Below are 57,148 nucleotides of genomic sequence, written 5' to 3' on the forward strand. Positions count from 1 at the left end.
CGACGAGCTGACCTCCCGCCAACTGCTTCTCGATCCGGACGACGAGAGGGCCCGTCGCCTCGAGACCGTCGCCGACCACGCCCGTAACCGGTTCGGCCCCGCGGCGGCACGCCCGGCCGCGACCGCGCCCCATGTGGCGTGAGCCCGGAGAAACGGGCGCGGGCGCCACCGAACCGGCCACCCGTTCGCCCCCTCCCTGCTGCGGCCCCTCACCGAGGGGGCGAACGTGGGGGCATGTCGCAGTCAGCTTCCTCCCCCGGTCCCTCTCCGCGCCCGCCGGGCCTCCTCACCGAGGTGAAGCACGCCGTCACCCCGCGGGCCGCCCTGCTCGTCGCCGGCGTGATCGCGCTGCAACTCCTGTTCATCGCCTCGTACGTGGGTGCCCTGCATCATCCGAAGCCCTCGGACGTCTCGTTCGGCGTCGCGGCTCCCACGGCCCAGGCCGCCGAGCAGACCGTCGCCCGGCTCGAGAAGCTGCCGGGCAAGCCGCTGGACGCCCGCACCGTGGCCGGCGAGGCGCAGGCGCGCAAGCAGATCATGAACCGGGAGATCGACGGCGCCCTGGTCGTCGATCCTCGCTCCGGCACCGACACCCTGCTGGTCGCCTCCGGCGGCGGCAAGGCGCTCTCCACCGCGCTCGAGACACTGACCAGGCAGGTCGAAGGGTCCGAACAACGCACCGCACGGACCGTCGACGTGGCGGCCGCATCGGCCCAGGACTTCAACGGCCTGTCGTCGTTCTACCTGGTGGTCGGCTGGTGCGTGGGCGGCTACCTGTGCGCCTCGATCCTGGCGATCAGCACCGGCGCACGGCCCGCGAACCCGAAGCGCGCGGTGATCCGGCTCGGCGCGATGGCCCTGGTATCCGCGGTCGGCGGGCTCGGCGGCGCGATCATCATCGGGCCGGTGCTCGGCGCACTGCCCGGCAGTGTGGCGGCGCTGTGGGGCCTCGGCACACTGGTCACCTTCGCGGTCGGTGCGGCCACCCTCGCCCTGCAGGGGGTCTTCGGCATCGTCGGGATCGGCCTGGCGATCCTGCTCATCGTGATCGCGGGCAATCCGAGTGCGGGCGGGGCCTTCCCGCTGCCGATGCTGCCGCCGTTCTGGGAGGCGATCGGACCGGCACTGCCGCCGGGCGCGGGTACGTGGGTGGCGCGTTCCATCGCCTACTTCCAGGGCAACGCGGTCACCGGGCCCCTGCTCGTGCTCTCCGCCTGGGCGGTGGTCGGCACCGCCGTGACCCTGCTCGCCGCGGGCCTGCGCAAGGGCGGAGTGAAGAAGTCCGGCGGCGGTGCGGGAGCCGTCGCGGCGGAGGAGTCCGCGGCGCGGCCCTCCTGAACCCCGTCCTGAACCGGCCATCCTGAACCGGCCGTCCTGAACGCGAACGGACGAAGGGTCCGGCCCGCAGAAGCGGACCGGACCCTTCACCGAGTGAGCGGCGGCTCACCCGTGGAACTGCTGGATCAGCCGATCTCCGCACCGAGTACGTCGAGCGCCTCGGGCACCGGCTGGAAGAAGGTCTCGCCGCCGCCGCTGCAGTCACCGCTGCCGCCGGAGGTGAGGCCCAGCGCGGAGTCGCCCGCGAAGAGCGAGCCGCCGCTGTCGCCGGGCTCGGCGCAGACGGTGGTCTGGATCAGACCGTTGACGATGTCACCGTTGCCGTAGTTCACGGTGGCGTCGAGCGCGGTCACCTCGCCGTCGTGGACCTGCGTGGTGGAACCGCTGCGCTGCACCGCCTGTCCGACGGTCGCCTCGGCGGCCTGGGCGATCGGCTGCGTCGAGCCGTCGTAGAGGTTGACCTCGCTCGGCGCCTCGGCTCCGTCGTCGTACTTGACGATGGCGAAGTCGTTGTCCGGGAACTGCGAGTCCTCCATGGTGCCGAGCGGGTTGCCGTCGGCGTCCTCCCAGCTGCTGCCGGCCTCGCCGCAGTGACCCGCGGTGATGAAGGCAGGGGCGCCGTCCTTGACGACGTTGAAGCCGAGCGAGCAGCGGCCGCCACCACTGAGGATCGCGTCACCACCGGCGGCGAACTTCTTGAACTCGCCCTTGGTCTGCTTCAGTTCGGCCTTGCCGCCGAGTCCCTCGACGACCTTGCTGAGCTTCGACCAGTCGGCACCCTTGACCGTACGGTCCGCCGTCACGACGACCTGGTTCGTCGTCGGGTCGGTGGCCCACGAGGTGCCCGGGATGGTCGCCTTCTCGGTGAGCGTCGTACGAGCCGACTTCAGCTCGGCGAGCGAGTGGTCCACGACTCTGGCCTTGGCACCGGTCTGCTCGACGGCCTTCGCCGCGTCGCTGTCCAGGACGTTGACGACCAGGGCCTTCGCCTTGGCGTCGTAGTACGTCCCGGCCTCGGCGCTGCCGAGGTCCTTGCCGAGCGTGTCGGCGAGCTTGCCCGCCGCCGTCGCCGAGAGGGTCTTCAGCTCCGGGGCCGGAGCGTCCTCGCTGGCGTTCGCAGTCTGGAACGTCACTCCCGCTGCCACCAGGGCGGCAACTCCCGCTCCTGCCACTGCTATCCGTCGCTTGGGTATGCGTCGGTGCTTCAAGTCACGTCCTCCTGTGGGGGGTCGGGCCGACCGGGACCGAAGGCCACGGCAGCCCGGAGGCGTACCGACATGGAGACGAATTGCGGGACATGTCAGGGGAATTGCCCGCAGTCGCGTCCATGCCAATTGGGTGGCAGCAACTATTCCCATGCTCACCCGTCGCACACAAGGTCGACTTCAGGACGCGCACGCGACAACCACTGCGCGCCCTCGCGACGTTCACATATCCAGGTCGGCGCACGTCGGTTCCCGTTGCAAACACCCGCTGCTAACACCGATGGGCAATGGGTGAGGACTAGTCCTGTCCGGATTCCTTCGTTCCGAACAGCGATCCGACCGATGCGCGAAGGGCGAGCCCCCGCCCCGGAGTTGGGAAGGAGGCTCGCCCGCGACAGGTCAGTAGACGCTGACGCCGTACGCCCCGAGTGCCTCGGTGACGGGCTGGAAGAAGGTCGTACCGCCGGAACTGCAATTGCCGCTGCCTCCGGAGGTCAGGCCGACGGCCCGGGTCCCGGAGTAGAGCGCACCGCCCGAATCGCCGGGCTCCGCACAGACGTTGGTCCGGATCATGCCGGTGACCACATCACCGCCGCCGTAGTTCACGGTGGCATTGAGCCCGGTGACGCTGCCGCTGTGCGTACCCGTGGTGGAACCCCGCCGGGTGACGGACATGCCGACGGTGGCGTTGACGGCGCTGGTGATGTCCTGACCGCCCACGGTGCCGGGGTGGTCGAGGGAGCCGTTGGAGTAGCGCACCAGACCGTAGTCGTTGCCGGGGAAGCTGGATCCCGCGGTGGGTCCGAGCGTCGTGGTCTTCGCCGAGTTGGTGTACCAGGTGCCCGCGCCGTCGGTGCAGTGCCCGGCGGTGAGGGCGTAGTACGTACTGCCGCTACGGACGTTGAAGCCGAGCGAGCAACGCCAGCTGGACGCGTAGATGGCGTCGCCGCCGGAGATCAGTTTGCTGAACTTCCCTGTCGTGCGCTCGATGTCGAGGGCGCCTGCCTGCGCCCCCGCCTCGCGTCTGATCGTGTCGATGTCGGCCTGGGAGACGGTGCTGTCCACCGTGACCACCAGGCGGTTCGTCTTCGGGTCGACGTGCCAGGCGGTTCCGGCCACATCGGCATCGAGCACCGCGTCGCCGGCCTCGGCCAGTTGGGCGGAGCTGAAGGTGCCGGCGTCGTCGGCGTTCGCCGAAGGTACGGCCAGAGCGGCCGCGGCCACGAGTCCGGTGGCCACGGCGGTCAGCCGGGTCCGTCTCGCGATGCCACTGCGGGGGGTGGTGCGCTTGATCCTCACTTGTCGTTCCTCCCGAGGGGAATCGGGGGCGCGGCTCAATGCCGGGCCCGTGAGGCGCAGCCGGGGAAACCTGCCCGTATTCCCGACAAGTTGTGACCCTGACAAGCGCTGTTCGGGAGTATTGGGCGAGCCGTCGGACCGCACAAGAGCACCTTTCGGCCGTGCGGTCCGAACGAACACCCGCGCGTCGGGGCACAGTTCAGCGCGACGACAGTGCCGTCGTCGCCCCCTGCGGATCAGCAGTCGCAGCAGTCGCAGCAATCGCAGCAGTCGCAGTCACGGCAGCAGCCCTCGCGCCTCTTGCGCGACCAGGGCCCCTCGTACTCCTTGGCGCAGCACAGCTTGCAGGTACAGCAAAGGAGCGTGAACATCCCGCAGCCGGCCCAGAATCCACGCTTCTCGGGCTGCGGAGCGGGCCCCGGAAAGCCTCCCGGCCCACCGGGACCACCAGGTCCGCCGGGCCCATACGGATTGCCCGCGCCTCCCCCGCCGTAGGGATTGCCCCCGCCCTGCCCGCCGTACGGATTCCCGGGTCCACCGTCCGAGTAGGGACGACCGCCGCCCGGAGCCTGGTGGGAGCAGCTGGTGGTGCCGAAGGCGCGGTCGACGGAGCGGTGCAGTTCGTGCGCGAGCAGCTGATGGACGAGCCCGCTGTCGGTGAACTCGGCGTCACGCAGGGCGAGGCGGATACCGTGCAGCGCGTCGTCGGCGAGCCGGCGGGCCTCGACGAGCGGGGTCCCGGTGGCCGTCAGCGGGTTCCAGGCACCGGCGGCGGCATCGGCCTGCCGGTCTTCCACAGCATCGAGGAGATGCGCGAGCCGCCCGAAGAGACGTCCGGCCTCCGCGAGTGGCCCGGCGTTCCCGGGCCGACCCGCGAGCACAGCAGTGTGCGCGAAGGCGGCAGCGGTCGCGGTCTCGGTCGGTTCGGTCACGACCAACAGCGACGTCCCGGGCCCCGCCAGTACCTCGATGCCGGACTGCCGGTCCACGGCGTCGACCAGCACCGCGGTGTCGAACCCGACGGCCGCTCCGGTACGGGCACCCGCCCGGTCCCAGCCACCGGCCACCTTGCGGGCGGCCAGGGCGAGCGGCTTGCGGGCCAGCACGCCGTCCCGGTCCGCGACATGGTCACGGACCTTGGCCGAGGCGAGCACCAGCGAGACGGCGGCCGCGAGCCTGGCCCCCTCACCGCGTGCCACCGACGCGGTCCGCATCCCGCGCAGCGGACAGGGCCCTGCCGTACGCCGCCGGCCGTCGCTGCGCTCCGCCTGAGCCTCCGTCAGAACCGAGACGAGCAACCCGTCGTAATTCGTGACGACCCTGGCGAACTGCCCGTGGTCACCCCGCAGCGCGAGGCAGAGACCGCACAGATGAGCCATCCACTGTGTGGTCAGCCCCTCGCCGAGATGATGGCTGCAGGGCCTGACGATTCCGAACAAGACTGCTCCCCGTGAGACGTTCGCGAGCACACCGCATGCAACGCGGCCCGCATGCTATCGACCACCCCGCACCCCGGGACACGCCGACATCACCCGTACGCCACAACAAATAATATTTCACTCACTGTCAGCAGCCTTGTGCAGCAAGACCCTTGAAGAATCGGGGCACGTTCTGCACCAGTCGCGTCACGAAAACCCCGCGCGGCGACTATCCCCTTGGCGTCGCATCCGCATCATGGACGACCATAGGGGTGCGGACGGCAGGGAACCGCTGTGAGAGGAGGCGTCCATGGGATCGGTGCGCAAGGCGAGTGCCTGGCTTGGCCTCGTCGACGACAACGATGACGAGCGTGCATACGCGGGCTACGACGACGACTACGACGACGACACGGCCGCGAGGTCCGAACCCGGCGAAGCCGCCTGGGTGACCGACCCACGCGTGCGGGTGGCGACAGAGGCGGCCGAGGAGAAGGGGCGCCGCATCGGCACGATCGCCCCGGACGGATTCCGGGACGCCCGCGCCATCGGAGAACTCTTCCGGGACGGGGTCCCGGTCATCATCAACCTGACGGCCATGGATCCCGCCGACGCCAAGCGCGTGGTGGACTTCGCGGCCGGCCTGACCTTCGGCCTGCGCGGCTCCATCGAGCGCGTGGCCAACCGGGTCTTCCTGCTCAGCCCGTCGGACACCCGGATCGTGAACGGCGAAGCCCCGGGGCGCCCGGCGGACGGGTTCTTCAACCAGAGCTGACCGGCGGGTGGCTCACCGGAACGCGTCGAGTCCGGTGAGCGCCTTGCCGAGCACCAGTTGGTGCATCTCGACGGTGCCCTCGTACGTGAGCACCGATTCGAGATTCGTGGCATGCCGCATCACCGGGTACTCGAGCGAGATGCCGTTGGCACCGAGGACGGTGCGCGAAGTACGGCAGATGTCGATGGCCTCCCGGACATTGTTCAGCTTTCCGAAGCTGACCTGTTCGGGCCTCAGGCGGCCGGCGTCCAGGCGGCGGCCCAGGTGATGGGCGAGCAGGATTCCCTTGTGCAGTTCGAGTGCCATGTCCGCGAGCTTGGCCTGGGTGAGCTGGAAGCCACCGATCGGGCGTCCGAACTGCTCGCGGGACTTGGAGTATTCGAGCGCCGACTCGAAGCAGGAGCGTGCGGCGCCCATGGCGCCCCAGACGATTCCGTAGCGCGCGTGACTCAGGCAGCTGAGCGGTCCGCGCAGCCCCGTCACCTCCGGCAGTACCGCGTCAGCGGGCAACCGCACTTCGTCCAGGACGAGTTCGCTGGTGACCGAGGCGCGCAGCGACCACTTGTGCTTGATCTCCGGTGCGGAGAATCCCGGACTGTCCGTCGGTACGACGAATCCCCTGACACCGTCGTCGGTTCCCGCCCAGACCACGGCGACCCCGGCGACCGATCCGTTGGTGATCCACATCTTGCGGCCGGTGAGGACCCAGTCGGTGCCGTCCCGCTTCGCGTAGGTACGCATACCCGCCGGATCGGAACCGTGGTCGGGCTCGGTGAGGCCGAAGCAGCCGATGATCTCGCCCGCGGCCATGCCCGGCAGCCAGTGCCGCTTCTGCTCCTCGGAGCCGAAGCGGTGGATGGCGTACATGGCGAGGGAGCCCTGGACGGAGACGAGGGAGCGGATCCCGGAGTCGGCGGCCTCCAGCTCGAGACAGGCGAGGCCGTACTGGACGGAGCTCGCACCGGCGCAGCCGTATCCCTCCAGGGACATGCCGAGGGCGCCGAGCGAGCCGAGTTCGCGGGCCAGTTCACGGATGCCGGGGAGTTCGCCGCGTTCGTACCAGTCGGCGATGTGCGGCAGGACCCGGTCGGTGGCCCAGTCGCGTACGGACGCCCGGATCGCGAGGTCCTCCGGATCGAGCAGATCGTCGAGGCCGAGCGGGTCGTCGGGGGCGAAGGGCGGGAGCTTCGAGGACGGTGTTGCGGACATCGCGGGCCTCCGGCACGTACGGAAAACTAGCAGCGGTAGTCGCATGCTCCGCCGAACGTACGGGTCCGGTGTCCGCTTCGTCCAGAGCCTCCGGCGCGCAGTGGCGCCGATGGGGCGGTCAGCGGGAGGTCTCGCTCGCGAACGCCGTGCGGTCCCCGGACGCGGGAGCCGGGACTCCGTTGGCACGGCGCGGCTGCTCGGCGGTCATCTCCGCGGCACGGGGCTTCAGCTCGGTGGCACCACCACTCTGAGGCGCGGAGGACTGCTCGAGGCCGTTGTCCATCGTGCGCGGCAGCTTCAGAGCGGCCAGTGCGCCGACGGCGAGCAGTGCGGCACTCACGTAGAGCGTCACATGCAGCCCGTGCACGAAGGACTCGCGTGCCGCGTCGCGCAGTGCCTCACCTGCTCCGCCGCCGAGCCGGGCGGCGATCTGGTAGGCCTCGCCGAGCGAGTGACCGGCCGCCTGGCCGGCTCCGGTGGGGACACCGGGCACGGAGGTGAGGCCCGGGGCGTAGGCGGCGTTCATGACACTGCCGAGCAGGGCCGTGCCCACGCCGGCGCCGAGTTGGTACGAGGTCTCGCCGATCGCCGCGGCGCCGCCCGCCTGATGGGCGGGGGCCTCACTGAGCATCGACTCGTAGGAGCCGAAGAGTGTCGTCTGCAGGCCGAAGCCGAGGGCCACGAAACCGACGATCAGCAGCGGCAGATTGTCGTGCGGCCCCATGAAGGTGAGGGTGAGCACGGCGGCCGCGGTGACGGTGAAGCCGACCGCGACCATCAGACGCGGGCCGAGCCGCTGCAGCAGCTTGCCGCCCACGAGCCCTGCGGCCATCGCCGCGAAGGTGAGCGGCAGCATCCTGAGGCCGGTCTCGAGCGGCGAGAGGCCGAGGACGAGCTGCAGGTACTGGGCGGCTATCAGCATCAGGCCGACCAGGGCGAGCACCGCAAGGACGACACAGCTCACCGAGGTGCCGAAGGCCGGCCGCGCGAACAGGCTCAGGTCCACGAGCGGATGCGTACGGCGCCGCTGTCGGCGTACGAAGAGCGTGAGCAGCAGGCCGCCGAGCAGCAGCGACAGCAGCGTGACGGGCGCGAACAAGCCCTGGGACGCCGCCTGCTTCACCGCGAAGACGGAGCTGAAGAGGCCCGCCGCAGCGATCAGCGCACCGACCACGTCCCAGGGACCGTCCTGCGAACCCGTCGACTCCGGCAGCAGCCAGCGGCCGACGGGGAGACTGACCAGCATCAGCGGGATGTTGATCAGGAAGACCGCGCCCCACCAGAAGTGCTCGAGCAGAAAGCCGCCGAGCAGGGGACCGCAGGCCGCACCGATCGCGGCGACCGCGCTCCAGACACCGACGGCGATGGCGCGCTCGCGCCGGTCGGGGAAGACCTGGCGCAGGATCGACAGAGTGGCGGGCATGATCATGGCGCCGCCGACCCCGAGCAGCACCCGCGCCGCGATCAGGAGTTGAGGGGTGTGGGCGAAGGCCGCGAGAGCGGAGGCCAGACCGAAGAAGCCGTACCCGATGAGCAGGACACGCCTGCGGCCGACCCGGTCGCCGAGCGTGCCGAAGAGGATGAGCAGCGAGGCGCAGACCAAGGGATACGCGTCGACGATCCAGAGCAGCTCGATACCGCCCGGCTTGAGGTCCTCGGTGACCTCCGGAACGGCGACGTGCAGCACGGTCGCGTCGACGGCGACGAGCAGCAGACTCACGCAGAGGACGAAGAGGACCACCCAGCGATTGGCTCCGCCGGGGCTGCGCAGAAGCCGGACAAGCCCTGAAGGGCGCGCCGAAGCAGCCGCGGACGTCCCCGACATGTACGTACCTCCCAGTGGTCCCTCGGAGACGGCGAACCGGCGGGGTGTGCTGCACCGGACCCGGTCGCCGTTGCGAGTGAGCCGTCAGCGTACGCGAGTTCATCGCTGGTGCGGGTGGCCGATCTCTCACAGTTCGGGCACCCCGGTGTGGCGTAGGCCACTTCTTCTGCGGCTACCACGCATCCCAGGGACCGGCCGGTTGCGTACGCCGCCCATAATCGAGCCCGTGACCGATCTTGATCAACCCCCTGCACGGAACATGACGAGCGTGCTGCGCCGGGCGGCGCCCGCGCTGCTCGTCTACGCCGGGGTGCGCGCGCTCGGGATCGCGGTGCTCGCGATCTGGGGTGCGGCGGCCGGCAAGAGCCCGCACCAGCTGCTCTCCGCGCGCTGGGACTCGCTCTGGTACACCCGCGTCGCCGACCTCGGGTACGGCTACGAAGTGCGCCTGCCGGACGGGAGCGTGCACTCGAATCTGGCCTTCTTCCCGTTGCTGCCGTGGCTGGAGCGGCTCGGCTCCGCGGTGAGTCCGCTGTCGTACGCGGACGCCGGTCTGGTGGTCAGCGCGGTCGCCTCGCTGTGCGCCGCGGGCGGGATCTTCGCGATCGCGGACCGGCTGTACGGGAGGCGGGCCGGAGTCCTGGCGGTCGCGCTGTGGGCCGTACTGCCGGTGGGTGTCGTGCAGTCCATGGCGTACAGCGAATCGCTGTTCACCGCACTGGCGGCCTGGTCGCTGTACGCGGTGCTCACCCGGCGCTGGGTGTGGGCCGGGCTGCTCGCCTCCCTCGCCGGGCTGACCCGGCCGGTGGGTGCGGCCGTGGTGGCCGCGCTCTGGGCGGTGGTGGCGGTGCAGGTCGTACGCGAACGCAGAATCGGCGTACGCCAGGCCGCCGGTGTACTGCTCGCTCCGATCGGCGCCGCGGGCTACGTGCTCTGGGTCGGACAGCGCACCGGCGACGGGCTCCTGGGCTATCTCGATGTGCAGGCCGGGTGGGGCAACGGCTTCGACGGTGGTCTGGCGTTCGCCGGTTTCATCGGCGGGAAGCTCACCGCCTTCCCGGACGCGCTGGCCGGTCTCGGCCTGATCGTCGGGGTGGCGCTGGTGATCTGGCTGTACGTGCTCGGGGTACGGCAGCGGCAGCCCCTCCCCCTTCTTGTGTACTGCGGGATCGTCGTGGCGCTCGCGCTCTGCGCCTCGGGGTACTTCGGGTCGAAGCCGCGGCTGCTGCTGCCGGCCTTCCCCCTGCTGCTGCCGATCGCCGTCGCGCTGGCGCGATGGCGCACCTCGCGGGCGGCGGTGCTGCTGGCGGCGGTGGCGGCCGGCTCGGCGGTGTACGGGGCGATCTGGCTGCACGGTTCGGGACCGCCGTGAGCCGGTGCGGGGTGCGACCGGGGACCGGTGCGCGTGTCCCGCGACGGTGCCTTCCTGCCCGCGGGGAAATTCCGTACATGGTTCCGGTGAACGAATTCATACGTCCAGGAAAACCCGCCACTGAAATGATCAGCGGAATTGCGCAAAGGAACTCGATGTGACTTCCCGCAATTCCTCGACCTGCGGGAATAAGCGCCTCCCTGAGATCAATCCCACATCACATCGTCATCACGAACCCCCTGCCTGTCCCTGATTTGGCACTCACCCGCTGTAGCGTCGATTCAGTGCGTACCAAACGTTGCCTCACCCGTCTGGACCGGCTCTTCGCCCGGCTAGACCGTGAGCCCGAACGGCCGGCCAACCTTGAACCGCCGAGGATGAGCCGGCACCGGATCGTCCTGCTCGGCTCGACGCTGGTCTTCTACGCCCTCATCGTCATCGCCGTCATCAACACCTCGTGGCTGGTGCGGCTCGACTGGCAGCTGATGTTCTTCCGGCCCTACCAGCAGTGGCCGGAACTGCACGCGTTCATCGACTACTACGTCGTACTCGGCCAGCGCGGTCCGACCGCAGTGATGGTGGCCGCCTGGCTGGGCTGGCGCTCGTGGCGTCAGCACACACTGCGTCCGCTGCTGATGCTCGGCACCTCGCTGCTGCTGCTCAACCTCACGGTGGGCGCCGCAAAGCTCAGCATGGGGCGGCTCGGTCCGCACTACGCCACCACCATCGGCTCCAACGAGATGTGGCTGACCGGCGACATATTTCCCTCGGGCCACACCGCCAACGCCGTGGTGACCTGGGGCATCCTGGCCTATCTGGCGTCCACGCCGTCGGCCAGGCGTTATCTCTCGGCGCTGTCCGCGGTGGTCGCGCTCGGGGTCGGGCTCGCCACCGTGTATCTGGGGACGCACTGGCTGAGCGACGTGATGCTCGGCTGGGCGGCGGGGGTGCTGATCCTGCTGGCTCTGCCGTGGTTCGAGCCGCTGATCACCCGGGCCGAGGCCTGGCTGCTGGCGGCGCGCGACCGGATCCTCGACCGGTACCGGCGCGGACCAGCGGCCGGCAGTTCCGAGCCCGGCCCGTCCCCGGTGCCCCAGCCGGTGCCGGCCGGCGGCGAGCTCGCCGCCCGCGAGACGTCCAACCCGCACGCGGCACGCGGCGGCACACACCTGAACCAGCGCACCCACGTGGTGCGTTCGGAGCGCACCACGGTCACTCCGGCCGGCAGCCGCCGGGCGCCGCACCCGGACCACGTCGGGCGCGCCGCTCCCGTACGGCCGCTGACCGGCGGCTGAGCACATGGACCGCGGGGACGGTACGCACAGCCTCTCCCCCGCAGGCGCGGGCCCCGGCGTTCCACACGGAAGCCGGGGCCCGCGCTCGTACGCTCAGCCCTTCCAGCAGCGGGTCACGGTGCCGTCGCTGACCTCGAAGTTCAGCCGTCCCGAGCGGTACTCCATCGTGATGATCGCGCCGGGCGGCAGTGCTCTGACGGTGCTCCAGCCACGCTCGCGCGCCTGGCCTTCGGCCGCTTCTGCGGCCAGCCCGACGTAGCTGTCGAGGGCGTCCTGCGGGTCTGCGGGCGGTGTCGGTATCGGTGCCATGTCGCCACCGTAGGCGGACCTGGGCGACGGGGGAAACAGCAGCGGGTAACCGCTCGCGTTCCGGTTCCCGTAGCGTGCCGGTCACGCTTGTGTCACAGCGTCCCGGGTGGTGTTCATTCATGGAACGGCCCTCTGTACGAACGGAATCGAATTCCGGGAACGCGTTCCCCGGGAAGCGGTCACCGACAATCGGACGAGTCGGTTCCTGGCTCGCGGAACCGGCGTTCGCGGAGCGGTCCGCGCGAGCGTGGAATTCCGACGGGCGTGCGTTATCGGCGAGTTGGAGTTCCGTGGAGTTCCGCTTCGGAAAGCGTCGGGGCACTCAGGGAGGTGAGGCGCATCGACCCGTTGCGTGTCCCTGTCACCCGGGCTCCGGTGACCGGTCGAGAGCACGGGTCAGGCGGTCCCTCGTCGCCCTGACGTGATCGGCGAGCGCGGCCGGTTCGAGGATCTCGAACTCGAAGCCCATGAGGGCGAGATGGATCACCATGACCTCCAGGCTCGGGGCGCCGGTGCGCAGCAGACAGGTGTCCGGGCCCTCTTCCTCGAGTACACCGGCCGACGGACTGACCTCGCGGGCCGCATCGGCGAGCGGCACCAGGAGCCGGACCAGCGCCTGTTCCGGGTACACGGAATTGGAGACGCCCTGCGAGACGTAGGCGGCGAGGTCCTCGGAGGGCGGGGTGCGGGGCGGGAAGCGCGGACCGTGCGGGGGCTTGGGGGTGATGCGGTCGGCGCGGAAGGTGCGCCAGCCGTCGCGGTCCAGGTCCCAGGCGACCAGGTACCAGCGGCGTTCGGTGCAGACCAGACGGTGCGGCTCGACGGTTCTGCGGGAGGTGTCGCCGCCGTGGTTGCGGTATTCGAAGCGGAGCCGTTCGTTGTCGCGGCAGGCGGCAGCCAGTTCGGTGAGGATCTCCGGGTGGACCGCGGCGAGGCCCGGGCCGCCGCGCAGCATCGGGACGGTGAAGTCGTTGAGGGTGCCCACCCTGCGGCGCAGCCGGCTCGGCAGTACCTGCTCCAGTTTGGAGAGCGCCCGTACCGAGGTCTCGCCGATGCCCTCGATGCCCTGGCCCGCCGCGGTACGCAGCCCCACGGCGACGGCGACCGCCTCGTCGTCGTCAAGGAGCAGCGGCGGCATCTCGGAGCCGACGCCGAGCTGGTAGCCGCCGCCGGTGCCGGGGCTGGCGTTGACCGGGTAGCCGAGCTCACGCAGCCGGTCGACGTCGCGCCGTACGGTGCGCGGGGTGACGCCGAGGCGGTCGGCGAGGTCGCCGCCGGACCACTCGCGGTGGGCCTGCAGCAGTGAGAGCAGGCGCAGCAGTCGTGCCGAGGTCTCCAACATGGGCCGAGTCTGCCAGCCCTTGCGGACAGGGACGTTCCGCAAGGGCCGGCACCGGTCGGAGCGGCCGCTGTCAGCCGACCGCCCGGACACGGATCGCGAGGTCGTTGTCGTGCGTGTAGTACGGACCGGCCTCGAGCAACGTGTCCCGGCTCTCCTGGCGGCCCAGGCTGGAGGCCGGGTAGCTGAAGATCTGCTTCTTCTCGGCGACGTCGTCGAGCAGCCGTGCCACGCGCACCGAGGGGCCGGTCGCGCCCGCCGGCCGCAGCCACAGGTCCCAGGGGCCTTCGCGTTCGGCGAGCGCCCGGTAGTCGATCGTCCAGGCGAACCCCGGCCCCTCGGTGCCGAGTTCGCCGCGGTGCACGAGGGACGGCTGGTGGCGATGGCGGGCCTCCGCGTGGGCGGCCGGGCCGAGCGCCGTTCCGTAGACCCGGCCGCTGACGGTCAGTTCATGGCCGCAGACCGCGAGTTCACCGGCCTCGGCGTGCGGGGCGCGGTGCCAGGCGCGGACGGTGAGATTGCCGTGCTTGGTGGCGTACGGGATGCGTACCGCGACGTGTCCGCGGGCACCGCTGGGCGCGCGGTCGACCAGCGAACGCAGGTCGTTGACGCCGGGCACCAGGCGTCGGGGCGTACGGTCCCCGTGCTCGACGGAGGCGTCCCAGCGGCCCTCGGGCAGGCCGACGCTACTGGGCAGCACAGCACGGAGCCGCCCCTCGGCCACCGGGGTCAGCGGCAGCCGCACCTCATCGTCCGTGCCGCGCAGGCGGAGCAACAGGTGCGCGGGGACCGCCGAGCGGTGGCCACCCGGCTCGCGCACGTCGAAGGTCAGCCCTCCGGCCGAGTCGGCCACGCAGTCGGCGGTCGGCGGCACGGTGGGCTCCCGGTCGGTCTTGTCGGCGTGCGGCGTGGCCAAGGTCATCTCGTACCCCTCCGGTTCAGGGCGGTGCGGCCGGCGTCACGCGCCACGTACGCACCGCCGAGCAGTGCGCCCCGCGCACGGTGCAGGCTGCCGCGCATCCGGCCGAGCCGGCTTCCGCGGCGGCCGTTCGCGACGAGCTGGTGGAAGAGCGACTCGTACCGGTCGGCGATACGGGTGGGGTCGAAGCGCTCGGAGTCCGCGAGCGCCGCGTGCGACATCCGCTCGCGCAGCGGGTCGTCGTTGATCAGCTCGAGGAGTCCGCGGGAGATGGCGGGGACGTCGCCGACGGGGACGAGACGTCCGTCGACACCGTTGTCGATGATCTCGCCGGGCCCGTGCGGGCAGTTCGTGGAAACCACGGGCAGTCCGCAGCGCATGGCCTCGACGATCGTCATGCCGAACGATTCGAGGCTGGAGGTGACGGCCGCGATCGACCCCTTGGCCCACTCCGGGTCGATGGGGTGCGCGGGTCCCATCAGGAACACGTGGTTGTACAGGCCGAGTTCATCGATGAGGGAGCGCAGCCGGTCCTTCTGCACGCCGCCGCCGTAGATCCGCAGCCGCCAGTCGGGCCGTTCCCTGCGGACCTGGTCGAAGGCCCGCACCAGGAGGTCGTACCGCTTGACGGGAGCGAGCCGGCCGGCTGCGACCACCCACTTCCCGGAGCCGTCGGTGGGGGCGACGCCGGGTACGGGCACCGGATTGGGCAGGGCCTGGACGCGTACGCCCGGCAGTCGCATCCGCCTGCGGTAGGCGGCCGCGTCCGCCTCGGTGGTGGTGGTGAGGGCGTCGAGGCGCGGGTACACCGCGCGCAACTGGCTGCGCAGGGCCCGGGAATGGCTGTCCAGGGTGAGGTGCTCCTGGCCGATCCGGAGCGGGCCGTGACGGGTCTGGCGGGCCAGGTGGACGTTGAGTCCGGGGCGGGTGCCGATGACGACATCGGCGTCGGTGGTTGCGAGGTGGTGGGCGAGCCGTTGGTCGGTCAGCTCGCTGTACTGGTCGAACCGCCCCTCGGCGGACGGGAAGTGACGTGCGGGACGGCGGTGGTCGGCGCTGTCTCCCTCGTACCCGGCGGTGCCCTTGCGCTGATCGACGAGATGCCGGACGCGGACCCGGTCGGAAGGTGCGAAGACCGGGGCGTCGCGGTGCCGGTGCACCGAGACGATCTCGACGTCGTGCTGCTCGGCCAGGGTGTTGGCCAGGTTGTACGTGGTGCGGATCGTCCCCCCGATTCCGTACGCGTTGTGTATGAGGAATGAGATGTGCATAGGTCCCCGTATCCCATGATTCCGTGCGGACAGTCCCCCGAAGTCCGCCTAGCACTGGGTCAGACCGCATTCGGGATACGAGGGTTGGGTCCCAACATCATCTTGTGCTGGAACGGTTGCGCCATCGATAGACGGAAATGGGAACCCATGGGGCGCTACGTGCATCAGAGGGTGCCGCGCAGGTGACCGGGCGACCGCCGTAGCGCCTGGTGGGGCCGGCCTCTCGCTCCTCTTACGGAGGCGGGCGAGACCCGCAACGGGCGGGGCGGGACGGTCGGACCGTCCTGCCCCGCCCGCCCGTTGCGGCCGTCGGGCTACTTGGCCGGGATGGTGAGACGCGTGCCGACGGAGAGCTGGTTCGGCTGGCCGCCGACGGCCTTGCGGTTGGCGTCGTAGAGCGCCTTCCAGCCGCCGGACAAGCCGTAGCGCCGGGCGATGCCGGACAGCGTCTCGCCCGCCTTCACCGTGTGGACGCGCTGCCTTCCGTCGAGTCCGTACCGCTTGGAGCAGACCGGCCAGGCCTTCCAGCCCTGGCTCTTCAGGACGCGCTCGGCGACGGCGATCTGCTGGGCGCGGGTGGCGAGGTCGGCGCGCTTGGCGTACTTGAGGCCGCCGTGCTCCTCCCAGGTGGGCTGCCAGAACTGGAGCCCGCCGTAGTAGCCGTTGCCGGTGTTGACGTTCCAGCGGCCGCTGCTCTCGCACTCGGCGATGCAGTCCCACACGGAATCGCGCTTGCACTCGCGGACGGCCCCCGGCGCGGCCGCGGTGCCCGGTGCCCCGTTGGCCGGGCCCGGCGGTGCCGGCGGTGGGGCGGCCACCGCGCCGAAGGACGTACAGGAGAACAGTCCCGAGAGCAGGGCCACGGTCCAGAAACGCTTGTTCGACATCGCGTCAAACTAAGCAGCGGCCCTCCGCCCGACCGGCCGCCGCGCCTGCCACCCGTCGGGCCCACCCGGTCGGATGACCTGATGGGGCGACCATACGGACGCATCGACTCCGCAGACTGTCCGGGCGGAAGCACTCGACACCCGGCGATCGAAATCCAGCCACCCATTTCATTCACCGATATCGGTATTTGTCGACCTGTCGCTCGAGTAGGTGAATCGACCGCTCCCGGGCTCAACCTGCCTGCTCAGCGGGGGTATTGGGGTGAGACGGACGCCTCTGGGCGGAACCTCACCCTCCGCCGTGGATGGTTCGATTCCGTTCCCCGCGCGGCGTTACTTGCCCCACCGGTCGCCCGTTGTGCTCTTCATGGGCCGGGAAAGCCCGGCATCGCGACGCACCGAATTCCGAGGAGCAACCGTGCAGCGCATGCTCGACGTCAGCGACGACGTACGCGCCGAGATCGGCGACGCAGAGGCCGACCGGCTGCTCGCCGGGGACACCGCCCCCGGCGCCTACGACTGCACCTCGTGCCGCACCCCGGGCGACTCCGGACAGGAGCGCACCAGCACCGTGCTCTTCGTCGGCGAGGAGACCGCCGTTCTGGCGTTCGCCCACGCCATGTGTCTGCCGTCCCAGGTGGTTCCGGTCGCCGAGGAGCAACTCCAGGGCGCCGTGCGGTCCATCACCGGCGAGGAACAGGCGCCGGCCGGCGCCCCCCAGCAGCCCCAGCAGGCCGCCCCCGACCAGGCGGTGCTCGGGGTGACCAGCGGCCTCGTCCTGCTCGACGGCGTCCTGCACCCGGCTCTCGTCGTGGAGCCGACCGGACCGGTCGCCCGCCCCGGGTCCACCGAGCCCGGCGACGACTTCCTGCCCCTCCTGATCGAGCAGGGCTTCATGCCCGTCCCGCAGCTGGTCCGCGCCCCGGCGCCGCTGCACGGCTGGTCCGTACTCCTGGCCATGGGCCAGCTGCACGCCCTGCTCCAGCCCGGGGCCGGCGGCGGCCCCGCGGTCTCCTGGTGGCAGGCGCACCAGCCGCTGCAGGTCACCGACGGCTGGCGCACGGCCGCGACGAAGCTGGGCTCGGTCCTGGTGTTCGCCGCCCCGGCCGGCTCGATCGGCCGTCAGTCGCGCGAGGACCTGCTGCGCGACGCCCTCGACAAGGCCGCGGCCAACGGGCAGTTGGTGGCCGCGGCGATGCCGCTGGCCGGCACCTGACCACAGCGTCGGCCGCAGTGTGGGCCGCCGACCCGGGGCTTGTGAGCCCGGGCCGGCGGCCCACGCCCGTTTCCGGGCCGACCGCGCACGCGCATCGCTCCGGTCGTGCCTCCGCCAACTCCGCACGGACTGGCGTAAATCCGCCCGCATCCGTCCGGCCCCGGGGTCGTTGGCACAGATGTGCAGCCATACGACCCCTCCCGCCAGCCCATCCCGCCGATGCGCCCCGCGCACGACCGCTCCGGCGGCCGCTCGGGCACGCCGATCTACGACCAGTTGTACGCGGAGTGGCGCCGGTCGTTCAGGACGCTGCCGGGCGACCGCTCGAGCGAGGACGAGCTCGGCTTCACGGCGTTCGGCTCCAACCCGCTGAGCGACGCGCGCGACCTCTCGGGGCCGGTGGGCAGGCACGGCCGTCCGGCCGGTGGGCAGCACGAGGACCGTCCCGCGCCCCAGCCGGGGCAGTGGTACGCGGTGGGCAGGCAGCCGCACTCCCTGAGCAGCCGTCCGCAGGCCGCGCTCCCGCCGGGGCCGCGCAGAGGCCACTGAGCGGGTCCGGACACGTCAGCGGCGGCGGGGCCGCACTCCGCGGTATGCACCGCGGAGTGCGGCCCCGCCGCCGCTGCTCGTACGCCCGCTCAGAGCCGGCCGGCTGCTACTTCTTGCGGCCGCGCTTCTCGCGCACCCGCACCGAGATATGGATCGGCGTGCCCTCGAAGCCGAACTCCTCGCGCAGGCGGCGCTCCACGTAACGCCGGTAGCCGTGCTCGATGAAGCCGGAGGCGAAGAGCACGAACCGCGGCGGCCTGGTGCCCGCCTGGGTGCCGAAGAGGATACGAGGCTGCTTTCCGCCACGGATCGGGTGCGGGTGCGAGGAGACCAGTTCGCCGAGGAAGGCGTTGAGCCGCCCGGTGGGGACCCGGGTCTCCCAGCCCGCGAGGGCCGCCTCGATCGCGGGGACCAGCTTCTCCATGTGCCGGCCGGTGCGGGCCGAGACGTTCACCCGGGGTGCCCAGGCGATCTGGCCGAGCTCGGTCTCGATCTCCCGCTCCAGGTAGTAGCGCCGCTCCTCGTCGAGGTCGTCCCACTTGTTGTACGCGACGACGATCGCGCGGCCCGCCTCGACGGCCATCGTGACGATGCGCTGGTCCTGGATGCTGATGGTGTCGCTGGCGTCGATGAGGATGACCGCGACCTCGGCCTTCTCCACCGCGGCGGCGGTACGCAGCGAGGCGTAGTAGTCCGCGCCCTGCTGCAGGTGCACGCGCTTGCGGATACCGGCCGTGTCGACGAACTTCCAGGTGACGCCGCCGAGTTCGATCAGCTCGTCGACCGGGTCGCGGGTGGTGCCCGCCAGTTCGTTGACGACGACACGGTCCTCGTTCGCCACCTTGTTCAGGAGCGAGGACTTGCCGACGTTCGGGCGGCCGATCAGGGCGATACGCCGAGGACCGCCGAGCCCGATGCTGCCGAAGGTCTCCTTGGGAGCCTCCGGGAGCGCTTCGAGGACGGCGTCGAGCATGTCACCGGTGCCGCGGCCGTGCAGCGAGGAGACCGGGTGCGGCTCGCCGATGCCGAGCGACCACAGAGCGGTGGCGTCGGCCTCGCCGCTCTGTCCGTCGACCTTGTTGGCGCACAGCACCACCGGCTTGCCCGCCCGGCGAAGCAGCTTGACGACGGCCTCGTCGGTGTCGGTGACACCGACCGTCGAGTCGACCACGAAGACCACCGCGTCGGCGGCCTCGATCGCGTACTCGGCCTGCGCTGCGACGGAGGCGTCGATGCCGAGGACGTCCTGCTCCCAGCCGCCGGTGTCGACGACCTTGAAGCGGCGGCCCGACCATTCGGCCTCGTAGGTCACGCGGTCGCGGGTGACGCCCGGCTTGTCCTCGACGACGGCCTCACGGCGGCCGATGATCCGGTTGACCAGGGTCGACTTGCCGACATTGGGGCGGCCAACGACAGCGAGCACCGGCAGCGGCCCGTGGCCCGCCTCGTCGATGGCGCCCTCGACATCCTCGACGTCGAAGCCCTCCTCCGCGGCGAGCTCCATGAACTGCTCGTACTCGGCGTCGCCAAGCGCCCCGTGCTCGTGCTCCGAGCCGCCGGGCTCGTTTCGGTCGCTCATGAAGTCCGTACCTCTGTCACTGTTCGTACCGCGGGAAGGTGTGGCTGGGGCCACGCGGGGCAGCCGTGCAGCGGCCCCTGGGGAAGAAGTCTCGCTCAGCGCCCGGTCATGCGCCTGGCGTTCTCCAGGTGCCCGGTGAGGCGCTCCTGGATACGTACGGTCGCCTCGTCGAGCGCCTTACGGGTACGGCGACCGCTGCCGTCACCCGCTTCGAAGGCCTCGCCGAACACCACGTCGACGCGACTGCGCAGCGGCGGGAGACCCGTTATCAGGCGTCCCTTGCGCTCGCCGCTGCCGAGCACCGCGACCGGCACGATCGGCGCTCCGCTGCGTACCGCGAAGTACGCGAGGCCGGCCCTGAGCGAGGCGAAGTCGCCCTCGCCCCGGGTGCCCTCGGGAAAGATCCCGAGCACGCCGCCGTCTTCGAGCACCCCGAGAGCACGGGTGATCGCGTTCCGGTCGGCGATCGAACGGTCCACCTTGACCTGGCCGATCCGGTGCAGGAACGGACCGAGCGGCCCGACGAACGCCTCCTGCTTGATCAGGAAGTGCACGGGCCGCGGGGCGGTACCCATCAGCATCGGGCCGTCCAGGTTGTGCGCATGGTTCACCGCGAGGACGACCGGTCCCGAAGCGGGGACCCGCCAGGCGCCGAGCACGCGCGGCTTCCACAGGCCGTACATCAGGCCGACGCCGATACGGCGGCCGACCTCGGCGCCCCGCTCGGTGGGTGCCGCGGCGTCGGATGCGGTCACTTCGCCGCCCGCTTCTCCTCGACAAGGGTGACGACGCACTCGATGACCTGCTGCAGTGTGAGGTCGGTGGTGTCCACCTCGACCGCGTCCCCGGCCTTCGCCAGCGGCGAGGTCTTGCGGCCGGAGTCGGCGGCGTCCCGCTGGATCAGGGACTCCCGGGTCGCGGCGACGTCGGCGCCCTTGAGCTCGCCGCTGCGCCGGGCGGCCCGCGCCTCGGGGGACGCGGTCAGGAAGACCTTGAGGTCGGCGTCGGGCAGCACGGTCGTGCCGATGTCACGGCCCTCGACGACGATGCCCACCTCCGCGCCCGCGGCGATGGAGCGCTGCAGTTCGGTGATCCGGGTGCGCACCTCGGGGACCGCGCTGACCGCGCTGACCTTCGAGGTGACCTCCTCGGTACGGATCGGGCCGGCCACATCCGTACCGTCGACGGTGATGGTCGGTCCCGACGGGTCCGTACCGGAGACGATCTCGGACTTGTCGGCGGCGTCGGCGATCGCGGAGGGGTCCGTGATGTCGATGCCGTTGCTCACCATCCACCAGGTGATGGCGCGGTACTGGGCCCCGGTGTCCAGGTAGCTCAGGCCGAGCTGGGCTGCGACGGCCTTCGACGTGCTCGACTTGCCCGTACCGGAGGGACCGTCGATGGCGACGATCACGGCCGGGGCGGTGCGGGCGGCTGCTGCGGTTTCCACGGGGGTGGACACCTTCCTGGTCACGAGGGTCTGCGGGTCGGGGCGGGAGAGGAGGCTTGTCGCTCGGCAAGCCCTGCGCCCCGCACAAGGTTACTGGCTCCCGCGTGTCCCTCGGACGGCCGCACCGATTGCCGCCTCACCGGCCCCCGCACCGGTCCCTGCTACTGGCGGATCGACCAGCCCCGCTCCCGCAGCGACGCGGTGAGGACCGGTGCCGCCTTGGGCTCCACCATGAGCTGCACGAGACCGGCCTGCTGACCGGTGGCGTGCTCGATGCGTACGTCCTCGATGTTGACGCCCGCGAGTCCGGCGTCGGCGAAGATACGGGCCAGCTGTCCTGGCTGGTCGTCGATGAGAACGGCGACCGTCTCGTACGCGGCCGGGGCAGTGCCGTGCTTGCCCGGCACCCTGACCTGGCCGGCGTTGCCGCGACGCAGGAGGTCCTCGACGCCGGCCGCGCCGCCGAGCCGCTTGGCCTCGTCGAAGGACTGCAGGGCGCGCAGCGACTCCACCGTCTCGTGCAGGTCCGCGGCCACGGCGTCGAGCAGATCGGCGACCGGGCCGGGGTTGGCGGAGAGGATGTCGATCCACATCCGGGGATCGGAGGCGGCGATCCGGGTGACGTCGCGGATGCCCTGGCCGCACAGTCGTACGGCGGTGTCCTCGGCCTTCTCGAGCCGGGCCGCGACCATGCTGGAGAGCAGGTGCGGCATGTGCGAGACGAGGGCGACGGCGCGGTCGTGCGCGCCGGCGTCCATGACCACCGGCACCGCACGGCACAGGGCCACGACCTCGAGCGCGAGGTTGAGCACCTCGGTGTCGGTGTCCCGGGTGGGCGTGAGCACCCAGGGCCTGCCCTCGAACAGATCCGCGGTGGCGGCGAGCGGACCGGAGCGCTCCCGGCCGGACATCGGATGCGTACCGATGTACCGGGACAGATCCACGCCGAGCTCCTCGAGCTCGCGGCGCGGGCCGCTCTTGACGCTCGCCACGTCCAGATAGCCCCGGGCGGCGTCGGCCGCGACGGCGTCGGCCAGCGTCGTGGCCACGTGCGCGGGCGGGACGGCGATCACGGCCAGGTCGACGGGCGCGTCCGGAGCCGCGTCCGTGCCGGCGCCGAGCGCGGCCGCGGTGCGTGCCTGCTCGGGGTCGTGGTCGGCGAGGTGCACAGTGACGCCCCGGCCCACCAGGGCAAGGGCGACGGAGGTACCGATCAGGCCGGTGCCGATGACGATGGCGGTTCTCACTGGGCGATGTCCTTGCGGAGGGCGGCCGCGGCACCGAGGTACACGTGGGTGATCTCGGACCGGGGTTTGTCCGACTCGATGTGCGCCAGCACGCGGACGACGCGGGGCATGGCGTCCTCGATGTCGAGTTCCTGGGCGCAGATCAGCGGTACGTCGACGATGCCGAGTCCTCGGGCGGCCGCCGCCGGGAAGGCGCTGTGCAGATCGGGGGTGGCGGTGAACCAGACGCTGATCAGATCGTCGTGGCTCAGCTCGTTGCGCTCGAGTACGGCGGTCAGCAACTGGGCCACCTGCTCGTCCATGTGACCGGCCTCGTCCTGTGCCAACTGGACGGCGCCCCGGACCGCTCGTACCGCCACGCTGTTCTCCCTTTGCGCTGCCTGGTTCCTGTCGTTGCCCGCACAGCGTAGTCGGCCCAGGCGCGACGGATACGCGGCGACCGCCGACCGAGACGGCCGCCGTGCGTTTCCGTCGGGCAGGGCTGACCTGGCCGTACTCCCTGCGCGTCCACGCACTCGGGATACGCCTTCCGGACGAGGTCTCAGAGCCGCTGCTCGCGGGTGACGTCCTCCGGCGGGGACGTCGGCACCTGCCCCTGGGGCGTGAGTTCGTCGACGGCCACGGGCAGCGTGTGAGCGATCTCGTCGGCGGCCTGGTCCGGGGGACGCCGTTCTCCTGGGTGACGCGCTGCAGGGTGGCGTCGGGCAGTGCCTCCCGCACCTGCTCGGGGGTGACCGGCTGGTTGTCCCCAGTTGCGACCCAGCACTTGCCCTGCTTGCCCTGGCCGACGAGACCCGCCTTGCCGAACTGCCCGATGAGGCAGGCGGGGGTTGCCGCCGGCGCTGCCGGTTCCGGGCGCTCCCCCGCTCTGCTTGCCTGCGAGGACGCTGCCGAGCAGACATCCCAGATCGCTGTCCGCCATGGAGTCGTGCCTTTCGGGAGGGGAACCGGGGCACACCAGGGCCCGCGGCGCTCCTGCCGCGTCCCGGCCGGGAGGCCCGGTCAGGGCCAATGTCACCCGTTCCGCCCACTGCCGCCACTCGGGGCAGAGCTGCCGGCGCACCGGCTTCATGCCCACGTCCGGGGGCATTTGGCGCCGTGGTGCTTCATCCGCGGAGCCGGCGGCCTCAGGATGACGGCATGACTGTGCAACGTACGAACCGAAGGGCCGTACTCGCCGCGGGAACCGTGCTGGCGGGCACCGTGCTCACCGGCTGCGGCGACAGCGACGACGGAGGAGGAGACAGCGGCGGAACGGACGAGACGACCGGCCCGCCCAAGGAGCCCACGAGCGAAGGCTCATCGGGCGAGGACCAGCAGGAGACCGGCGATTCCGACGGGGACGCGCTCGCCCGCACCTCGGAGATCCCGGTCGGCGGAGGAAAGATCTTCGCCGACGAGAAGGTGGTCGTGACGCAGCCGGCCAAGGGCGACTTCAAGGCCTTCTCCGCGGTCTGTTCGCATCAGGGCTGCATGGTGAAGTCGGTCGAGGGCGGCACGATCAACTGCGTATGCCACGGAAGCAAGTTCAGCATCGAGGACGCCTCGGTACAGGAAGGGCCCGCGACCCGTCCGCTGCCGGCCGAGAAGATCACGGTGTCGGGCGACTCGATCGGCCTCGACTGACTCGGTCCGGCACCGCCTCCCGGCGCCGGGACATCGACCGGCGCCGGAGCACCGCTCGGAGCCGGAAAACCGACCGGCGCCGGAAAACCGCTCGGCCAGGGCCTCGGCCCTCGCTTAGGCTCGCTCGTCATGAGCCCCGAGGATCTCGTCCGTGACCACACGGTGTACTCCTGCGTGATCGGCTCACGCGCCTTCGGGCTCGCCACCGACGCGAGCGACACCGACCGGCGCGGTGTGTACCTCGCGCCCACGCCGTTGTTCTGGCGGTTCGACAAGCCGCCGACGCATGTCGAAGGGCCGCGCGAGGAGGAGTTCTCCTGGGAGTTCGAGCGGTTCTGCGAGCTCGCTCTGCGCTCCAATCCGAACATCCTCGAGTGCCTGCACTCCCCGTTCGTCGAACACATCGACGCCACCGGCCGCGAACTGCTCGCCATCCGCGGTGCGTTCCTGTCCCGGCAGGCGCACCGGACGTTCACCCGGTACGCGATCGGCCAGCGCAAGAAACTCGACGCGGACACCCGGCAGTACGGCGCTCCGCGCTGGAAGCACGCGATGCATCTGCTGCGGCTGTTGATCAGTTGCCGCGAGCTGCTGCGTTCGGGCGCCCTGGTGATCGACGTCGGCGATGACCGCGAGGACCTGCTGGCCGTCAAGCGCGGCGAAGTCCCGTGGTCCGAGGTCGAGTTGCGAATGTCCCGGCTCGCGGACGAGGCGGACGCGGCGGTGGACGGCTCGCCCCTGCCGGTCGAGCCCGACCGCGCCCGGGTCGCCGACCTGCTGCACCGGGTCCGCCGCGCGTCCGCACTGCGCGCGCAGGACTAGGCCTCAGCCGTCCCAGGCGTGGCCGAGTTCGAGCAGCTCGTCCCGGTACTCGATCCGCTCCGCCCACTCGGCCGGCCAGGCTCCGGCCCCCAGATGGGCGCCGGCGAAGGCTCCGGTGAGGCAGGCGATCGAGTCGGAGTCGCCGGATGTGCAGGCGGCCCGGCGGATCGCGGTCACCGGTTCGGCGGGGAGGAGCAGAAAGCACAACAGCCCGGTGGCGAAGGCTTCCTCGGCGATCCAGCCCTCCCCCGTGGCCAGACACGGGTCGGTCTCCACGCCGCCCTCGCGCACCGCGTCCTGCAACCGCTCGAGGATGCCGAGGCACTCGTCCCAGCCGCGTGCGATGAATTGCTCGGCGCTCGGATCCTGGCCCCTCGTCCACAGATCACCGAGCCAGCGTTCGTGGTAGCGGGTGCGGTTGTCCAGCGCGTACGAACGCAGCAGACCGACCAGACCGGTGGGTTCGGCGCCTTGGGCGAGCAGGTGAACGGCGTGGGCGGTGAGGTCGCTCGCGGCCAGCGCGGTCGGGTGCCCGTGGGTGAGGGCGGACTGCAACTGCGCGGCGCCCGCGCGCTGTTCTTCGCTCAGTGCGGGCGCGAGCCCGAGGGGCGCGACCCGCATATTGGCCCCGCAGCCCTTGGAGTGGAGCTGGCTCGCGTCCTGCCAGACCCGGTCCGGGTGGTGGCTGAGCTGCTCGCAGGCGACCAGGCAGGTGCGGCCCGGCGCCCGGTTGTTCTCGGGCGAGTGGTACCAGCCGACGAACTCCTCGCGGACCGGCCGGGCCAGCCGAAGCGGCCCGAGCGACCCGCGCTCCATGGCGGTCCGCAGCCCGCGGCCGAGCGCCAGCGTCATCTGGGTGTCGTCCGAGACGATCGCCGGGGTGATCAGTTCCATCTCCCGCCAGGGCCCGCACTTGGCGAGGATGGCCGGTACGTCGTTGAACTCCGTCGGGAAGCCGAGCGCGTCACCGAGGGCGAGGCCGAGGAGTGCGCCGGTGGCCGGGCGCTTGCCGGGCGGCGGCACGGCGCGGACCGACTCCGCACCGGTGCGGCCGCGCCCCGCGCTGCCGCCCTCCGCGTTGCTGTCGTAGGCGTTCATGCCGGTCGTCCTTCCGGTCGCAGCAGAGGTGGGTGCAGGGCGACGGCGGAGCCGGCCCGGTAGCGGGCGGCTGGTTTGCCGCGGCCGCCGTCGCGGCGCGGCGGGCCGTCGACCTGCTCGACGAAACCGTCGGTGGCGAGGACCTTGCGCCGGAAGTTGGGCCGGTCGAGCACGGTGTCCCAGACGGTCTCGTAGACGCCCTGCAGCTCGCCCAGGGTGAACTCGGGCGGGCAGAAGGAGGTGGCGAGGCAGCTGTACTCGAGCTTGTCGCCGATCCGCCGGTGCGCGTCGGCGAGGATCCGGCCGTGATCGAAGGCGAGGTCCCGGACCGCGCCGTACGGCACATACGCCGCACGGGCCGCGTCCCCGCCGCCGAGCGGCTCGGGCAATCCGGGCAGCAGGGCGGCGAAGGCCACCGAGACCACCCGCATACGCGGATCGCGGTCCGGCGCACTGTAGGTGCGCAGCTGCTCGAAGTGCAGCGCGTCGACGGCGTCCGCGTCGAGCCCGGTCTCCTCCGCGAGCTCCCGCCGGGCCGCTTCCTCGGCCGACTCCCGCGGCCGTACGAAGCCACCCGGCAGCGCCCAGGAGCCCGCGTACGGTTCCTCGCCGCGCTCCACGAGCAGGACGTGCAGAGTGCCCTCGCGCACCGTGAACACCGCCAGGTCGGCGGTGACCGCGAACGGCTCGAAGGCGGCCGGATCGTATCCGTCGGGCACCCGCGGACGCCGTGCACGGTCCCGCTCCCCCGACCCATTAATAGTCACAGTGACTATAAAAGCCCCCACGGCCCGGGAACACAAGCCCCGGCCGCCCGGAACGCGTACGGCGGCCGCCCCGCATCACGGGAACGGCCGCCGTACGACCCACGGACGGTCCGGCCTACAGGTCGACCTCCCGCATCAGCATGCCGACCTCGGTGTTGCTCATCCGCCGCAGCCAACCCGACTTCTGGTCGCCAAGCCCGATCGGGCCGAAGTGCGTGCGCACCAGCTTCTCGACGGGGAAACCCGCCTCGGACAGCATGCGCCGCACGATGTGCTTACGGCCCTCGTGCAGGACGACCTCGACCAGGTAGTTCTTGCCGATCTGCTCGACGATCCGGAAGTGGTCGGCGCGCGCGTAGCCGTCCTCCAGCTGGATGCCGTCCTTGAGTCGCTTGCCGAGATCGCGCGGGACCGGCCCCTGGATGGCAGCGAGGTAGGTCTTCTTCACGCCGTACCGGGGGTGGGTCAGGCGGTGCGCCAGCTCGCCGTGATTGGTGAGCAGGATGACGCCCTCGGTCTCGGTGTCGAGCCGGCCCACGTGGAAGAGCCGGGTTTCCCGGTTGGTGACGTAGTCCCCGAGGCACTGGCGCCCCTCCGGGTCCTCCATCGTGGAGATCACACCGGCAGGCTTGTTCAGCGAGAAGAACTGGTACGACTGGGTCGCCACGGTCAGGCCGTCGACCTTGATCTCGTCCTTCTCGGGGTCGACCCGCTGGCCCTGCTCGACCACGATCGAGCCGTTCACCTCGACCCTGGACTGGTCGATGAGCTCCTCGCAGGCGCGCCGCGAGCCGTAGCCGGCGCGGGCGAGCACCTTCTGGAGCCGCTCACCCTCCTGCTCGGCGCCGGGGAACGTCTTCGGCGTGCTCGTCCGCGGCTTGTTCGCGTAACGCTCGCGGTTGCGCTCCTCCTGCCGGGTCTCGTACTCGCGGGACCGGGACGGCGTACCGCCGCCCCGACGGCCGCCCGGGCCTCCCTTGCCGCCCGACTGGGGCGACTTGGGGCCGCCCTTGGCTCCGCCTCGGGCGCCGGCACCGCGGCCGCCGCCCGCCTGCGGACCGTCGGAGGCGCCACGCCTGCCGCCGGAGGAAGCGCCGCCGTCGTGGCGCCGCTCCTCCGGGCGAGGGCGGCCCGAGCGCTGCTGATTGTCGTCGCGCTTGTTGCCCGCGCCGCGGGGGTTACCGCGTCCGCTGCTGCTGTTCCTGCCGCTGCTTCGCATCAAAGTTCCGTCTTGTCGTCTGCGTCCTCGAAATCCGGGGCGTCCGGATCGAACGACGGCACCCCTTCCTGGGTCTCGGACTCGATGGCGTCCGCCTCGGGGAGGAAGGGCGCGAGCTCCGGGAGCTCGTCAAGGCCTCGCAGGCCCATCCGCTCCAGAAAGTAGTTTGTCGTCCTGTACAGGATCGCACCTGTTTCGGGTTCCGCGCCCGCCTCCTCCACGAGACCGCGCTGCAACAGCGTCCGCATCACGCCGTCGCAGTTCACACCGCGTACGGCGGACACCCTCGACCGACTGACCGGCTGGCGGTACGCGACCACGGCGAGGGTCTCCAGAGCCGCCTGGGTGAGCCGGGCCTGCTGGCCGTCGAGGACGAAGCGTTCCACCGCGGCGGCGTACTCGGGCCGGGTGTAGAAGCGCCAGCCACCGGCCACCAGACGCAGCTCGAAGCCGCGCCGCTGCACGGTGTACTCGTCGGCGAGCTCCCGCAGCGCGGCGCCGACCTGGCGCCGCGGCCGGTCGACGATCTTGGCCAGATGCTCCTCGGTGGCCGGCTCGTCCACCACCATGAGGACCGCCTCCAAGGCGGGCCGGAGCTCCAGATCGGCCACGTTCAGCAGGCCGGCGGGGGCGTCGTCCCGCTGCTCGGTACTCATCCGTTGTCCTCCTCCACGTCGCCCGCGTTCGCCCGCGCGCGGCCCTCGGGGTCGCGCACGGAATCGTCCAGGGGCTCGGGTGCCCGGTCGAACTCGTCCGTGACCAGCGGCTGGGTGTCCTGGGCGCCGGTCCAGCGGACCGTCAGCTCGCCGAGCGCCTCCTCCTGGTCGAGGTCCACGGCCTTCTCCCGGTACAGCTCGAGGAGCGCAAGGAAGCGGGCGACGACCGTGAGGGTGTCCGGTGCGTCCGCCACGAGGGTTCTGAAACTCGCCTCGCCGGCCTCGCGCAGCCACTCCACCACCAGTCCGGCCTGTTCCTGCACGGAGACGAGCGGTGCGTGGATGTGGTCGACGTACACCTCGGGCTTTGGTTTCGGCTGCATGGCCTTGACCGCGAGCTTCGCGAATCCCTCGGGCCCGATGCTGATCACGACCTCGGGCAGCAGCTCCGCGTGCTGCGGCTCGAGACCGACGGTTCGCGGGTAGCGCCGGCTCTCCTCGTCGAGCCGCGCCACGAAGATGTCGGCGACCTGCTTGTACGCGCGGTACTGGAGCAGCCGGGCGAAGAGCAGATCGCGCGCCTCGAGGAGCGCGAGGTCCGCCTCGTCCTCCACCTCGGCCGCGGGCAACAGCCGGGCGGCCTTCAGATCGAGCAGGGTGGCGGCGACGACCAGGAACTCCGTGGTCTCGTCCAGATCCCAGTCCGACCCCAGCGCCCGGATGTGCGCCATGAATTCGTCGGTGACCCGGGACAGCGCGACCTCGGTGACGTCCAGCTTGTGCTTGGCGATCAACTGCAGGAGCAGGTCGAACGGCCCCTCGAAGTTCGAGAGCCGCACCTTGAACCGGCCGTCGTCGGCGTCGTCGACATCCTCCGCGTCCTCGCCACCCGCTTCGCGCCGCTCGGCTGCGGCTTCGGCGAGCTCGCCACCGGCCGCGGGGTACCGATCGCCTGCCGCATCCTGCGGGCCCTCGCCGGCCGCCTCGCTGTCGTCGCCGACCGCTTCGACCAGCAGCGCTCCCGGCGCATCGGCATCGGCATCGGGATCGACGGAGTCGTGTCGCGTCTCAGGGCCGACGTCCAACTCCACGGATGTGCGGCCCCGTTCGGACGGCACAACCTGCACGGCGGTCTCGTACTGCGCACCGGGTGAACCTTCCGCTTCCACGGCCACGTCCGGCCGTACGGACGACTCGTACGCCCCGTCAGGAGCGAGACCGCCGCTGCCGGCCCCCCGCCCGAGCACGCGACGTCCACGCCGAGCGGGTCCGGGTTCGGGCGCGGCGGTGGGGTCAGCGGGTCGGTCGTCCGTCGGCATGGCGGTCCAGGGTGCGGCGTACAGGGCAGGCCCGTGGCATCGGGCAGGCGCAGGCTACCTCTCCGGGTCCGGCGCCCGCGGGACGCGGCGACGCACCGGCACGCGGAGGCGGCGGGCACCGTGGCGTGGCGCGCTCAGCGCCCGCGCAACCGCCGCACCAGAATGCTGGCCTCGCCCCGGGACTCGAGGTCCGCGAGGACCACGGCGACCGCCTCACGGACGATCCGCCCCCGGTCCACAGCGAGACCGTGCTCGCCGCGCAGGACCAGACGAGCGTGCTCGAGGTCCATCAACTCCTCGGCGGAGACGTACACCGTGATCTTCTCGTCGTGTCGCTCGCGCCCGCTGGGCCGGCGTCCGCCGCCGCCCCGTCCACGGCGGCGCGACTGCCCCGCCGAAGCCCCGGAGCCGCGCTCCTGCTGCGCGGAGGGCGAGGCACCTTCCCGGCGCGCGTTGCGTGACGCGGCCTTCTCCTCACCGTCCGCGGGGCGTCCGCGATGTTCGCCGGACTCCTCGTCCGCCGTGGCGTGTTCCGCGCTCTCGCCGCTCTCGCCGCGGCCGCCTTTCGCCGAGTCGTCCTTCGCCGCCGCGCCGTCGCTCTCGCCCGCCGGTGCCGGAACGCGTGCCTCGCCGTTGGCCTGCCGCCTGGGCGAAGACGCCTGGAGCGCCATGCCACCGGTCGTACGGAACAGTTCGTCGGCCCCCGGCAGACTCACTCGGCGTGACACCGGGCGAGCACCTCCCTGGCGAGCTGGCGATAGGCGGCGGCACCGACGGAGTTGGAGGCGTACGTGGTGATCGGCTCACCGGCGACGGTGGTCTCCGGGAAGCGGACCGTACGCCCGATGACCGTGTGGTAGACGTGCGTGTCGAAGGCCTCGACCACCCGCGCGAGGACCTCACGGCTGTGCACCGTGCGCGAGTCGTACATGGTGGCGAGGATGCCGTCGAGTTCCAGGTCGGGGTTGAGCCGCTCCTGGACCTTCTCGATCGTCTCGGTCAGCAGGGCCACACCACGCAGCGCGAAGAACTCGCACTCCAACGGCACGATCACCTTGTGCGCGGCGGTCAGCGCGTTCACGGTCAGCAGACCGAGTGAGGGCTGACAGTCGATCACGATGTAGTCGTAGTCCTGCATCAGCGGCTTCAGGGCGCGCTGCAGCGTCGACTCACGAGCGACCTCGGAGACCAGCTGGACCTCGGCGGCCGACAGGTCGATGTTGCTCGGCAGCAGGTCCATGTTGGGCACGGCCGTCTTCAACAGGACGTCGTCCGCCGCCATCCCCCGCTCCATGAGCAGGTTGTAGACGGTGAGGTCGAGCTCCATCGGGTTGACGCCGAGGCCTACGGAGAGCGCTCCCTGCGGGTCGAAGTCGACCAGCAGCACGCGTCGTCCGTACTCCGCGAGCGCGGCGCCCAGGTTGATGGTCGACGTCGTCTTGCCGACGCCGCCCTTCTGGTTGCACATCGCGATGATCTTCGCGGGACCGTGATCGGTCAGCGGCCCGGGAATCGGGAAGTACGGCAGCGGCCGTCCGGTCGGGCCGATGCGCTCGCGGCGCTGACGCGCGGCGTCGGGCGCGAGCGTGGCCGCGTACTCGGGGTCGGGCTCGTATTCGGCGTCGGGGTCGTAGAAGTGCCCCTGGGGCAGCTCTTCGTAGTCAGCGAATTGGGTGGGGTTCTCGCCACTCCGGTCGCCGGCCATGGCGTTCACTTGATGGCCATCCATGCTCTGGTGGGCTGTCAGCGACTGCTGCGTGCGCTGTGTGTTCTGGACGTCGGCGTGGGTGCGGACAGCGACAGAGCCGACAGCCTCGGATCCCGCGGGTCCCGGTCCCTGCGCAGGCGTTCCTGGGTGACCACCCCCAGGAGTAAATGTCGACTCATTCACAAGTCGTCTTACCTCCTTGGTGACCAGGAAACTTCTAGACAGGTCAGCGTGGCACCATGCCGACGATTGGCGACTCTATGGCGTGTCACCGGTCCTCAGCAACACAATCCGCCGGACCCGGCCCGATGTGTCGGTAACTGAACACCCCTCTGTCAAGGGTGCGCAGAGAGCTTCGACTCGTATTCCCGGGTGTGCGAATCGGGTAAAGCGTTACGTTCAACACTAGTTGAACGAGTGCGGCAAAGTGACCCGATACACAGCCGGCCGGACCTCACGAACAAGGTCCGGCCGGCTGCACGGAATTGACGCCGAACGTTGACGCCCGGGACGTACGGGTCAGCCGAGGAGGCTGCTCAACTCGACGCTCTCCAGGCCGTGAGCCTCGGCGACGGAGCGGTAAGTCACCTTGCTGTCATGGGTGTTGAGCCCGAGCGCCAGCGCCGGATCACGGCGCAGCGCCTCCACCCAACCGCGGTTCGCGAGCTCGACGATGTACGGGAGCGTGGCGTTGGTGAGTGCGTACGTCGAGGTGTTGGGGACGGCGCCGGGCATGTTGGCGACGCAGTAGAAGACCGAGTCGTGGACCTTGAAGGTCGACTCCGCGTGAGTGGTCGCATGCGAGTCCTCGAAGCAGCCACCCTGGTCGATCGCAATGTCGACAAGGACACTTCCGGGCTTCATCTTGGCGACCAGATCGTTGGTGACCAACTTCGGCGCCTTGGCCCCCGGGATGAGGACCGCACCGATGACGAGGTCGGCCTCGACGACGGCACGCTCCAGTTCGTACGCGTTGGAGACGATCGTCTGCACCTTGGTACCGAAGATCCGGTCCGCCTCGCGCAGTTTGTTGACGTCCTTGTCGAGCAGCGTCACGTGAAAGCCCATGCCGACGGCGATCTGCGTGGCGTTCCACCCGGAGACGCCGCCGCCGATGACCACGGCACGGCCGGGCGCGGTCCCGGGCACACCACCGGGCAGCACGCCCCGTCCACCGCCGCTGCGGTCGTCACCCACTCCACCGCGGGCCATCAGGTGGTACGCACCGACCTGCGGAGCGAGCCGCCCCGCGACCTCCGACATCGGCGCGAGCAGCGGAAGCTGCCGGCCGGCCGTCTCGACGGTCTCGTAGGCGATGGCCGTGATGCCGGACCGGAGCAGAGCGTCGGTGCACTCGCGGGAGGCGGCGAGATGGAGATAGGTGAAGAGCGTCTGGTCCTTGCGGAGGCGGTGGTACTCCTCGGCGATCGGCTCCTTGACCTTGAGCACCAGGTCGGCGGTGGCCCAGACCTCGTCCGCGGTGGGCAGGATCTGCGCGCCCGCGCCCTGGAACTCGGCGTCCGCGATCGACGAGCCGACGCCGGCGTTCCGCTCCACGAAGACCTGATGGCCGTGGCGCACCAGTTCGTGCACGCCGGCGGGCGTGATGGCCACGCGGAACTCGTTGTTCTTGACCTCGCGGGGGATGCCGACCTTCATCGTCGATCACGGTCCTTGGGTGGGGGATTTTTCGGGCAGGAAAGACATACCCCTACGCATCGCGACGCACTGGGATACGCCACGGGAACCCGCGGCTCGACCAGTCTAATGAAGGATTTTGAGCTGTCTAGCCTTCCAAAGCTTCAAACTTCTTCGGAAGCACTGCGGATTTCGTAGGCGGAAGGATCAGTTCCCTGTTCGTTGAGCTCCTCCCCCAGCATGCGCTCGGCCGCCGCGCGGTGCAGCCCGGCGGCCGCCGGATCACCCAGCCGCTCGAGGGTGTCGGCCAGCCTGACCTGCAACGCGGCGAGCAGCCGTACGTCGCCGGCCTCCCGCGCCCAGTCGACCGCCTCACGGCAGGTCCGCAGGCACTCCTCGGGCCGCCCCGCGTACTCCTGGACCCTGGCCAGTTCGCTCAACGCCCTTGCGTGGGACGGGACATCACCGGCCTTGCGGTACCCCTTGGCCGCCGAACGCCAGCTCCGGACCGCGTCGCCGTACCGCCCCGCGTAGGTGTGGGCGGTGCCGATACGCCCGTAGAGCCGCGCGGAGTCCGCGCGTTCCCCGCGCGTCAGACGCTGCGAGAGGGCGCGGCCGAACCAGTCGACGGCCCGCGGCCAGTCCCCCAGTTCCTGGTAGGCGCCGCCGACGGATTCCATCGCCCGGCCGGTGGCGTAGGGGTCGTTCGCCCTGCGGGCGACGTCGAGCGCTTCCCGGTAGCGGGCGAGCGCCTCACGGGTCCGCCCCGTACTCGCGTCCAGATCGGCCAGGTTGAGCAGCGCGGCCGCCTGCTCCCGCGGGAGTTCGCGCCGGGTGGCCACGTCCAGGACGAGACGGTGGATCCCGTACAGCTCCGGGGCGGCCGCCTCGGTCCCGTGGTGCGCGACGAGCGCCCTGGTCAGGGCCGCCATCAGACGGCGGGCGAGAGTGTCGAGCTCCCCGTCGGCCACCGCGAGCCGGGCCGAGGCGAGCAGGGCGTAGTGCCGCACCCGCAGCCATTCCTCGGCGGCCCCCGGAGTCGGGAAGCGCAGCGCCCTGGGCATCCCGGCGAGCTTGCGACGGGCGGGCGACTCCTCCGGCTCGGTGACCCCCCGGCAGGACTGCAGCAGCCGCACCGTCCGCTCCAGCATCCTGGCCCGCGCCAACTGCACCTCCGCGGGACGGTCGTGGGCCGCGGCGAGCGAACGCAGCTGCGGCAGCAGGCAGGCCGGCACGGCGTACTGCGGCAGGCCGGAAGGCGCGGGGACCCTGCGCAGCAGCCCGAGAGTGACGAAGTCGTCGAGCGTCGTCCGGGCCGCGGACACCGAACATCCCGCAAGCGCGGACGCCGTGTGCGAGTCGGCGAAGCCCGCGGGCGCAAGGGAGAGCAGTCGCAGTATCCGCGCGGCGGGCACCGGCAGCTCGTCGTGCACGAAGCCGAAGACCCGCGAAAGGGACGACAGGGGGCCCTTGCCCTGGCCCGTGTCCTCGTTCGGGAGGTTGTGCAGCTGCTTGGCGAGCTCGGCCACGGAGGCCTTGGGACGGGCGGCGAGCCAGCCGCCGGCGAGCACGAGGGCGGCCGGCTGGTGGGCACAGAGCTCGGCGAGATTCTCGGCCGCGCGCGGGTCGCAGGTGATTCGGACCGATCCGGTGAAGCCGCTCAGGAGCTCGAGCGCGGACTTCGTGTCCAGGCCGCCGATGGTGCACGGACGTACGTCGGAGATCCCGGTGAGCGGGCCCTCGGCCACCGCGACGACCAGGCACTCCGGAGTGTCCGGCAGCAGCGGCTCCACCTGTTCGGCATCGCCGGCGTCGTCGAGGACGATCAGCGTCCGGCGTCCGTCGAGCGCGCGGCGCAGCGCCTCGGACAGTTCGTCCTCGGCGGCCCCGGGCGCCACCGGCACCCGTAGCGCACCGAGCAGTTCGCGCGCCGTGCGCTCGGTGGGCACGCGCTCGCCGCCGGGTTCGGTCAACCGGGCACGGAGCGTGCCGTCCGGGTAGTCGGCGCGGAGCTGTCCCGCGAGTTCCTCGGCGAGGGTGGTACGGCCGCTTCCAGGTCTGCCCGCCACGAGCAGCACCCGCGCCCGTGGCGCCTTGCGGCCGGTGAGAGTGTCGAGCCCGGTGCGCTGGATATCCGCCCGCAGCTCCTTCAACTCCCGTTGCCTGCCGACGAATTCGGGTCCTGGCTGGACCGGGTGAGGCCCCGGTACCGAGCTGTCCGACACCGGTGTCGACCTGTGGGTGTCCACCGACTGATCCGTCACGGGCCACGCTCCCGTCCGCCTGCGCACAGTGCCCGCCGCGGCTGCGGACGGGGGAATTCCGAGCGTAGTTCACGCTCTGCGACGATCCGGGGCGCGCGTGGCGGGCACATCCCCCGTACGGATCAACAGATCGTCACACCGATGGGATATCAGCCGGGGAACCCGCTCGGTTCAGACCTCGAACGGGCGTGCCGGCCAGGGCGCCTCTGCGGGCCGCAGCGCGTCCAGACCGTCGCCGCGCTGGGCGGCTTCGAGCGCGAGGGCGCCCACCACCAGGCAGTTGTTGTGCAGCTCGCCCGCGAGCACGCCCTGCACGAGGTCGTCGAGCGACACCCGGGCCAGCTCCATGTCGGCCTCCTCCTCGGCCACGGCGAACCGCTCGCCCTCGGCCTCGGCCAGGTCCCGGGCGAGGAAGATCCGTACCGCCTCGTCGCAGCCGCCGGGCGAGGTGAACACGTCGGTGAGCACCCGCCAGTCCCCCGCCTTCACATGCGCCTCTTCGTACAGCTCGCGCTGAGCGGCGTGCAGCGGGTTCTCGCCGGGTACGTCGAGGAGGCCGGCCGGGATCTCCCACAGCTTGTGCCGTACGGGGTGGCGGTACTGACGGATCACCAGGACACGGCCGAGGTCGTCGAGGGCGAGGACGGCGACGGAGCCGGGGTGCACCTGGTAGTCGCGCCGGGCGGCCGTCCCGTCGGGCATGACCACATCGTCGGTGCGGACACTCGTCTTCTTGCCCCTGAACGGCGTGGCGGTGGCTGTGACCTGCCATTCCTCGGCGGTGTCCCTGATGGTCATGAGATACGTCCTCCACAAACAGAAACCGGGGTACGGCGCCTCGGTGAGGCCCGTACCCCGGCAACGGTATCGCCTGGTGCTACTTCTTCGGCTTCGGCCGTCCTGCCGCCTGCTGCTGCTCCACGGCGGCCTTCACCAGGCCGGCGAAGAGGGGGTGCGGACGGGTCGGCCGCGACCGCAGCTCCGGGTGGGCCTGGGTGGCCACCAGGTACGGGTGGATCTCGCGCGGGTACTCGACGTACTCGACGAGCTTGTTGTCCGGCGAGGTGCCGGAGAAGACCAGGCCCGCCTTCTTCTCGAGCTCGGCGCGGTAGCTGTTGTTGACCTCGTAGCGGTGCCGGTGGCGCTCCTCGACGTACTCCTTGCCGTCGTACGCCTCGCGCACGATGGAGCCCTCGGCGAGCTTCGCCGGGTACATGCCGAGTCGCATGGTGCCGCCCATGTCGCCCTCACCGGCGACGATCTCGAGCTGTTCGGCCATGGTGGAGATCACCGGGTGGGCCGTGGCGGAGTCGAACTCCGTGGAGTTGGCGTCCGGGATGTCGGCCAGGCTGCGGGCCGCCTCGACGACGATGCACTGCAGACCGAGGCAGAGGCCGAGCAGCGGGATCTTGTGCTCGCGGGCGTAGGTGATGGCGCCGACCTTGCCGTTCACACCACGGTCGCCGAATCCGCCGGGGATGCAGATCGCGTCCGCGTCGCCGAGATGCTCGGCGGCGCCCGCCGGCGTCTTGCAGTCGTCCGAGGTGACCCACTTGACCTTGACGCGGGCGCGGTTGGCGAAGCCGCCGGCGCGCAGCGCCTCGGTGACCGAGAGGTAGGCGTCGGGCAGGTCGATGTACTTGCCGACGAGCGCGACGGTGACCTCGTGGTCGGGGTTGTGCACCCGGTCGAGGAGGTCGTCCCACTGCGTCCAGTTCACATCGCGGAACGGCAGGTCCAACTTGCGGACGACGTAGGCGTCGAGGCCCTCGGTGTGCAGCACCTTCGGGATGTCGTAGATCGACTTGGCGTCGACGCAGGCCACCACCGCGGCGTCGTCGACGTCGCACATGAGCGAGATCTTGCTCTTGATCGACCGGGGCACCTCGCGGTCGGCGCGCAGCACGATCGCGTCCGGCTGGATACCGATGTTGCGCAGGGCGGCGACGCTGTGCTGGGTCGGCTTGGTCTTCAGCTCACCGGACGGACCGATGTAGGGAAGCAGCGAGATGTGGACGACGAAGACGTTGTCCCGGCCGACCTCATGGCGCACCTGGCGGACCGTCTCCAGGAAGGGCAGCGACTCGATGTCGCCGACCGTGCCGCCGACCTCGGTGATGACCACGTCGACGTCATCGGTGGCCATGCGCCGGATGCGGTGCTTGATCTCGTTGGTGATGTGCGGGATGACCTGCACGGTGTCGCCGAGGTACTCGCCGCGACGCTCCTTGGCGATGACCTGTGAGTAGACCTGGCCGGTGGTGACGTTGGCGCTGCCGTCGAGGTCGACGTCGAGGAAGCGCTCGTAGTGGCCGATGTCCAGGTCGGTCTCGGCACCGTCGTTGGTGACGAACACCTCGCCGTGCTGGAACGGGTTCATGGTGCCCGGGTCGACGTTCAGGTACGGGTCGAGCTTCTGCATCGTGACCCGAAGGCCCCGCGCCTTCAGCAGCGCACCCAGGCTGGAGGCCGTGAGGCCCTTTCCGAGGGAAGAGGCGACACCCCCGGTGACGAAGATGTGCTTGGTCGTCGTGGCTTTGGGCGGCATGGCCAAGAGGGGGCTCCCGTGGTCGCGAGGTGGTCTTGCGTACCGGCGTCCGACCGAGGGTTTCGGGGGGACGGCGTCGCTGCGGTTCGGGGGCCCGCTCAAGTCGGAAACGCCCACCGGTCCACGGGCTACCAGGGTAACAGCGACGGGACGAGCCTGCTTCCGGCCAGGCTCAGGGATGTTCGCCGGGGGCCGTGATCCCGTACGCGCAGTGGTGCCGCGAACACCCCTCGTACAGGAGCCGAAACCCTCACCCGATCAGCCGCAACGCTTATCTCCGACCCGCGCGCGGATCACTTGGGTGCGTCGTATCCTGCTCGGACATTCGCTGCCGAGCCAGGCCGGCAAACGGCACCAACCCCGCCCGATCCCGGTACTTCCGCTCGTCAACGACCCTTGACCGCAACGCAAGCGCCCCACGGGGCGGACATGGCCGTTCGACTGGAGATGCACGTGGCCGGGCGCATCGAGGACTACGCACTCATCGGAGACATGCAGACCGCGGCGCTGGTCTGCAGAGACGGCACAGTGGACTGGCTGTGCCTTCCCCGCTTCGACTCACCCGCGGTCTTCGCAGGACTCCTCGGAACCGAGGAACATGGATTCTGGCGGCTGGGACCCGCCCACGGTACGGAGGCCGGACCGCCCGCGGCCGACCGACGCACCTACCGGGGCGATTCCCTCGTACTGGAATCGGAGTGGGACACCCCGCGGGGAACGGTCCGGGTGACCGATTTCATGCCTCCGCGCGACGGCGCACCCCAACTGGTGCGGATCGTGGAGGGAGTCACCGGGCGCGTGCAGATGCGCTCCGCGCTGCGCATGCGCTTCAGCTACGGCCGTGTGGTGCCGTGGGTACACAAGGTCGACGGGCGCACGGTCGCCGTCGCCGGACCCGACTCGGTATGGCTGGACACGTCCGCGGAGACGTACGGCAAGAACCTCACCACCTACGCGGACTTCACGGTCTCGCCCGGTGAGCGCATCGCCTTCACCATCAGCTGGGAGGCCTCGCACCGGCAGCCGCCCGCGGTGCCGGAGCCGGAAGCCGCCCTGGAGGCGACCGAGGACTTCTGGCGCGACTGGGTGGAGCACTGCACGTACCACGGCCCCTATCGCGAGGCCGTCGTACGCTCCCTGATCACCCTCAAGGCCCTGACCTACGCGCCGACGGGCGGGATCGTGGCCGCGCCCACGACCTCGCTGCCCGAGGAGATCGGCGGCGTACGGAACTGGGACTACCGCTTCACCTGGCTACGGGACGCTGCGATCACGCTGTCCTCCCTGCTGCGTACCGGATACCGCGAGGAGGCCCGCGCCTGGCGCGAGTGGCTGCTGCGGGCGGTCGCCGGCGACCCCGACAACCTGCAGATCATGTACGGCATCGCGGGCGAGCGCGAGCTCGGCGAGAGCGAGCTGGACTGGCTTCCGGGGTACGAGAGTTCACAGCCGGTGCGGGTGGGCAACGGCGCCGCGCACCAGCTGCAGCTCGACGTGTACGGCGAGGTCACCGAAGCGCTGCACCTGGCCCATATGACGGGCCTCTCGCGCAACGACTACGCCTCCCTGCTGCAGCTCAAGCTGATCCGCTACCTGGAGACGCACTGGGACCAACCGGACGAGGGGATCTGGGAAGTCCGGGGCCCCCGACGGCACTTCGTGCACTCCAAGGTGATGGCCTGGGTCGCCGTGGACCGCACCATCAAGCTCATCGAGTCCGGTGACGCGGACGGTCCGATCGACAAGTGGCGCGACCTGCGCGACGACATCCACCGGGACGTCTGCGAGAAGGGCTACGACCCGGAGCGCAACACGTTCACGCAGTCCTACGGCTCGCGCGAGCTGGACGCCTCCTTGCTGCTGATTCCGCAGATGGGTTTCCTGCCGCCGGACGATAAGCGGGTGGTGGGCACCATCGAGGCCATCCAGCGGGAGCTGTCGACCGAGGACGGCTTCGTGATGCGGTACCCGACGACAGGTGACGACGCCGGGGTGGACGGTCTGGCCGGTGACGAAGGGGCGTTCCTGGCCTGCTCGTTCTGGCTCGCCGACGATCTGGCGATGATCGGACGGGTCGACGAGGCACGCGAGCTCTTCGAGCGGCTGCTCGCGCTGCGTAACGACCTCGGACTGCTCGCCGAGGAGTGGGACCCGCGGCTGCAGCGGCAGGTGGGCAACTTCCCGCAGGCCTTCAGCCATGTGCCGCTGATCGACACGGCGCTGCGGCTGACCGCGTCGGGGGCGTACGGGGGCTGAGACGCCGCGGCCCGGCGCGGATGTCGAGCCGGCTGTGACGAGAGCGACTGTCGTGGTGTTGCTGCCACGGCGGTCGCTCTCCGCGTTTCCTGGGTCCCGGCCACCCATGACGCCCGTGTGACGCATGCCACACACGGCACTGCGTCGCGCAATCCCCTTGTCGATACGACGAGTTGTCGGTGCCGGCGCACCGTGCCGCCCGGCTGTGGCCAATGCGTGATGTTCCTCGCAGGTCGGCGCCGATAACGTCCGCACATGGACACGCACCACCCTCGCGCTCCGCACGGCGGGATCACCGTGCAGCGGGCCCTGGAGTTGCCCGGGCTGCGCAGTGGTCTGCCCGAGGTCGTCGCCGGCGCGGACCGGTTGCAGCGCACGGTCCGCTGGGTGCACGCGGGCGAGGCGCCGAACATGGCGTCCCTGCTCAAGGGCGGCGAACTGCTGCTGACCACAGGGCTCGGGCTCGGCTCGCGCCCGGCCGAGCAGCGGGTGTTCGTCCGCAGGCTCGCCGAGCGTGGAATCGCCGCTCTGGTGGTGGAGTTGGGCCCGCGGTTCACCCGGCTTCCGGTGGCGATCGTGGAGACCGCGCGGGCGGCCGGCCTCCCGTTGGTCCAGCTGCACCGCGAGGTGCCGTTCGTGACGGTCACCGAGGAGGTCCACACCGAGATCGTCAACGGTCACTACGCGCTGCTCAAGGAGGCCGAGGAGGTGCACCAGCGGTGCACCCACGCACTGCTCGGTGGCGGCGGAGTGCCCAAGGTCCTGACGATCCTCGCCGGGTTCTGCGGCAATCCCGTCTTCCTGGAGACTCCGGACGGACGCCTCCTGTACGCGGCCGGGCCGGACGGGAGCGCCGCCGGCGCAGCCGGTCCCACGGCGACGGGGCCCGGCGGGGCGAAGGCTTCCGGGGTCGATCCGCTGCAGGCGTGGGAAGGCCTGCGCGGCCGGGCGAGGGAGGAGAAGCCGTCGTCGGGAGCTGTCCTGGTCGACGTGCCGGGAGGCGGTCCCGGCGGCCCCGGGACGCACTCGGCCCGCGCCCGCATCGTGCTGCTCGCAGTGTCGGCCGGGCTGCTGCCGGTGCACCGGATGGCCGCGGAACGCGCGGCCGGCAGTCTCGCCGTCGTCCTGATGCAGGCCCGGCAGGAGGAGGAGCTGGCCGCACGCGGACGCGGCGACTTCCTCAACGATCTCGCCGAGGGTCTGGTGTCGGCCGAGGACGCACCGGCGCAGGCCAGAGTGCTCGGTTTCCGGCCGGGAGACGGGCCGCTGCTGCCGGTGGTGATGCGGCTCCCGGACGGGACCGCGGGGCTCGCACCGAGCGGTGCGCTCGCGCTCCTCGCGCGCGTGGTGGCCGAGGAACTCGCCTCCGTGGGGCTGCCGTTCCTGCTCGGCGTACGCCCCGTGGAGGGCCGGGTCCCAGTCATGCTCGGACTGCGGGCGGAGGGCGACCGTGCGGACGTCGCCGAGCGGGTCGCGGCGGCGCTGCGCGCGGGCGTGGAGCGGTCGGGGCTGCAGCGGGCCGGGGTGCGGCCGCCGGTCGTGGTCGTCGGCGTCGCCGGCGGCTGGGCCCCGGTGTCCACGAGTCTGCGGCACTGCGCGGAGACCGCCGCGGCCGCGCAGGGGCTGCCGCACCGGCCGTGGCACGACGCGCGCCGTCTGGACACCGATCTGCTGCTGTGGCGGCTGCGGGACCACCCGGATCTGGCGGCCTTCGTGGAACGCGCGCTGGGGCCGCTGCAGGCGCACGATCTGCGGGCGAAACCGCCGTTGCTGCCGACCCTGGAGACGTACCTCGCACATGCGGGGCGCAAGGCCGAGACGGCGCGGGAGCTGCACCTCAACCGGCAGACGCTCTACAACCGTCTGGCCCGCATCGCGGAACTGCTCGGCACGGACCTGGACGATCCGCAGACCGTGCTGGCCCTGAGTCTGGCCCTGCGGGCCCGGCGGCATGTGGCGTGACAGCCGACGCCCTGCCCTGGGGTGCTCTCGGAACTGTGGCCGCGGTGGCGCCTTGCCTGGCAGCTTGGCGCCTTGCCTGCCGGCTTGCGGAGGGCGGCCCGATGAGTGACGGGGAGTGGCCTCTACGCGCGCGTGGAGGCCGTTCATGGTGACGGCCGGTGCCGCCTGTCACAGGGGCGACGGCCGGGCCAGCTCGTCATAGACGCTGAGCACTTGGGTGACCGTGTCGTCCTCGCTGGGCCAAGTCGCGGCCTGTGCGAGGCCCTTGGCGCGCAGTGAGGCACGGCGTTCGGGGTCGGCGAGCAGCCGGGTCACCGCGCGGGCCAGGGCCGCGGCGTCCCCGTACGGCACCAGGTCGGCCGCTTCGCCGACCAGTTCGGGCACTCCGCCGACGGCTGTGGCGACCAGGGGCACCCCGGCGTGGAGGGCTTCCTGGGCCAGCAGCGAACGCGACTCCCAGCGACTCGGCAGGACCGCGACGTCGGCGGCGGCGAGGAGTTCGGCCACGTCGTCCCGACGGCCGGCGAGGCGCACGGGCAGCGACTCGGCGTCGATACGGCCCTGGAGCGCGGCTCGCTCAGGTCCCTCACCGGCGATCACGAGGAGGGGTACGGGGTCGAGCGAGTTCCACGCGCGCGTGGCGTCGAGGAGCGTGCCGTAACCACGCTCGGGGTGGAGCGATCCGACGGCCATCAGCAACGGCCGCTCGACGGCGCCCAGTTCGGCACGGGCCTTGGGGCCGGTCCCGGTGCCGCCGTCGTCGTCCCGTGGCTCTTGGTCACGTTCCGACTCGGGCGCGCGGCGCGGTGGCGGAAAGGCGATCGGCGCGAGGCGTGCATCGCGGGCGCCCCGGCTGCGGGCCCGGTCCACCAGGGCCGACGAGGTACCGAAGACGACCGACGCGGAGCGGGCCACCCGGCGCTCGACGAGCCCTTGCAGCCGCGCACGGGCGCCCTCCGCGTGCCTGTGGTTGTGCCAGGTGACCACCAGGGGCGGACTGCGGTGCCCGGGCGGGCGGCGCAGGGCGGTCAGCGCGAGGGTCGTGCGCGCGCCGGCGTCGAGGCCGTGGGCGTGCACGAGATCCGCGTCGGCGGTCTCCGTACGCAGGGCCGCGACCGACACGGGATCGCTGCGGCGCGGTACCGCCACGAATCGCGCTCCCGCGCCGGTGAAGTCGTAGGTCTGCTCGAGCCCGGCCGGCGCACACACCGTGACCTGGACTCCGCGGGCGACCAGACCGGAAGCCAGGGAACGCACATGGGCGCTGCTGCCCGCACTGCCTCCGCCCAGGACCTGGACCGCCCGCAGTGGAAGCCGTCCCTGCGGTGTGGGGGTGCTGAGGTGGGTCACGCGGGCCGAACTCCTGGGTGTGCGGGGGCGGATGAGGGGTGGTGCGGACGGAACGCCGCGCGCCGCCCAGGATGCCAGCCGTCGAGGGCGGTCCGATGCCGCTCGTACGGCCGGGCCCTGCCGTGTGGTGCGGGCGAGCTCCCGATTCACCCACACGAGTGGGCAATGTGCCGTTTCCTGACGCCCCGTCGGACGCGGGCGCCCACCACAGTAGTGGCCGGAACGCCGAATCCGGCCACGTCGGAGTGGTGCCGTGCGCGAGGCCCACCCGTGGCCGAGGGGATCAGCGCCTGCGGCAGGCTGCGCGCGCCGGTGTACCGAGGGGCATATCTGAGCGGGGCCGGTCTCAAGAAGCCGGGGGCTCACGGCCCCGCGCCGCGCGCGGCACAGTCCCGGCGAGGTGCCGGGACCGGCCGGTCAGCCGTCCGCGCGTGCGGCCTCCAGGAGTTCCTCCGCGTGCGCACGCGCCGTCTCGGAGTCCTCCTGGCCGGCCAGCATCCGAGAGAGCTCGCGGACACGCTCCTCACCCTCGAGCGCCTTGACCCCGGACCTGGTGACCGATCCGTCGTTCGTCTTCTCGACCAGCAACTGCCGGTCGGCGAACGCCGCCACCTGCGGCAGGTGCGTCACCACGACCACCTGGGCCGACCTCGCGAGCCGCGCGAGACGACGGCCGACCTCGACCGCCGCCTTGCCGCCGACCCCCGCGTCCACCTCGTCGAAGAGGTAGGTCGGTACGGGGTCCGAGCCGGCGAAGACCACCTCGACGGCGAGCATGACCCGGGAGAGTTCGCCCCCCGACGCGCCCTTGGCGATGGGCCGGGGCGGTGCGCCCGGGTGCGGCGCGAGGAGCAGTTCGACGTCGTCGACGCCGGTGGCCGTGTAGGCGACCCGGCGAGCGGCCACCTCGACACCGTCGGCGTCCTCGGACACCTCGGTCTGCCGGATGTCGATGCTCACGCGCGCGTGGGGCATGGCGAGGGAGGCCAGTTCCGCGGTGACCGCTGCGGCGAATCTTTCGGCCGCCTCCGTACGCGCCTCGGTCAACGCCTGTGCCAGTTCGCCCAGTTCACCGCTGAGTGCGTCGCGTTCGCCGGTGAGTTCGCCGATACGCTCGTCGTCGCCCTCCAGTTCGCCCAGGCGGGCCGCGCTCTGCTCCGCCCAGTCGAGGACCGACGTCACGTCCTCGCCGTACTTGCGGGTCAGTTGAGTCAGTGCCGCGCGGCGTTCCTCGACGGCCGCCAGGCGCAGGGGGTCGGAGTCCAGATCGTCCGCGTACCCGGCGAGATCGCCCGCCACGTCGGCGAGCAGGATCCCGATCTCGCCGACCCGGTCGGCCAGTCCGGAGAGGGCGGGGTCGTACGAGCGCACGGTGTCCAGGGCCCGGTGGGCGGCGGCCGCGAGTGCTCCGGCGTCGACGCCCTCGGGATCCTCCGGATTGCCCGCCAGGGCGGCGTGCGCGGTGCTGGCCGCGGAGGCCAGCGCCTCCGCGTGGCCGAGGCGTTCGGCCTCGGCGGCCAGTTCGGTGTCCTCGCCGGCCCGCGGTTCGACGGCCGAGATCTCGTCGAGGCCGAAGCGGAGCAGGTCCGCCTCCTGTGCCCGTTCCCGCGCACGCGTGGTGATCTCGTCGAGTTCGGCGGATACGGCGCGCAGTCTGCGGTAGGCAGCGGCGTACTTGGCGAGCGGGACCGCGACCGCGTCGCCGGCGTAGCGGTCGAGGGCCTGGCGCTGCCTGGCAGGCTTGAGCAGTCCTTGCTGGTCGGTCTGGCCGTGCACGGCCACCAGTTCCTCGGCGAGTTCGCCGAGCAGGCTGATCGGTACGGAGCGGCCGCCCAGGTGTGCCCGTGAACGCCCTTCGGCCGAGATCGTACGGCTGATCAGGAGTGCGCCGTCGTCGAGTTCGGCACCGGCCTCCTCCGCTCTCACGGCCGCACCGGAACCCTCGGGCACCGTGACGCGGCCCTCCACCACCGCCGCCTTGGCGCCGATCCGCACCAAGGCGGGATCGGCGCGCCCGCCGAGCAGCAACCCGAGGCTGGTGACCACCATCGTCTTGCCCGCGCCGGTCTCGCCGGTCACGGCGGTGAAGCCGGGTGACAGCTCGACCACTGCGTCGTCGATGACTCCGAGCGACCGTATCCGCATCTCCTCCAACACGGACACGACCTTACGAGGTCGGGCCGCTGCTCTGCGACGGCCCCTGCATTCCCTTCACGAAACCGCAGGTGATCCGGGGAACGAAAGCGGTGCCTTCACCCGCGAGTGGGCGGCCCTGGGGAAAACCACAGCAGGACCGTGCGGCTGTCCTCATAGCGGGCACAGGGGTGCCCGACGCATTCTGTGGATCATGACCTCCAAGCTGGCACGAGCGACGTTCCGTGCCCATCGTCCCGCCTTCGCCGGCACGGCCGTGGCCGCCTTCTTCGCGGCCACCGTGGTCAGCACGGCCACCACTCTCCTGGTGGCCACGAGTGCGGACGGCCTCTCGGCCACCGCCCGGCGCACCCTCGCGGAGCATGGAGTCGGCAGCACCGCCGCGGTCTTGCTGATCGGGTCCGTCTACATGTCGATATTCGTGGTGGCGTCCACGATGAGCACCGCCGTCGCCCAGCAGCAGCGTGAGCTCGCGCTGGCCCGCGCCGTCGGCGCCCGGGCCGGGCAGATCCGGCGCACCGTGACGCGACAGGCCGTGGGGACGGCCGTGCCGGCGGCGTTGGCAGGGTGTGCGTCGGGTGGGGTGGTCGGGCGGTGGTGGTTCGACGCGATGGTGGCGCACGGGCTCGTGCCGCAGGAGGTGCGGTTCTCGTTCAGCTGGTCGGCACTGCCGGTGTGCCTGGCGGTGGCGGTCGTGACGTCGTGCCTCGCGGCCTTCGTGGCGTCGCTGCGCTTCTCGCTCCTGCGGCCGGCCCGAGCGCTCGACGAAGCGGCATCCGGACGCCGGGGGCTGGGGTGGACGCGTACGGTCCTGGGACTGATCGCGACCGCGGGCGCCGTCCTCCTCGCGCTGCTGCTCTCGCGGCAGCCTGCCGACGAGGCGGGCGAGGGCGCTTTCCTGGTTCTCATCCTGTTCTGCGTGGGTGCAGGACTGCTGGGGCCGCGGCTGATGGGGCCTGCGGCCTGGGTGGTATCCGCGTTCGTCGGTCGGTTCGGCGGCAGCGCCCGTCTTGCGATGCTCAACATCCGTTCGCAGCCGAGGCGTTTCTCCGCCGCGGTGGTCCCGCTGGTCCTCGTCGTGGGCTTCGGTCTGACGAAGATCGGCATGCACACCACCGCCCAGCACTGGACGGGTTCGGCCGGTTCGCGCGGCGAGGTCTGGATGGATTACGCGGGCACGTCGCTCTACGCGGGCTTCGCGGCGATCGCCGCGGCCAACACCCTGGCGATGATCTCCTTCGAGCGTCGCCGTGACGTCGCCCTGCTGCGCGTGGTCGGCACCCTGCGGGGTCAGGTGCGGGCCATGGCCGTCTGGGAGGCCGTGGTCGTCGCCGGGACCGCGCTGCTCGTGGGGGGAGCGATATCTCTCGTCACGATGGCGCCGATCCTGGACACGGCCTTCGGTTCACCCGTACCGCACATACCGTGGCAGGTCGTCGCGGCCGTCTGCGCCGGCACGCTCCTGCTGGCCGGGCTGGCGACCGGGCTGCCGGTGCACAGTGTGCTGCGCCGGCGCGCGATCCAGGTGGTCCAGGCCGCGTAGGAGACACGCTCGCGGCGGGGCTCCCGTTACCCGATCACTGCGGCGCCCCGCGCCAACCGGCCACCGGCAGGGCGAACTTGGCGACCAGACGGTCGGTGAACGACGCGTGGTGCAGCCGCGCGAGACGTACCGGGACGGCGCCGCGGCGCACCTCCACCCGCGCTCCCGCAGGGAGGTCGACGGCCCGCCGGCCGTCGCACCACAGCACCCCGTGCGGTGTGTGCGGCTGCACCTCGACGGCGAGCACGGAGGTCGGCGACGTCACCAGCGGCTTGGCGAAGAGCGCGTGGGCGCTGATCGGCACCATCAGGAGCGCCTCCACCTCGGGCCACACCACGGGGCCACCGGCCGAGAAGGCGTACGCGGTGGATCCGGTCGGGGTCGCACAGACGATGCCGTCACAGCCGAACCCGGACACCGGACGGCCGTCGATCTCCAGGACGACCTCGAGCATGCGCTCGGGGGACACCTTCTGGACGGCCGCCTCGTTCAGCGCCCAGTCGGCATGGACGACCGTGCCGTTGTCGTGTACCAGGACATCGAGGGTCATCCGCTCCTCGACCTCGTAGGCGCGGGTCACCACTCGGTCGACGACCTTGTCCAGATCGTCCCGCTCCGCCTCGGCGAGGAAGCCGACACGGCCGAGGTTGACGCCCAGCATCGGCACTCCGGACGCACGGGCGAACTCGGCGCCGCGCAGCAGCGTGCCGTCACCGCCGAGCACGATGAGGAGCTCGCAGCCGTCCAGGACGTCCGAGGTGGCCTCGGTCACCAGCTCGACGGCCGGCGGCAGCGGAAGATCGCAGGCCTCCGCCTCGAGTACGCGCACGCCGAGACCGCTGCGCAGCAGGCCCTGCACGACGAGTTCGGCACTGCGGATGGCGGCCGGCCGTCCGGTGTGTGCGAGCAGAAAGACGGTGCGTGCCACCTCGCGGTCGGTCGTCAACGGGGTCCCTCCGCCACTGCGCGGTCGACGTCGGCCGGGTCCAGTTCGGGTGCCCCGGCGGTGAGCCACAGAAAATACTCGACATTGCCCGACGGTCCCGGCAGCGGGCTCGCGGTCACCCCGCGCACGCCGAGGCCGAGGCCCCAGGCACGCGCCGCCACGGTACGGACGGCCTCGGCGCGCAGGTCGGTACTGCGGACCACGCCGCCGCTGCCGAGCCGCTCCTTGCCCACCTCGAACTGTGGTTTGACCATCAGGACGAGATCGGCGTCGGCGGCGGCGCAGCGCGCCAGGGCCGGCAGGACGAGCCCGAGCGGAATGAAGGAAAGGTCACCGACGACCAGGTCGACCGGTTCGCCGTCGATGGTGTCGAGAGTGAGCTCGCGGACGTTGGTCCGGTCCTTCACGATCACCCGGTCGTCGCTCTGCAGCGACCAGGCGAGCTGTCCGTAGCCGACATCGACGGCGACGACCTGCGCGGCGCCGGCCCTCAGCAGGACGTCGGTGAATCCGCCGGTGGACGCTCCCGCGTCGAGCACACGCCGCCCTTCGACGCCCAGCCCCTGGGGACCGAAAACGGCGAGGGCGCCGGCGAGCTTGTGACCGCCGCGCGACACATAGCCCGGGTCACTGTCGTCCGCGGTGACCACCACCGCGGCACCGGCCTCGACCTGGGTGGCGGACTTGGTCGCGGTGTTGCCGCCGACGGTGACCCGTCCTGCGGCGATCAACTGGGCGGCATGCTCGCGCGAGCGGGCGAGGCTGCGGTGGACCAGTTCTGCGTCGAGGCGGCGGCGTGCCACGCGTCCCACGTTCGGTTCAGCTCCTGTTGTCGTGCATCGGCGTCCCGGACGGCGACGGGCGGTACGGGGACGCACCCGGTCCCGGGCTGGGACTCTGCGCGGGGGCGGGCGGTCCCTGCCGTGCGTCGAGCGCGGTCAGGGCGTCGCGCAGCCCTCGGTGCACATCCTCGTACACCTCGATGTGCCCGTCGGTGGCGAGGTGGTCGGCATCGCCGAGCCGGCCGAGACCGGCGTCCACGTCGGCGTTCCCGGTGGGCTCTCGGGGCACGCCCAGGGGACGGGGGGCTGCGGGTTCGTATCGGGTGGGGGCATTCGGCGCACCGGATTCCTGCTCGGCCGATACCTGCTCACCGGATTCCGGCGCAACGACGTCCAGCACACCCGCTCCGGCGGTTTCCGCCGGTTCGGAGCGGGGATCCGCGCTCTGCTCGTCCGCCGCTTCCTCCGGCGCGGGCCCCGAGCCCGCCGTTTCCGCGGCCTCCGCCCCGTCGTCCTCGTAGGCCGCGGGGCCGGTACCGCCGTCACCCGGGATCGTGTCGCTCATGCCGAAACGCTACCGCGAAGCGCTGGGGTACCGTCGGTCCCGATGGCGACCATCGAGCAGTGCCGAGCCGCCCTTGACCGGCTCTCGGACCATCTCAAGCAGGCGGGCGAAGACGTACGCGGCGCGACGGCCCTCGACCGCTCACTGAGCTGCCACATCACCGATCTTGACGTCACGTTCACCGGACGGCTCGCCGACAGCCGTATCACCGTGGACGACACCACCGAGGGCCCGCCCGCCGAGCGGGCCCAGATCCGCCTCGCCATGGCGGGCGACGACCTGGTGGCCCTGGTCGACGGCGAACTCGGATTCGCCCGCGCCTGGGGCTCGGGCCGGGTGAGGCTCGAGGCCGGGTTCCGCGATCTGCTGCGCCTCAGGTCCCTGCTGTGACCTTGGGACCTGCGATCTGATCGCTGCGGCTGTCGGCCTTCCTCGCACGGCGGCCCGCGCGCCGGGCCGCGGGCACCACGAGCGGCGTCCCGGACTCCGGGTCGTCGATGACACGGCAGGGCATCCCGAAGACCTCCTGGACCAGTTCCGCGGTCACGATGTCGGACGGGGCCCCTTCCGCGACGACCTCGCCGTCGCGGAGCGCGATGAGGTGGGTGGCGTACCGCGACGCGTGATTGAGGTCGTGCAGCACGGCGACCAGCGTCCTGCCCTGCTCCTCGTGGAGGTCCGCACAGAGGTCGAGTACGTCGATCTGGTGCTGGATGTCGAGGAATGTGGTCGGCTCGTCCAGCAGCAGCAGCGGCGTCTGCTGGGCGAGTGCCATCGCGATCCAGACGCGCTGGCGCTGGCCGCCGGACAGTTCGTCGACATAGCGCTCTGCCAGTTCGGCGACTCCGGTCGAGGTCATCGACTCCTGCACGATGCGCTCGTCCTGCCGCGACCACTGCCTGAGCAGCCCCTGGTGGGGGTAGCGCCCGCGGGCGACGAGGTCGCCGACGGTGATGCCGTCCGGCGCGATCGAGGACTGTGGCAGCAGCCCGAGCGTCCGGGCCACCTTCTTGGCCGGCATCGAGTGGATGACCTCGCCGTCGAGCAGGACGCGCCCCTCGGTCGGCTTGAGCATCCGCGAAAGGGCCCGCAGGAGAGTGGACTTGCCGCACGCGTTCGGTCCCACGACGACCGTGAACGAGTTGTCGGGTATGTCGACCGTCAGACCCTGAGCGATGACGCTGCGGTCGTAGGCGAGGGTGACGTCCTGCGCGGTCAGCCGGTTCACAGTAGTACTCCTTTTGTCGTTCACATCCCGTTGCGAGCGGCGCCCGTCCCCATCCCGTCGCGTCCCGGGCCCGTTCAAATCCGCCCCGCCCTGCGCTCGGTGACGAGCAGCCACAGCAGATACGCACCGCCGAGCATCCCGGTCAGCACGCCGACGGGCAGCCGGTCCGCCCCGAACACCCACTGCGAGGCGAGATCGGCCGAGACCAGCAGGGCCGCTCCCATGAGCATCGCGGGCAGCAGATTCGGCCCTGTCGCGCGCGTGAGCCGCCGCGCCAACTGCGGTGCGGTGAGCGCGACGAAGGCGACGGGGCCGGCCGCTGCCGTGGCCGAGGCGGCCAGCAGGACGGCCGTCGCCATCGCGACGAGGCGCACGCGTTGGGCCCTGATACCGAGGGCGAACGCCACGTCGTCGCCCATCTCCAGCATCCGCAGGGGTCGCGTACAAGCCAGTGCCAGCGGTACGAGCACCGCGCACAGTCCGAGCAGTGGCCACACCTGGTCCCAGTCCCGGCCGACGAGCGAGCCGGTCATCCAGACCACCGCCCGGGCGGCGTCCACGATCTCAGCCTTGGTGAGCAGATAGGCGTTGGCCGCGGTGAGCATCGCGGCGATGCCGATCCCGACGAGGACGAGCCGGAAGCCGTGCACACCGCGACGCCAGGCCAGCGCATAGATCACGGTCCCGGTCAGCAGCCCGCCGGCCAGCGAACCGAGGGCGACCGCGTTCGCCGAGCCCTGGAACAGCACGATCACCGCGAGTGCGCCGGCCGTGGAGCCCTGCCCGAAGCCGATGATGTCGGGACTGCCGAGCGGATTGCGCGTGATCGACTGGAAGACGGCTCCGGACAGGCCGAGTGCCGCACCGGCCAGCAGGCCGACCAGTACCCGCGGCAGGCGCAGATCCTTCACGATGAACTCGTGCGCGGCCTCCCCCCTGCCGAGCAGCGTTCGCACCACGTCGGCGGCCGGTATGCGGAAGTCCCCCGTCCCGATCAGCAGGACGGCCACGGTGAGCGCTGCCGCGCCGAGCAGCACGCCCACGACGCAGGCACGCGGGTCCAGCCGCACGGAGAGGCCGCCGGCGGTACGCAGGGCCTTCACAGCTGGGCCTGCCTTCTGCGCCGTACGAGGTGGATGAAGACGGGCCCGCCGAGCAGGGCGGTGACGATACCCACCTGCAGCTCGGCGGGGCGTGTGACCAGGCGCCCGATCACATCGGACCCGAGCAGCAGCACCGGCGCGAGCAGGGCGGAGTACGGCAGGATCCAGCGCTGGTCGGGCCCGGTGAGCGCGCGCACCGCGTGCGGCACCATCAGGCCGACGAACACGATCGGGCCGCACGCCGCGGTGGCCGACCCGCACAGCAAGGTGGCCGCGGCCATGGCGAGAACGCGGGTGTGCTGCAGCCGTGCGCCGAGGGCCCGCGCGGTGTCGTCCCCGAGCGCGAGGGCGTTCAGCGGCCGGCCGAGCGCGAGGGCCAGCACAAGGCCGGTGGCAAGGAACGGCAGCACCTGCCAGACGGTGGTCATGGAAGCGGAGGCGAGCGAACCCACCGACCAGAACCGCATCTTGTCGAGCGCCGCCGTGTCCATCAGCTGGACCGCGTGGATGTATCCGTACAGCGCCGCCGAGGCCGCCGTTCCAGCCAGGGCGAGGCGTACGGGTGTGGCGCTGCGCGTACCGCCCAGCACGTAGACGAGCACGGACACGGCCGCTGCACCCAGGAACGCGAACCACACGTACCCGGTCAGCGAGGTGACACCGAGGAAACTGATGGCGGAGACGACCGCGGCAGCGGCACCGAGGTTGATGCCGAGCAGGCCGGGGTCGGCGAGCGGGTTGCGGGTGAGCGCCTGCAGGACCGCTCCGCACAGTCCGAGTGCGGCACCGACCAGCAGTCCGAGCACGGTCCGGGGCAACCGCAACTGGCGTACGACGACGTCCTCGTCGGTGCCGGTGGGGTGGATCAAGCCGTGCCACACGGCGTCGAGCGACATGCTCTTGGCGCCGAGCGCGATGCTCGCGAGGGCGACGACGAGCAGCAGGCACCCCGCCAACGGCAGCCCGGCGGCACGCAGCGACCGGCGTCGTACCGAGGCTTCGGGGGCGTCCGCTTGCTCCTGCGGAGGACTGTCGACCAGCACGAAGTTAGGTTAGCCTACCCTCTCATGATTCCTCGACAGGGTGAGGGCGCCGACCGACCGCCGCCGGTCCCTGGTACCGGCAGCACCCGATCTGCCCCGATCTGCGTCTCCACCCCACGCTTGACTCGTCGCACCCTGTTCACCGCCGCCGGAGCGACCGGCGCGAGCGCGCTACTCGCCGCCTGCGGCACCTCCGGCGACACAGCACCGACAGGTGGCAGCAACTCCTGGTCGTTCAAGGACGATCGCGGCAAAACGGTGCGCAACGACGGCACCCCGAAGAACGTCGTCGCCTACATCGGAGCCGCCGCCGCCCTCCACGACCTGGGCGTCGAATGCAAGGGCGTCTTCGGTCCGACGACGCTCAAGAACGGCAAACCGGACATCCAGGCGGGCGACTTGGATGTCGACAAGGTGACGGTCATCGGCAACGCCTGGGGCGAGTTCAATGTCGAGAAATACGCATCTCTCCAACCCGACCTCCTGGTCACCACGATGAACGAGTCGCCCACGCTCTGGTACATCCCCGAGGAGTCGGCGAAGAAGGTCGAGTCGGTGGCCCCCAGCATCGGCATCCTCACCGCCAGGGGCTCACTCACCCGCGTCATCGACCGGTTCGCCGAACTCGCCGAATCCCTGGGCGCCGACCTGGAGTCGAAGCGCGTACAGGACGCCGAAGCTCGCTTCCGGAAGGCCTCCGCGTCGCTGCGCCGGGCCGCCCGCGAAGCCGCGTCCAGGGGCTCCGGACTGCGGGTGATGGCCGTGTCGGCACAGGAGGACCTGCTGCATGTCGGCGTCCCCGACGACTTCACCGACCTCCGCTACTACCAGGACCTCGACGTCCGCTTCATCAAGCCGGACAACCCCGCCACCATCGGCTTCTTCGCCGAACTGAGCTGGGAGAACGCCGACAAGTACCAGGCGGACCTGATCCTCGTCGACCGGCGTACCGGCAACCTGCAGCCCGACGAGCTGAAGGCACGCAAGCCCACCTGGGCCAAGCTCCCTGCCGTACGCGCCGGGCAGACAGTCCCCTGGCAGAACGAGGCGCGGTTCAGCCACGCCGGCTACAGCCCCCTCGTCGAAAGCCTCACCGAAGCACTGCAGCAAGCGAAGAAGGTCACGTGATGCGCCACAGCACCAAGCCCTCGACCCCACTCGAGGCCGCCGGTTCCCCGAGTCGGGCCACGTCACGCCGCGGCCCGACCCGCCGCGGACTACTGACGGCGGGCGGCGCGTTGGGCCTCGGAGCGCTGCTCACGGCCTGCGGCGACGACAAGGCCTCCGGCGGCTCCGCGAAGTCCGGCTCATGGTCCTTCAAGGACGACCGGAAACGCACGGTCAGGACGGACGGGACACCGAAGAACATCGTCGCGTTCGTCAGCACCGCAGCCGCCCTGCACGACTACGGCATCGAATGCACCGGCATCTTCGGACCCAGCCAGCCGATCGGCGGCAAGCCGAACCCCCAGGCAGGCAGTCTCGATGTCGACAAACTGACCAGCCTCGGCGAGACGTTCGGCCAGTTCAACCTCGAGAAGTACGCGTCCCTGAAGCCGGACGTGCTCATCAGCAACATGTTCCCGCCGCCCGACCTGTGGTCCGTACCCAAGGACTCCGTCAAGAAGATCGAGGCGATAGCTCCGACCATCGGCATCGCCGGCGCCCATGTCTCGCTGCGGGAGCCACTCAAGCGGTACGAGGAACTCGCCGCATCGCTGGGCGCCGACCTCGGCAGTCGCCGTGTCACCGAAGCCAAGTCACGCTTCCGGCGCGCGGAGGAGACCCTGCGCAAGGCCGCGCGGGCCAACCGCGGCCTCAAGGTCCTCGCCATGACAGGCGAAGCGGACCAGATGTACGTGGCGGTACCGGACTCGTACTGCGACCTGCACTACTTCAAGGACCTCGGCATCGACCTCGTGGTGGGCAAGAAGTCCGACGACTGGGGCTTCTGGGAGTTCCTCAGCTGGGAGAACGCCGACAAGTACCACGCCGACCTGATCATGATCGACAACCGCTCGCACGCACTGCCCCCCAACGAACTGGCCAAGAAGCCCACTTGGGCGCGGCTGCCCGCGGTCAAGGCCGGACAGACCGTCCCCTGGGCCATGGAGGAGCGCTACAGCTACGCCGGCTTCGCCCCCGTACTCGAGCAACTGGCCGCCGCCATCGAGAAGGCCGAACGCCTCACCCCCTGACACGCCCCACCCGTGCACCAACCGGACGGACGCCCAGCCGACAACGAGCCCACGCTCTGGTCCACGCCCCAGCAGGAGCCGCTATGACCGACGCACCGTTCCAGTTCTTCGACGTCCACGTCACCTGCGCCCGTCGCCTCACCCCCGCGATGCACCGGGTGGACCTCGGCGGGAGCGACATCGGGCGCATGGCGTCCGCGGGCCGCGACCAGCGGATCAAGCTGTTCCTGCCGCACCCGGGCCAGGACGCGCCCGTGATGCCGGAGTTGACCGACGACTGGTACGCCGCCTGGCGCGCCCTCGATCCCGCGGTCCGCGGGATCATGCGGACGTACACGATCCGCGACCTCAACGCGGCCACCCTCACCGTCGACTTCGCGCTGCACGGCACCGCCGCACCCGCGTCACGCTGGGCCACCCGAGCCCGGGCGGGCGATCGCATCGGCGTCTTCGCCCCGGTCGACGCGGAGAACGCGGCCTACGACTTCCGCCCGCCCGAGGACACCGAGTGGCTGCTCCTCGCGGGCGACGAATCGGCACTGCCCGCCATCGCCGCCATCCTCGAACACCTTCCCGCAGGGCTCCCCGTACGGGTCTGGATCGAACTCCGGGACGCCGCCGACCGCCAGCCCCTGCCGACCCGCGCCGACGCCACCGTCACCTGGCTCACCGACGAACGAGCGACGAGCGGCCCGCCACCGTCCGACCGCACCGCGCAGGCCGTCCGCACGGCGCTCCTTCCCACCGGGACGCCGTACGCATGGATCGCCGGTGAGTCCTCCTCGGTGAAGAGCCTGCGCCGCCATCTCGTCTCGGAGCGCGGCATGGACCGCACCCGCATCAAGTTCTCCGGCTACTGGCGGCGCGGAGCCTCCGAGGACCAGCTGCTGATCCAGGACGAGGCCGCGTGAGGCTCGGCCCGCCGGCACTCCCGATGGTGAGGAGCCACTGAACGTCCCAGGTCAGGAGGCTTTGCGCTGGTTGGCATTGAAGCGCGCCTTCTTCTGACGGTTCCCGCACGTGTTCATGTCACACCATTTGCGCGTACGGCTCTGACTGGCGTCGAAGAAGGCGGCCCGGCAGGTCGGCGATGCGCACAGGGCCAGCTTCCCGTCCCGTTCACCGGCGATGACGCTGATCGCGTCGGCGGCGATCACACCGAGGGCATCCTCCACGCAGGAAGGCGAGCCGAGCCGCCATCGCCGCTCCCCCTCGGGCGTCAGGATCGCCGCTGCCCGGCCCTGAGCACTGCGGTCGTTGATGACGTGGACGGCAGGCCCGGGCAGAGCGTCCTGGGTCGCGGCCGCCGTGGCGGCGGCGTGAATCGACTCCCGCAGTTCCCGGGCGAGTTCGAGCTGGTCGGTGGTGCAGGAGTCCACGGCGAGGCCGTACACCTCCAGCCAGTCGACGAGACGCTCCGGCGTGGGGATGCGCTCCACGGCATCGCCATGTCGCTCCGAAAGCGTCCCCGTGAAACTGGTCGCCAGCACGGCACCGAGGCGGAATTCAGGGAACGCAGCAGACATGGAACCAGCTTAGCCGGTTGCAGCGTGAGGGGACACACTGTTAGAACCGTCTTAGCCGGTTCACACCCCGCCGCAGCCGGCTCCGCGACGGCCAGGAGGTCCTCATGCCCCGCCCGACCAGCGACGTCCAAGCATTCACATCCCATGCACCCGACGCCGACCTCGACGACCTGCGCGCACGCCTGGCCGCTGCGCGACTGCCGGAGCCCGAGACGGTCCCTCGCTCGGCGCCCGGCCCGCACCGTTGGGATCAAGGCGTCCCGCTCGCCGACCTCGTCGACGTCGTGAACTACTGGCGCACCGGTTACAACTGGCGGTCGTTCGAGGA

The 57,148-nt window shown here is 71.2% G+C and carries 52 protein-coding genes (2 of these 52 cut by a window edge); 17 read left to right on the forward strand and 35 right to left on the reverse strand.

Features of this window, described 5'->3' with window-relative positions:
• Both DSC45_RS09695 and DSC45_RS09700 read left to right on the forward strand, forming a co-directional pair.
• Nucleotides 1-142: the 3' end of a DNA polymerase Y family protein gene (locus DSC45_RS09695; RefSeq protein ID WP_119289081.1), read on the forward strand. The gene continues 839 nt to the left of window position 1, outside the view; the window shows 142 of its 981 coding nt (coding positions 840-981); its start codon lies off the left edge, out of view; its stop codon occupies nt 140-142.
• Nucleotides 143-234: 92 nt separating this feature from the next.
• Nucleotides 235-1,338, forward strand: a complete 1,104-nt coding sequence (locus DSC45_RS09700; RefSeq protein ID WP_119289083.1) for an ABC-2 transporter permease — start codon at nt 235-237, stop codon at nt 1,336-1,338.
• Nucleotides 1,339-1,463: 125 nt separating this feature from the next.
• On the opposite strand, the gene DSC45_RS09705 is transcribed toward DSC45_RS09700, so the two are convergent.
• From DSC45_RS09705 to DSC45_RS09715, 3 genes are all read right to left on the reverse strand, one after another.
• Entirely contained in the window at nt 1,464-2,546 is a 1,083-nt protein-coding gene (locus DSC45_RS09705; RefSeq protein ID WP_119289085.1) for a S1 family peptidase, read from the reverse strand.
• A 396-nt stretch (nt 2,547-2,942) separates the two neighbouring features.
• Nucleotides 2,943-3,842, reverse strand: a complete 900-nt coding sequence (locus DSC45_RS09710) for a S1 family peptidase (RefSeq protein ID WP_119289087.1) — start codon at nt 3,840-3,842, stop codon at nt 2,943-2,945.
• A 236-nt stretch (nt 3,843-4,078) separates the two neighbouring features.
• On the reverse strand, nt 4,079-5,281 hold the full coding sequence (locus tag DSC45_RS09715) for a DUF5685 family protein (RefSeq protein ID WP_205571289.1): 1,203 nt from the start codon (nt 5,279-5,281) through the stop codon (nt 4,079-4,081).
• Nucleotides 5,282-5,570: 289 nt separating this feature from the next.
• Between DSC45_RS09715 and sepF the strand changes: the two genes are divergently transcribed.
• Nucleotides 5,571-6,032 carry a cell division protein SepF gene (sepF, locus tag DSC45_RS09720; RefSeq protein WP_119289091.1) on the forward strand — a complete coding sequence of 154 codons (462 nt, stop codon included), beginning with the start codon at nt 5,571-5,573 and terminating at the stop codon, nt 6,030-6,032.
• A gap of 12 nt (nt 6,033-6,044) precedes the next feature.
• Here the strand turns inward: sepF and DSC45_RS09725 are convergent, their stop codons facing one another.
• Together DSC45_RS09725 and DSC45_RS09730 are read right to left on the reverse strand one after the other, a co-directional pair.
• The gene (locus tag DSC45_RS09725; protein WP_119289093.1) at nt 6,045-7,241 is read right to left on the reverse strand and encodes an acyl-CoA dehydrogenase family protein; all 1,197 of its coding nucleotides are present in this window, start codon (nt 7,239-7,241) and stop codon (nt 6,045-6,047) included.
• A gap of 118 nt (nt 7,242-7,359) precedes the next feature.
• Nucleotides 7,360-9,066, reverse strand: coding sequence for an MFS transporter (locus DSC45_RS09730; protein ID WP_119289095.1), 1,707 nt, complete (start codon nt 9,064-9,066; stop codon nt 7,360-7,362).
• Between the two features lie 259 nt (nt 9,067-9,325).
• Between DSC45_RS09730 and DSC45_RS09735 the strand changes: the two genes are divergently transcribed.
• Nucleotides 9,326-10,438, forward strand: coding sequence for a glycosyltransferase family 39 protein (locus tag DSC45_RS09735; protein WP_119289097.1), 1,113 nt, complete (start codon nt 9,326-9,328; stop codon nt 10,436-10,438).
• Nucleotides 10,439-10,722: 284 nt separating this feature from the next.
• Complete coding sequence (locus DSC45_RS09740) at nt 10,723-11,733, forward strand: phosphatase PAP2 family protein (protein WP_119289098.1); 1,011 nt, start codon at nt 10,723-10,725, stop codon at nt 11,731-11,733.
• A 93-nt stretch (nt 11,734-11,826) separates the two neighbouring features.
• Here DSC45_RS09740 and DSC45_RS09745 read toward each other — a convergent pair whose 3' ends face one another.
• From DSC45_RS09745 to DSC45_RS09765, 5 genes are all read right to left on the reverse strand, one after another.
• Nucleotides 11,827-12,042: an I78 family peptidase inhibitor gene (locus tag DSC45_RS09745; RefSeq protein WP_119289100.1), complete on the reverse strand. Its 216-nt coding sequence runs from the start codon at nt 12,040-12,042 to the stop codon at nt 11,827-11,829.
• A 361-nt stretch (nt 12,043-12,403) separates the two neighbouring features.
• Nucleotides 12,404-13,384, reverse strand: a complete 981-nt coding sequence (locus tag DSC45_RS09750; protein ID WP_119289102.1) for a helix-turn-helix transcriptional regulator — start codon at nt 13,382-13,384, stop codon at nt 12,404-12,406.
• Nucleotides 13,385-13,454: 70 nt separating this feature from the next.
• Nucleotides 13,455-14,303 (reverse strand): hypothetical protein, encoded by an 849-nt coding sequence (locus DSC45_RS09755; RefSeq protein WP_119289104.1) that lies wholly within the window; start codon nt 14,301-14,303, stop codon nt 13,455-13,457.
• A complete protein-coding gene (locus DSC45_RS09760) occupies nt 14,300-15,571 on the reverse strand; it encodes a glycosyltransferase family 4 protein (RefSeq protein WP_119289106.1) in 1,272 nt (423 codons plus the stop codon). Before DSC45_RS09760 ends, DSC45_RS09755 begins: the two co-directional genes overlap by 4 nt.
• A 314-nt stretch (nt 15,572-15,885) precedes the next feature.
• Nucleotides 15,886-16,458 carry a LysM peptidoglycan-binding domain-containing protein gene (locus tag DSC45_RS09765; protein ID WP_119289108.1) on the reverse strand — a complete coding sequence of 191 codons (573 nt, stop codon included), beginning with the start codon at nt 16,456-16,458 and terminating at the stop codon, nt 15,886-15,888.
• A 418-nt stretch (nt 16,459-16,876) separates the two neighbouring features.
• Between DSC45_RS09765 and DSC45_RS09770 the strand changes: the two genes are divergently transcribed.
• Entirely contained in the window at nt 16,877-17,674 is a 798-nt protein-coding gene (locus DSC45_RS09770) for a hypothetical protein (protein WP_119289110.1), read from the forward strand.
• A gap of 219 nt (nt 17,675-17,893) precedes the next feature.
• On the forward strand, nt 17,894-18,223 hold the full coding sequence (locus tag DSC45_RS09775; RefSeq protein WP_119289112.1) for a hypothetical protein: 330 nt from the start codon (nt 17,894-17,896) through the stop codon (nt 18,221-18,223).
• 106 nt (nt 18,224-18,329) lie between these two features.
• On the opposite strand, the gene der is transcribed toward DSC45_RS09775, so the two are convergent.
• The 5 genes from der to aroH form a co-directional block, all read right to left on the reverse strand.
• Nucleotides 18,330-19,802 carry a ribosome biogenesis GTPase Der gene (gene der, locus DSC45_RS09780; protein ID WP_119289114.1) on the reverse strand — a complete coding sequence of 491 codons (1,473 nt, stop codon included), beginning with the start codon at nt 19,800-19,802 and terminating at the stop codon, nt 18,330-18,332.
• A 95-nt stretch (nt 19,803-19,897) separates the two neighbouring features.
• On the reverse strand, nt 19,898-20,596 hold the full coding sequence (locus tag DSC45_RS09785; protein ID WP_119289116.1) for a lysophospholipid acyltransferase family protein: 699 nt from the start codon (nt 20,594-20,596) through the stop codon (nt 19,898-19,900).
• Complete coding sequence (cmk, locus tag DSC45_RS09790; RefSeq protein WP_119289117.1) at nt 20,554-21,252, reverse strand: (d)CMP kinase; 699 nt, start codon at nt 21,250-21,252, stop codon at nt 20,554-20,556. Before cmk ends, DSC45_RS09785 begins: the two co-directional genes overlap by 43 nt.
• A 161-nt stretch (nt 21,253-21,413) precedes the next feature.
• Nucleotides 21,414-22,499, reverse strand: a complete 1,086-nt coding sequence (locus tag DSC45_RS09795; RefSeq protein WP_119289119.1) for a prephenate dehydrogenase — start codon at nt 22,497-22,499, stop codon at nt 21,414-21,416.
• On the reverse strand, nt 22,496-22,858 hold the full coding sequence (gene aroH, locus DSC45_RS09800) for a chorismate mutase (protein WP_119289121.1): 363 nt from the start codon (nt 22,856-22,858) through the stop codon (nt 22,496-22,498). Before aroH ends, DSC45_RS09795 begins: the two co-directional genes overlap by 4 nt.
• A gap of 781 nt (nt 22,859-23,639) precedes the next feature.
• Between aroH and DSC45_RS09810 the strand changes: the two genes are divergently transcribed.
• On the forward strand, nt 23,640-24,125 hold the full coding sequence (locus tag DSC45_RS09810; RefSeq protein WP_119289123.1) for a Rieske (2Fe-2S) protein: 486 nt from the start codon (nt 23,640-23,642) through the stop codon (nt 24,123-24,125).
• A 129-nt stretch (nt 24,126-24,254) separates the two neighbouring features.
• Nucleotides 24,255-24,947: a nucleotidyltransferase domain-containing protein gene (locus DSC45_RS09820; RefSeq protein WP_119289125.1), complete on the forward strand. Its 693-nt coding sequence runs from the start codon at nt 24,255-24,257 to the stop codon at nt 24,945-24,947.
• Nucleotides 24,948-24,950: 3 nt separating this feature from the next.
• Here DSC45_RS09820 and DSC45_RS09825 read toward each other — a convergent pair whose 3' ends face one another.
• The 11 genes from DSC45_RS09825 to DSC45_RS09875 form a co-directional block, all read right to left on the reverse strand.
• Nucleotides 24,951-26,045 (reverse strand): ADP-ribosylglycohydrolase family protein, encoded by a 1,095-nt coding sequence (locus DSC45_RS09825; protein ID WP_119289127.1) that lies wholly within the window; start codon nt 26,043-26,045, stop codon nt 24,951-24,953.
• Complete coding sequence (locus DSC45_RS09830; protein WP_119289129.1) at nt 26,042-26,764, reverse strand: NUDIX hydrolase; 723 nt, start codon at nt 26,762-26,764, stop codon at nt 26,042-26,044. Before DSC45_RS09830 ends, DSC45_RS09825 begins: the two co-directional genes overlap by 4 nt.
• A 163-nt stretch (nt 26,765-26,927) precedes the next feature.
• Nucleotides 26,928-28,031 carry a pseudouridine synthase gene (locus tag DSC45_RS09835; RefSeq protein WP_119289131.1) on the reverse strand — a complete coding sequence of 368 codons (1,104 nt, stop codon included), beginning with the start codon at nt 28,029-28,031 and terminating at the stop codon, nt 26,928-26,930.
• Complete coding sequence (gene scpB / locus DSC45_RS09840; protein WP_119289132.1) at nt 28,031-28,687, reverse strand: SMC-Scp complex subunit ScpB; 657 nt, start codon at nt 28,685-28,687, stop codon at nt 28,031-28,033. The genes DSC45_RS09835 and scpB overlap by 1 nt, the downstream gene beginning before the upstream one ends.
• Complete coding sequence (locus tag DSC45_RS09845) at nt 28,684-29,934, reverse strand: segregation and condensation protein A (protein ID WP_240434556.1); 1,251 nt, start codon at nt 29,932-29,934, stop codon at nt 28,684-28,686. Before DSC45_RS09845 ends, scpB begins: the two co-directional genes overlap by 4 nt.
• A gap of 206 nt (nt 29,935-30,140) precedes the next feature.
• Complete coding sequence (locus DSC45_RS09850) at nt 30,141-30,734, reverse strand: hypothetical protein (RefSeq protein WP_119289134.1); 594 nt, start codon at nt 30,732-30,734, stop codon at nt 30,141-30,143.
• Nucleotides 30,719-31,897 (reverse strand): ParA family protein, encoded by a 1,179-nt coding sequence (locus DSC45_RS09855; RefSeq protein WP_119289136.1) that lies wholly within the window; start codon nt 31,895-31,897, stop codon nt 30,719-30,721. Before DSC45_RS09855 ends, DSC45_RS09850 begins: the two co-directional genes overlap by 16 nt.
• 336 nt (nt 31,898-32,233) lie before the next feature.
• On the reverse strand, nt 32,234-33,373 hold the full coding sequence (gene ald / locus DSC45_RS09860) for an alanine dehydrogenase (RefSeq protein ID WP_119289138.1): 1,140 nt from the start codon (nt 33,371-33,373) through the stop codon (nt 32,234-32,236).
• A 143-nt stretch (nt 33,374-33,516) separates the two neighbouring features.
• A complete protein-coding gene (locus tag DSC45_RS09865) occupies nt 33,517-35,577 on the reverse strand; it encodes a tetratricopeptide repeat protein (protein WP_240434567.1) in 2,061 nt (686 codons plus the stop codon).
• A 210-nt stretch (nt 35,578-35,787) separates the two neighbouring features.
• Complete coding sequence (locus tag DSC45_RS09870; RefSeq protein WP_119289142.1) at nt 35,788-36,414, reverse strand: NUDIX domain-containing protein; 627 nt, start codon at nt 36,412-36,414, stop codon at nt 35,788-35,790.
• Nucleotides 36,415-36,493: 79 nt separating this feature from the next.
• On the reverse strand, nt 36,494-38,164 hold the full coding sequence (locus DSC45_RS09875) for a CTP synthase (RefSeq protein ID WP_119289144.1): 1,671 nt from the start codon (nt 38,162-38,164) through the stop codon (nt 36,494-36,496).
• Nucleotides 38,165-38,593: 429 nt separating this feature from the next.
• Between DSC45_RS09875 and DSC45_RS09880 the strand changes: the two genes are divergently transcribed.
• Together DSC45_RS09880 and DSC45_RS09885 are read left to right on the forward strand one after the other, a co-directional pair.
• Nucleotides 38,594-40,420 carry a glycoside hydrolase family 15 protein gene (locus DSC45_RS09880; RefSeq protein ID WP_119289145.1) on the forward strand — a complete coding sequence of 609 codons (1,827 nt, stop codon included), beginning with the start codon at nt 38,594-38,596 and terminating at the stop codon, nt 40,418-40,420.
• A 255-nt stretch (nt 40,421-40,675) separates the two neighbouring features.
• Entirely contained in the window at nt 40,676-42,382 is a 1,707-nt protein-coding gene (locus DSC45_RS09885) for a PucR family transcriptional regulator (RefSeq protein ID WP_119289148.1), read from the forward strand.
• A 168-nt stretch (nt 42,383-42,550) separates the two neighbouring features.
• Here the strand turns inward: DSC45_RS09885 and DSC45_RS09890 are convergent, their stop codons facing one another.
• On the reverse strand, nt 42,551-43,732 hold the full coding sequence (locus tag DSC45_RS09890) for a glycosyltransferase family 4 protein (RefSeq protein WP_119289150.1): 1,182 nt from the start codon (nt 43,730-43,732) through the stop codon (nt 42,551-42,553).
• Between the two features lie 417 nt (nt 43,733-44,149).
• The gene (recN, locus tag DSC45_RS09895; RefSeq protein WP_119289254.1) at nt 44,150-45,877 is read right to left on the reverse strand and encodes a DNA repair protein RecN; all 1,728 of its coding nucleotides are present in this window, start codon (nt 45,875-45,877) and stop codon (nt 44,150-44,152) included.
• A gap of 202 nt (nt 45,878-46,079) precedes the next feature.
• Here recN and DSC45_RS09900 point away from each other — a divergent pair, with 202 nt between their 5' ends.
• Nucleotides 46,080-47,429: an FtsX-like permease family protein gene (locus DSC45_RS09900; RefSeq protein WP_119289152.1), complete on the forward strand. Its 1,350-nt coding sequence runs from the start codon at nt 46,080-46,082 to the stop codon at nt 47,427-47,429.
• 34 nt (nt 47,430-47,463) lie between these two features.
• Here the strand turns inward: DSC45_RS09900 and DSC45_RS09905 are convergent, their stop codons facing one another.
• Genes DSC45_RS09905 through DSC45_RS09915 form a run of 3 tightly spaced genes read right to left on the reverse strand, consistent with a single transcriptional unit; the run spans nt 47,464 to nt 49,557 of the window.
• The gene (locus DSC45_RS09905; protein ID WP_119289154.1) at nt 47,464-48,375 is read right to left on the reverse strand and encodes an NAD kinase; all 912 of its coding nucleotides are present in this window, start codon (nt 48,373-48,375) and stop codon (nt 47,464-47,466) included.
• The gene (locus DSC45_RS09910; protein ID WP_119289156.1) at nt 48,372-49,187 is read right to left on the reverse strand and encodes a TlyA family RNA methyltransferase; all 816 of its coding nucleotides are present in this window, start codon (nt 49,185-49,187) and stop codon (nt 48,372-48,374) included. Before DSC45_RS09910 ends, DSC45_RS09905 begins: the two co-directional genes overlap by 4 nt.
• 7 nt (nt 49,188-49,194) lie before the next feature.
• Nucleotides 49,195-49,557, reverse strand: a complete 363-nt coding sequence (locus tag DSC45_RS09915) for a hypothetical protein (RefSeq protein WP_119289256.1) — start codon at nt 49,555-49,557, stop codon at nt 49,195-49,197.
• Nucleotides 49,558-49,764: 207 nt separating this feature from the next.
• On the opposite strand from DSC45_RS09915, the gene DSC45_RS09920 reads away from it, so the two are divergent.
• Nucleotides 49,765-50,112 (forward strand): sterol-binding protein, encoded by a 348-nt coding sequence (locus DSC45_RS09920; RefSeq protein WP_119289158.1) that lies wholly within the window; start codon nt 49,765-49,767, stop codon nt 50,110-50,112.
• Here the strand turns inward: DSC45_RS09920 and DSC45_RS09925 are convergent.
• The 3 genes from DSC45_RS09925 to DSC45_RS09935 are packed head-to-tail and all read right to left on the reverse strand — an operon-like array spanning nt 50,096 to nt 53,093.
• Nucleotides 50,096-50,974 carry an ABC transporter ATP-binding protein gene (locus DSC45_RS09925; protein ID WP_240434557.1) on the reverse strand — a complete coding sequence of 293 codons (879 nt, stop codon included), beginning with the start codon at nt 50,972-50,974 and terminating at the stop codon, nt 50,096-50,098. The two genes, DSC45_RS09920 and DSC45_RS09925, sit on opposite strands and share 17 nt — an antisense overlap.
• A gap of 50 nt (nt 50,975-51,024) precedes the next feature.
• The gene (locus DSC45_RS09930; RefSeq protein WP_119289161.1) at nt 51,025-52,053 is read right to left on the reverse strand and encodes a FecCD family ABC transporter permease; all 1,029 of its coding nucleotides are present in this window, start codon (nt 52,051-52,053) and stop codon (nt 51,025-51,027) included.
• The gene (locus DSC45_RS09935; RefSeq protein WP_119289258.1) at nt 52,050-53,093 is read right to left on the reverse strand and encodes a FecCD family ABC transporter permease; all 1,044 of its coding nucleotides are present in this window, start codon (nt 53,091-53,093) and stop codon (nt 52,050-52,052) included. Before DSC45_RS09935 ends, DSC45_RS09930 begins: the two co-directional genes overlap by 4 nt.
• A 123-nt stretch (nt 53,094-53,216) precedes the next feature.
• Here DSC45_RS09935 and DSC45_RS09940 point away from each other — a divergent pair, with 123 nt between their 5' ends.
• The 3 genes from DSC45_RS09940 (at nt 53,217) to DSC45_RS09950 (ending at nt 56,205) form a co-directional block, all read left to right on the forward strand.
• Entirely contained in the window at nt 53,217-54,224 is a 1,008-nt protein-coding gene (locus tag DSC45_RS09940) for an ABC transporter substrate-binding protein (protein WP_240434558.1), read from the forward strand.
• A complete protein-coding gene (locus DSC45_RS09945) occupies nt 54,224-55,294 on the forward strand; it encodes an ABC transporter substrate-binding protein (RefSeq protein ID WP_119289165.1) in 1,071 nt (356 codons plus the stop codon). Before DSC45_RS09940 ends, DSC45_RS09945 begins: the two co-directional genes overlap by 1 nt.
• A gap of 83 nt (nt 55,295-55,377) precedes the next feature.
• Nucleotides 55,378-56,205, forward strand: a complete 828-nt coding sequence (locus tag DSC45_RS09950; protein ID WP_119289167.1) for a siderophore-interacting protein — start codon at nt 55,378-55,380, stop codon at nt 56,203-56,205.
• A gap of 51 nt (nt 56,206-56,256) precedes the next feature.
• On the opposite strand, the gene DSC45_RS09955 is transcribed toward DSC45_RS09950, so the two are convergent.
• Nucleotides 56,257-56,820, reverse strand: coding sequence for a CGNR zinc finger domain-containing protein (locus tag DSC45_RS09955; RefSeq protein WP_119289168.1), 564 nt, complete (start codon nt 56,818-56,820; stop codon nt 56,257-56,259).
• A 104-nt stretch (nt 56,821-56,924) separates the two neighbouring features.
• On the opposite strand from DSC45_RS09955, the gene DSC45_RS09960 reads away from it, so the two are divergent.
• Nucleotides 56,925-57,148, forward strand: the beginning of a protein-coding gene (locus tag DSC45_RS09960) for an epoxide hydrolase family protein (protein ID WP_119289170.1). The gene runs 949 nt beyond the window's last position; only the first 224 of its 1,173 coding nucleotides appear in the window; the start codon lies at nt 56,925-56,927; the stop codon falls past the right edge of the window.

Origin of the sequence: Streptomyces sp. YIM 130001 (genome assembly GCF_003574445.1) — a bacterium.
Lineage (GTDB): Bacteria > Actinomycetota > Actinomycetes > Streptomycetales > Streptomycetaceae > Streptomyces.

Bases quoted from the DNA above. Each gene is read 5' to 3' on its own strand.
- ald (WP_119289138.1), bottom strand. From the start codon at position 33,373: ATGAAGGTCGGCATCCCCCGCGAGGTCAAGAACAACGAGTTCCGCGTG.
- recN (WP_119289254.1), bottom strand. From the start codon at position 45,877: ATGCGGATACGGTCGCTCGGAGTCATCGACGACGCAGTGGTCGAGCTG.
- DSC45_RS09835 (WP_119289131.1), bottom strand. From the start codon at position 28,031: ATGCGAAGCAGCGGCAGGAACAGCAGCAGCGGACGCGGTAACCCCCGC.
- DSC45_RS09725 (WP_119289093.1), bottom strand. From the start codon at position 7,241: ATGTCCGCAACACCGTCCTCGAAGCTCCCGCCCTTCGCCCCCGACGAC.
- DSC45_RS09750 (WP_119289102.1), bottom strand. From the start codon at position 13,384: ATGTTGGAGACCTCGGCACGACTGCTGCGCCTGCTCTCACTGCTGCAG.
- DSC45_RS09920 (WP_119289158.1), top strand. From the start codon at position 49,765: ATGGCGACCATCGAGCAGTGCCGAGCCGCCCTTGACCGGCTCTCGGAC.
- DSC45_RS09755 (WP_119289104.1), bottom strand. From the start codon at position 14,303: ATGACCTTGGCCACGCCGCACGCCGACAAGACCGACCGGGAGCCCACC.
- DSC45_RS09745 (WP_119289100.1), bottom strand. From the start codon at position 12,042: ATGGCACCGATACCGACACCGCCCGCAGACCCGCAGGACGCCCTCGAC.
- DSC45_RS09950 (WP_119289167.1), top strand. From the start codon at position 55,378: ATGACCGACGCACCGTTCCAGTTCTTCGACGTCCACGTCACCTGCGCC.
- DSC45_RS09900 (WP_119289152.1), top strand. From the start codon at position 46,080: ATGACCTCCAAGCTGGCACGAGCGACGTTCCGTGCCCATCGTCCCGCC.
- DSC45_RS09880 (WP_119289145.1), top strand. From the start codon at position 38,594: ATGGCCGTTCGACTGGAGATGCACGTGGCCGGGCGCATCGAGGACTAC.
- DSC45_RS09875 (WP_119289144.1), bottom strand. From the start codon at position 38,164: ATGCCGCCCAAAGCCACGACGACCAAGCACATCTTCGTCACCGGGGGT.
- DSC45_RS09870 (WP_119289142.1), bottom strand. From the start codon at position 36,414: ATGACCATCAGGGACACCGCCGAGGAATGGCAGGTCACAGCCACCGCC.
- DSC45_RS09700 (WP_119289083.1), top strand. From the start codon at position 235: ATGTCGCAGTCAGCTTCCTCCCCCGGTCCCTCTCCGCGCCCGCCGGGC.
- DSC45_RS09955 (WP_119289168.1), bottom strand. From the start codon at position 56,820: ATGTCTGCTGCGTTCCCTGAATTCCGCCTCGGTGCCGTGCTGGCGACC.
- DSC45_RS09730 (WP_119289095.1), bottom strand. From the start codon at position 9,066: ATGTCGGGGACGTCCGCGGCTGCTTCGGCGCGCCCTTCAGGGCTTGTC.
- sepF (WP_119289091.1), top strand. From the start codon at position 5,571: ATGGGATCGGTGCGCAAGGCGAGTGCCTGGCTTGGCCTCGTCGACGAC.
- DSC45_RS09810 (WP_119289123.1), top strand. From the start codon at position 23,640: ATGACTGTGCAACGTACGAACCGAAGGGCCGTACTCGCCGCGGGAACC.
- der (WP_119289114.1), bottom strand. From the start codon at position 19,802: ATGAGCGACCGAAACGAGCCCGGCGGCTCGGAGCACGAGCACGGGGCG.
- DSC45_RS09820 (WP_119289125.1), top strand. From the start codon at position 24,255: ATGAGCCCCGAGGATCTCGTCCGTGACCACACGGTGTACTCCTGCGTG.
- DSC45_RS09735 (WP_119289097.1), top strand. From the start codon at position 9,326: ATGACGAGCGTGCTGCGCCGGGCGGCGCCCGCGCTGCTCGTCTACGCC.
- DSC45_RS09760 (WP_119289106.1), bottom strand. From the start codon at position 15,571: ATGCACATCTCATTCCTCATACACAACGCGTACGGAATCGGGGGGACG.
- DSC45_RS09825 (WP_119289127.1), bottom strand. From the start codon at position 26,045: ATGAACGCCTACGACAGCAACGCGGAGGGCGGCAGCGCGGGGCGCGGC.
- DSC45_RS09885 (WP_119289148.1), top strand. From the start codon at position 40,676: ATGGACACGCACCACCCTCGCGCTCCGCACGGCGGGATCACCGTGCAG.
- DSC45_RS09945 (WP_119289165.1), top strand. From the start codon at position 54,224: ATGCGCCACAGCACCAAGCCCTCGACCCCACTCGAGGCCGCCGGTTCC.
- DSC45_RS09765 (WP_119289108.1), bottom strand. From the start codon at position 16,458: ATGTCGAACAAGCGTTTCTGGACCGTGGCCCTGCTCTCGGGACTGTTC.
- scpB (WP_119289132.1), bottom strand. From the start codon at position 28,687: ATGAGTACCGAGCAGCGGGACGACGCCCCCGCCGGCCTGCTGAACGTG.
- DSC45_RS09775 (WP_119289112.1), top strand. From the start codon at position 17,894: ATGCGCCCCGCGCACGACCGCTCCGGCGGCCGCTCGGGCACGCCGATC.